This window comes from Mesorhizobium sp. M8A.F.Ca.ET.181.01.1.1, assembly GCF_004792025.1.
GTDB lineage: Bacteria > Pseudomonadota > Alphaproteobacteria > Rhizobiales > Rhizobiaceae > Mesorhizobium.
The window spans coordinates 1-57,671 of record NZ_SRTV01000010.1; the positions used below are offsets into that span (position 1 = coordinate 1).

Genomic DNA, 57,671 nt, shown 5'->3' on the forward strand with positions numbered 1-57,671 from the left:
AGCTAGCCACCGGCAGCGGAGCCGAAACCGCGACTTCATCAGGCAGTCCTTCACATTGCTCGATATTGAAAACGGTGAAGCGCTTGAGGAAAGGGATCGCCTGGGCATCCTCGCCTGTCTCGCGAGCCCGCTTCCTCTCATGATCCGGGACAAAACGATCGGCATAAACGACCGTTGTCCCACGCTCGCCTCTGCGGACGTTCCCGCCGAGCGCGGCAGACTGTCGATAGGTTAGCCAACTCTGCGATGGGAACCCGCGTTCGACGACGGCACCCCAGAGGATAAGCACGTTGATCCCGCTGTAGGTGCGATGCGTGCTGGCATTCTTCGGCAGGGAAAGCGACGCGACGAGTTCGCCCTCCGAAGCCGGGGCCAGGATCTCGTTGCAAGCATCACCCGTCATCCTTCCTTCGGCGAAGCAGATATTGTTCTCCCCTATCATCCCGCCGAGCCAGACTCGGCATTGGCCCTTGCTGGCGCCATCGAGATACAGCTCGGCCCTACAATCCGTAGCCGTGGCATCGGTGAGGTGAAGTCGACGCGGTCATTCTCCTCAGCGGCTTGTTTGAGATTGTCCTCGAAAGTTTTGCGGATGGCGGCGAAGGCGCCTTTGGCAAACCTGCGACGGTCCGCATCGGTCGCCGTTGCGTGCAGCCTGGGCAGCAAGTCCCGGACTGACCTCGCAGGCGCAGACTCCACGCCTGGGAAATCCTTGTGCTCCGGGGCCAATGGAGCACCAGGAAAGCTAGGGCGGTTTGAGGGCTTTGCCCGCTTCATGTCGACGCCATTCAGGATCGCCTGTCTCGCCACTACCTCGTCCATACCGACTATGCGGATCTGGACAATGGCCGTCAGCAATCCTTCTGGTTTGCAGTTGTGGACCATGACAGGCACAACGCGCCGGTTAAGTCCTTGAGGATCCCGCGCGAATGCACTGGCCCATTCGGCCGCCGCCATGCCGGACTTCAGGTAGTCGGGCGAGAGCACCATGATCGTTCGTTCTGCGGCGCTGGAAGCTTCCTGCATCTCGAGGACGAAGTTGCTGCCCGGGCGGAAATCCCAAGCCTGGAGGATAGTAGTGAAACCCGCCTCTTCGAGGATGAAGGCTATCCATTCGGCCCATTCTTTGTCCGAGCCGGTATAGCTGATAAAGAAATCGGTCATTTCCATTTCCTGGCTGGTGCCGGCAAATTCGAGGCGTTGAATGTCTCGGATGGTTAGTCTGCGGACTGGAAAAGTCTATACGAACGGGGTGGATCGAGGTTCTACACCCCGTTATTGACGAACATTGACGGGCGGCGTGCGGCAGTTCACTTTTCGCTCGACTTGCCCATTTTAGTGCCTTCACATCGGAATTCCATCACAGCCCAGATGCAAGACAACACAACCCAGGTGACAAAGCAGGCTCAAAGGAACAGTCAGAGCCATGCCGTCAGCGCGGACCTGATCGCCGTTGTCATCGCGGTGACCGACGGTAAGCCACGCGTCCTCACCATCGAGCAGGCTCAGGCTTTGCCATCCGGGCTTTTTGAGCTCGGCCATCGCTCCTTGCAGTCGGGTCTGCGAGCGTGGGTGGAGCGGCAGACCGGTCATCAACTGGGCTATATTGAACAACTCTACACCTTCGCCGACCGCGACCGGACCGACGACGAGCGCGTGCAGATCTCGATCAGCTATCTTGGCCTGACGCGGGAAGAGCAGGCAGAACATTCGCAAACACATGGCTGGCACGGATGGTACGACTATTTTCCATGGGAAGATCACCGCGCCGGCGTGCCTTCTATCCTGCCTGACATCGTCCTGCCGCGTCTTTCGGCGTGGTCCGACGACGCGGAAGACCCAAGCATACACCGCGACCGCCGGCAGCGCGTGGCATATGCTTTCGGTCTGGATGATCGCGACTGGAATGAGGAACTCGTCCTGCAGAGATACGAGCTGCTCTACGAAGCCGCGCTGGTGGCCGAGGCCACACGCGGACGGGACAACGGCAATCCGCCGTCCATCCCTGGCCTTCCGATGATCGCAGATCACCGGCGTATTCTGGCAACGGGAATGTCCAGACTGCGGACCAAGATCAAGTACCGCCCCGTCGTCTTCGAGTTGATGCCAGCAACGTTCACATTGCTGCAGCTGCAGCGAACCGTGGAGGCTCTGGCTGGCAGGCTCGTTCACAAGCCGAACTTTCGGCGTCTGATCGAAGAGCAGGATCTGGTCGAGGAGACAGGCGAGACGATGTCCGACACCGGGGGGCGCCCAGCGAAGCGCTTCCGCTTTCGCCAAACGGTCTTGGTGGAGCGAACCGTCGCAGGGACGAAATTGCCACTCTCACGCGGTTGACATTTCTTATACTCAAGGTAAGTATATGTCAGTTATACTCATTTGGAGAATAATTGGCTATGCCTGTCACTTCCGCGCGCACGGCCGCGCTGTACGACCGCGTGCGGCAAGTCATTCCGTCAATCGAGTGGCCGGCATTCGCCGATGATATCGAAGCCATCCTCGATCTGAAACGGCGGCGCAATGCCGTTATCCTGGCGCACAACTACCAGACGCCTGAGATCTTCCACTGCGTTGCCGACATCGTCGGCGACAGCCTGGCGCTTGCCCGCAAGGCGATGGCGGTCGAAGCGGATGTCATTGTGCTGGCTGGCGTGCATTTCATGGCCGAAACGGCGAAGCTGCTCAACCCGCAAAAGACGGTGCTCATTCCTGATCTGCGAGCAGGCTGTTCGCTGGCGGATTCGATTACCGCCGAGGACATTCGCCTGCTGAGACAGCGCTATCCGGGCGTCCCGGTCGTCACCTATGTCAACACTTCGGCCGAAGTGAAAGCCGAGTCCGATATCTGCTGTACGTCCGGTAACGCCAAAGCCGTCGTGGAGGCGCTCGGCGTTCCGCAGGTGATCATGCTGCCGGATGAATATCTCGCCCGGAACATCGCCGCCCAGACCGCGGTGAAGATCATCGCCTGGAAAGGGCATTGCGAGGTGCATGAGCGCTTCACGCCGGCCGACATCAGGGAGTTGCGCGAAAGTCATCCGGGCGTGACCGTGCTCGCGCATCCGGAGTGCCCGCCCGAAGTGGTCGCGAAAGCGGACTTCTCCGGCTCGACGGCCGCCATGTCCGACTATGTCGGAAGACAAAAGCCAGCGCGGGTCGTGCTGATGACCGAATGTTCGATGAGCGACAACGTTGCGGTGGAGCATCCCGAAGTCGAGTTCATCCGGCCTTGCAACCTCTGCCCGCACATGAAGCGGATAACGCTCGCCAACATCCGTACTGCGCTCGAACAGAACCGCCATGTCGTAACCATCGAATCGGAGATTGCAGGGCGTGCGCGGCTGGCCGTCGAGCGGATGCTGGCGGTATGAGCATGGACGTTCGCGATCTCGCCCGCCGGCCGGTCATCATCGGCGGCGGCATAGCCGGGCTGATGACCGCGCTGCACATGGCGCCTGAGCCGGTGCTGCTCCTGTCGAGATCGCCGCTTGGCGCGGAGGCGTCGAGTGCGTGGGCGCAGGGCGGGCTGGCCGCCAGCCTGGGCGGCGATGATGAACCGGCGCTCCATCTTGCCGACACGCTCGCCGCAGGGGACGGCCTTTGCGATGCAGATACAGCAAGGCGCATCGTGTACGCCGCGCCCGCGGCGATCGAGGATCTGACGCGCCTTGGGGCTCGCTTCGATCGCACATCTGCAGGAGTTCTGCGTCTCGGGCTGGAAGCCGCGCATAGCAGGCGGCGCATCGTTCATGCCGGAGGTGACGGCAGCGGAAGGGAGGTGATGCGCGCCCTGATCGCGGCCGTGCGCTCCACGCCTTCGGTTCTTGTCGTGGAAGGAGTCGAAGCACGCCGGCTGGCCGTCGAGGACGGCAGAATCGCCGGTGTTGTGGCGAGCGGTCCGACAGGTCCGGTGTTCTTTGCCACGGGACGGGCCGTTCTCGCCACGGGCGGAATCGGCGGCCTGTTCCGCGACTCAACCAACCCACTGGGCAGCTGCGGACAGGGTCTGGCGCTTGCGGCGCGCGCGGGTGCCGTCCTTGCCGATCTGGAGTTCATTCAGTTCCACCCGACCGCGCTTGACGGGCCCGGCCGTCCGATGCCGCTCATCAGCGAGGCGGTTCGCGGAGAAGGTGCAACAATCGTCGACGAAACAGGGCGGCGCTTCCTCGATGGCCTGCTCGGGGCGGAACTCGCACCGCGCGACATCGTCGCGCGCGCCGTCTGGCGACATCTTGCCGACGGCCATCGCGTCTTCCTCGACGTCCGCGAGAAGCCAGGCACGATGTTCGCGCAGCAATTTCTGACAATCGCATCAGCCTGCGGCAAGGCCGGCATCGATCCGGCGCGAGACCTCATTCCCATCCGGCCGGCCCAGCATTACCACATGGGTGGTGTCGCCGTGGATCTGGCCGGGCGAACATCGGTTCCTGGACTTTGGGCATGCGGCGAAGTCGCGTCGACCGGGCTGCACGGCGCCAACCGGCTCGCCAGCAACTCGCTGACCGAGGCCGTCGTTTGCGCGCGCTGGGTTGCCGAAAGCGTCGCTGGTGCACCGGACGGCGGTGGGAAGCCAGCGATGGCAGCTAACCTGCCCGCGCCGGATCCGAGGCCTGTGCGCCCTCTCCTGTCACATGCCCTTGGCGTCACGCGGGATGGCGAAGGTTTGAAAGAGGCTGCGCGCGCCTTGTTGCTGCTGTTGCATCGGCACGACACAGCGTCCGATCCCGCCGCCGTAGGGCTGATGATCGCGGTTGCCGCCTTGCTGCGCCGCGAAAGCCGTGGCGCTCACTACCGGAACGACTTTCCCCATCAAGCGGCCGTCGCCCGCCGCTCCGAAATCAGGCTCGACGCGGCCATGTTTGCGGCGCGGGAACTCGGCAACTCTCCAATGCTCGAAAGCGTCGCTTGATGAACCTATCCCCCCTTCCAACGATCATGCTCGAGCCTCTGGTGCGGGCAGCTCTGCTCGAGGACCTTGGCAAGGCCGGTGATTTGACCACTGATGCCATCGTACCGAAGGACCATCATGCGACAACGGTGCTGACTGCGCGCGAGGCCGGAACTATAGCCGGTCTCGACCTGGCGATGCTCGCTTTCAGGTTGATCGACCAGGATGTCGAGATGACAGTGGAGCGAGCGGACGGCAGCAACATCGCGCAAGGTGAGACCATCGCATCGGTCAGCGGTCCGGCCCGGGCCATACTCACCGCGGAACGGACGGCGCTCAATTTTCTGTGCCATCTGAGCGGTATCGCCACCGCGACGGCATTGATCGTCGCGGCGGTCCGCGGCCACGGCGCAAGAATCGTCTGCACGCGCAAGACGACGCCTGGATTGCGAGCGGTCGAAAAATATGCCGTGCGCGCCGGTGGCGGCTCCAATCATCGTTTCGGTCTCGACGACGCCATCCTGATTAAGGACAACCACATCGCCATCGCTGGCGGAATTCGCATGGCAATCGAGCGCGCGCGATGCAGCGTCGGCCACCTAGTCAAGATCGAAGTCGAGGTCGATACGCTAGCCCAGTTAGAAGAGGCTATGGCCCTCGCCCCAGACGCCGTCCTGCTCGACAACATGTCTGTCGACGAATTGCGCCAAGCAGTGGCGATGGTTGCCGGCCAGGCGATTACCGAGGCGTCGGGCAGGATAACGCCGGCGACGGCTCCAGCCGTCTCCGCGACCGGTGTCGACCTGATCTCCATCGGCTGGTTGACCCACAGCGCGCCAATCCTCGATATCGGGCTCGACTCCGCGAAATTTGTCCGTCGGGCCTGACAATCGGCGGTCGACCGGACGCTTTTTCGACCCAGCCCGCCAAGTTCAAAGGTGCCTAGGTCGCCCAATGCAAGGGGAACAGGATGGAAATGCACGCAGCGATTTCGGAAAAACCATGCGTGAAGCTCAATCCTTCGACGGCCACCGGATGTGGACCGTGGAAGCTGCTCGGGCGCTGCATGACGCGCCTTTCAACGACCTGCTGTTTCAAGCGCAAACCGTTCACCGCCGGAATTTCGATCCCAACAGGCGGCGGCGGGCGCTGGTCTCAGCGGCGGCGCCCTCGTCGTCGGAATCTAGCGGGGTAACCCGGCCACCCAGAGGATGGCGGGACGATTCATCCATGATGATAGGAAACAGGACCATTGCGAAAACTAGTCGCTGGCAAGCTGCACGGCATCTACGTCACCGAAGCGAACCTCAACTACCATGGATCGATAACGCTGGACCCTGACCACTGCGAAGCAGCCGGGATCCTGCCGATGGAATTTGTGGAGATTTGGAACAAGAATTCCGGTGCGCGGATTTCGACCTATGTCATTTTCGGCGAGCGCGGCTCACGATGCTGCATCCTCAATGGTGCGGCTGCCCGCACCTGCCAGCCAGACGACCAGATCATTGTTTGCAACTCCATATACCTGGACGAAGCGAATATCACCTCGTTGAAGCCGCGGATCATCACCTTCGACCAGGACAATCACATACTCGATCGCCTGAGCTACTCCGTCGATCTTGACGCACATGGGCGTTACAGTTTCTCGATCCTTGACGAGGCGAATGAGCCTTTGGCCATTCCTGCGCTGGTCTCCGGCGCGTGACTTCCTCTCGAGATTTGCCCGTGCTTTGCGCGGGGTTTCATTAGTCGCCGATCACCGCCGCAGGTGGAAATGCGCTTGACAAAGCAGTGTCGGCTCGGTCAATTCGAAAACATTCACCAGGGGAGTCCCGGCAAGGGGCTGAGATACTGCTGGCTATCGCGGCGCAGTGACCCGTTGAACCTGATCCAGTTCATACTGGCGTAGGGACGGTGCAAGCGCTTTGCGGGAGTTTACGCCCGAAGACCTGTTTTCAAGCAGGTCGACCAAAGCGTCTTTTCATCCTTCCGGCACAGAACTGGGTCTCCAATGCATGAGCAAAGGAGCCTCAAGATGAATGCCCTAACCCCAGCCGTCTCAACGGGACCGCTGCCTGCCTCACGGAAAATCCACAAGCCCGGCGTCCTCCATCCGCACATCAAAGTGCCGATGCGCGAAATCTCCGTCCATCCGACAGCGGGCGAGCCGCCCATCACCGTCTACGATCCGTCCGGCCCCTATACCGACCAGACTGTCGAAACCAGCATCGAAAAGGGCCTCGCCCGGCCTCGCCACGAATGGATCACGGCGCGGGGCGATGTCGAAGCCTATGACGGCCGCCATGTGCGGCCGGAAGACAATGGCTTCGTCACGGGTGAGCGCCTGACGCCGGAATTTCCCATTCGCAACCGGCCGCTAAGGGCCAGGGCCGGCAAGGCGGTGACACAGCTTGCCTATGCGCGCGCCGGCATCATCACGCCCGAGATGGAGTTCGTCGCCATCCGCGAAAACCTCGGCCGGGAAATCGCCCGCGGCAAGCTGCAACGCGACGGTGAAAGCTTCGGCGCGGCTATTCCCGATTTCGTCACGCCGGAATTCGTACGCGACGAGGTGGCGCACGGGCGGGCGATCATTCCAGCCAACATCAACCACCCAGAGAGCGAACCGATGATCATCGGGCGCAATTTCCTCGTCAAGATCAACGCCAATATCGGCAATTCCGCTGTCACTTCCTCGATGGCCGAAGAGGTCGAAAAAATGGTCTGGGCGATCCGCTGGGGCGCCGATACGGTGATGGACCTGTCGACCGGCCGCAACATCCACAACATTCGCGACTGGATCCTGCGCAATTCACCGGTGCCGATCGGCACGGTGCCGCTTTACCAGGCGCTCGAGAAGGTCGGCGGCATCGCCGAGGACCTGACCTGGGAGGTGTACCGCGACACGCTGATCGAGCAGGCCGAACAAGGCGTCGACTATTTCACCATCCATGCCGGTGTGCGGCTGCATTACATCCCGCTGACCGTCGACCGGGTCACGGGCATCGTCTCGCGCGGTGGCTCGATCATGGCCAAATGGTGCCTGCACCATCACCGGGAAAGCTTCCTCTATGAGCATTTCGAGGAGATCTGCGACATCTGCCGCGCCTATGACGTATCCTTCTCGCTCGGCGACGGCCTTCGTCCGGGCTCGATCGCCGATGCCAATGATGCGGCGCAATTCGCCGAGCTGGAAACGCTCGGCGAATTGACGCAGATCGCCTGGGCCAAGGATTGCCAGGTGATGATCGAAGGTCCCGGCCATGTGCCGATGCACAAGATCAAGGAGAATATGGACAAGCAGCTCGCTGTCTGCGGCGAGGCGCCCTTCTATACGCTTGGACCACTGACGACCGACATTGCGCCGGGCTATGACCATATCACCTCAGGCATTGGTGCTGCCATGATCGGCTGGTTCGGCACCGCCATGCTCTGCTATGTCACGCCCAAGGAGCATCTCGGCCTTCCCGATCGCAACGACGTCAAGATTGGCGTGATCACCTACAAAATCGCCGCCCATGCCGCCGATCTGGCGAAGGGCCATCCGGCAGCGAAAGTCAGGGATGATGCCCTTTCCCGCGCGCGCTTCGAGTTCCGCTGGGAAGACCAGTTCAACCTGTCGCTCGACCCCGAAACCGCGCGGTCCTTCCACGACCAGACCTTGCCCAAGGAGGCGCACAAGCTGGCGCATTTCTGCTCGATGTGCGGGCCGAAATTCTGCTCCATGCGTATCTCCCACGACATCCGCGCCGAAGCCCAGAAGGAAGGCATGGCGGCGATGGCGGCGAAATACCGCGAGGGCGGCGATCTCTACATGCCGGCTGACGAGACCGGCGTAGCGCTCATGCCAGAGGCGCCGGAGCCATCATGAGGGTGTTGGTCAAAGGGGCCGGCGTCGCCGGCCTCACCGCCGCCTTCGAACTCGCCGCCCGCGGCGCGACGGTCACAGTCGCTGAGATCCGGCAGACCCTTGGCGGCAATGCCTCGTGGTTCGCCGGCGGCATGCTGGCGCCATGGTGCGAGCGTGAAAGCGCCGAGCAGCCGGTGCTGGATCTCGGACGCGTCGCCGCCGACTGGTGGGATGCGGCACTGCCGGATCAGGTGACACGGGCCGGAACACTGGTCGTGGCCATGCCGCGAGATGCCGGTGAGCTTGACCGGTTCGCCAGTCGCACGTGGGGGCATCGGCGTGTCGACGGAGATGAAATCGCGTTCCTGGAGCCCGACCTTGCCGGCCGCTTTCGCCGCGGGCTGCTGTTCCCCGACGAAGCCCATCTCGACCCGCGCCGGGCGATGGCGGCACTCCATGACAGGTTGTCGGCCATGGGTGTCGAATTCCAGTTCGATGTCGATATCAGGCGGATTTCCGGTTTCGATCGTTGGATCGACTGCACGGGAATGGCAGCAGCCGATGACAGGCTGCGCGGCGTTCGCGGCGAAATGCTGATCCTGCGCGCGCCTGATATCTCGCTGTCTCGCCCGGTCAGGCTGCTGCATCCGCGCTTTCCACTCTATGCGGTGCCGCGCGCCGACCACCGTTTCATGATCGGCGCGACAATGGTTGAAAGCCAGTCCGCCGGTCCGGTGACGGCACGTTCGATGATGGAGCAGCTGAGTGCCGCCTATGCCCTCCACCCGGCCTTTGGCGAGGCCGAGATCGTCGAAACCGGTGTCGGCGTTCGTCCGGCCTTTGCCGACAATCTGCCGCGGGTCGAAACGAACGGCGGGATCATCGCGATCAACGGGCTTTATCGACACGGTTTTCTCCTCGCCCCCGCCATGGCGCGCCAGGCCGCCGACCTGGTTTTCAGCCAGGACAGAACCAAGGAGCTTGCTCATGAAACTGACCGTCAACGGCGAAGCGCGTGAGGTTGCCACCGCCACCACGCTAGCCGAATTGCTTGCCGCGCTCGACTATGAGGGCGACTGGCTCGCCACCGCCGTCAACAGCGACCTGGTGCACAAAGCCAGCCGGACGGCGTTCTGCTTGAACGAAGGCGACCGGATTGAAATCCTCTCGCCCATGCAGGGAGGCTAGCATGTTCGACCTTCTGGGGACGACGCTTCAATCCCGCCTGCTGCTCGGCACGGCTCAATATCCTTCGCCGGCCGTCCTTGCCGATGCAGTCAGGGCGTCGGGCACGTCGGTGGTGACCGTCTCTTTGCGGCGTGAGATGGCGGGCGGCAGGGCCGGCGAAAAATTCTGGTCGCTGATCCGCTCGCTCGGCACGAGAATCCTGCCCAACACGGCCGGCTGCCACTCCGTCAAGGAAGCGGTCACCACCGCGAGCATGGCGCGCGAGGTCTTCGGCACGACCTGGATCAAACTCGAAGTGATCGGCAACCACGACACGCTGCAGCCGGACGTGTTCGGCCTGGTCGAAGCCGCCCGTATCCTGTGCGAGGACGGCTTTGCGGTATTCCCCTATACCACCGACGATCTCGTCGTCGCCGAGCGGCTGCTGGAAGCGGGCTGCAAGGTCCTGATGCCGTGGTGCGCACCGATCGGTTCCGCCTTGGGACCGGTCAACATGACGGCGCTGCGCTCGATTCGCGGACATTTCCCAGGCGTCCCCCTGATCGTGGATGCGGGGCTGGGACGGCCGTCGCACGCTGCCACCGTCATGGAACTCGGCTTTGACGCCGTGCTGCTGAATACGGCGGTCGCCAGGGCGGCCGATCCCGTCGGCATGGCGCGTGCTTTCGGCAAGGCGGTCGAGGCCGGTCGTGAGGCTTTCAGCTCAGGAATGCTCGAACCGCGCGACGTCGCCGTGCCATCGACGCCGACGATCGGCAGGGCCGTTTTTTCATGAAGCTCGATCCCTTCTACCTGATCGTCGACAGCGCTGCCTGGATCGAGCGGCTGGTGCCGCTCGGCGTCAATCTGGTTCAGCTTCGCATAAAGACCATGGATGAGGCCGGATTACGCGCGGAGATCCGCTCAGCGAAGGCTTTGTGCGCTCGATACCGGTGCCAGCTGATCATCAATGATTACTGGCGGCTGGCGATCGAGGAAGGCTGCGACTTCGTTCATCTCGGTCAAGAGGATTTGCAAGCCGCCGACCTGACGCGGATACGGGCAGCCGGCGTGAGGCTCGGATTGAGCACCCATGATCATATCGAACTGGAAACGGCGATAAAAGCCGAACCCGACTACATCGCGCTTGGCCCCATCTACCCGACCATCCTGAAGAAGATGAAATGGGCGCCGCAAGGGCTCGAACGGGTCAGCGAATGGAAGCGTCGGGTCGCGCCTGTTCCACTGGTGGCCATCGGCGGCCTTAACCCGGACCGGCTCGATGGTGTCTTCGCGGCTGGCGCCGACAGCGCGGCAGTGGTGACTGACATTACATTGAATGCCGATCCCGAAGCACGCACCAGAGAGTGGATGGAAAAGACAGATCGATGGCGCTGAGGCGAGAACCGCATGTGCTTGTCGTTGGCGGATCGGACTCCAGCGGCGGGGCTGGAATTGCACGTGATATCGAGACGATCTCTTCCATTGGCGTGCGCACCTGCCTTGCTGTCACCGCGCTGACAGTGCAGACGCACGAAGCTGTCATGGAAATCCATCATTCGCCATCTCGCCTAGTGGCCGAGCAGATGCGCGCCGCGCTGCAGGCCAACGAGGTGGCCGCCATCAAGATCGGCATGCTCGCGGCGGCTGAGATCGTCGTTGCCGTTGCCGGCGTGCTGCGCGAGAATCCGCAGGTGCCGGCAGTACTTGACCCGGTGCTGGCCTCGACCTCAGGCCGGGCGCTCCTGGAAGCAGGCGCCATCACCGCCATGAAGCGCAATCTGATGCCGCTTTGCCGTCTCGTCACCCCCAATCTCATCGAGTTGGCGCTCCTTGTCAGCTCGGAATTGGCGATGGATGAGGGAAGCGCGCTTCAACAAGGACAAAGACTGCTGGCCGCCGGACCTCAGGCCCTGCTGATCAAGGGCGGCCACGCATCGGGACCTAGATCAACCGATATTTTATTGCGCTCCGATCAAGAACCAATCCACTTCGACTTGCCACGCCTTGCCGTATCGATGCGCGGGACGGGTTGCGTGCTGGCCAGCGCGATCGCGGCGCATCTGGCGAAGGCGAGCCCACTCGAAGACAGCGTGCGCAAAGGCAAGCGGTTTGTTTTCGAGAAGCTCCAGAGGCAAACAGCCGAATGACAGTGGCTTTATGCGAAGTCGATCTGCCCGCATGAGCGGCGCCATCTTTCGACACATCGGCGCTGTGCGTATCAGTAAGGAGGTCGGTTGGGGGCAATCCTTGGTCCCAATGGCATTCACTAGCGTGTCGGCTATGATGATCCGTACACGATTTATCTGACGCGACAGCCATGATCCCAACCGCCCGGCGACCGAGTCGGCCCTGTGCTAGCGGAACGGTCGACCCTGTGCGGGATGACATATTTTACAACAGCGCCTGGCGGACCACTTCCAAAGCCGGCATACTTCCAACCCTCGCCACGCAAAAAACGAGTTGACAAAAGCGAGTATAAAGAATCGCTTAACATGGGAACTATCTTGGTCGGCAATGGGCAGGGTGGCTCGACGGTCTTTGGGAGAAGACGCCATGCAGCAGCTGCAGCACCTAGCGGAATTCGGTGGGATGACCGCCACGCAATGGCCTATACATTCCCTTGAGGAGTGGACTGCGGAACTGAAATCGATCTGCGGAAATTTCAACACGCAACGGGCCGAGCACACCCTCGTAACCGGCAATGCCACCATACTGGATGCAGGCGGGCTCGACCTTGCTCAGGTGGCGAACGATCTCGACGTGATCCGCCGCGACGTCGCCGATATCAGGATCGACTATAGCGAAAATCTCTTCCTGTTGCTGCAACTCGAAGGGAGTTGCGGTATCGAACAGAACGGAAGGCAATCTATCATTACCCCGGGCGACTGCATTCTCGTCGACAGCTCCAGCCCATCGATCTTCCATTTCGGCGGCCGTTTTTCCAACCACCTCTCGGTGCATCTCCCCCGCCAGTTGATCTTCGCCGACAAATCAGCACGGGTCGAAGTTTCACGCAGGGTAGAAGCGGAAGACCCGATGTCGGCGATGCTGCGAGCGGTCGTTGCCAAGCTTCTGAAAACAGACGCAAGCGACAAGCGAGCACCGCATCTGCGCGACCTCCTCTTCAGCACGACACGCCAGGCTTTCGCGACCGATAGTGAGATGGATGAGCCGCTGCTCTCGGACAGTTCCGGCGGCAGGTTGGAAGTCGTGCAGATACTCATCGACAGATATCTCACTGACGAGCATCTGACGCCGCAATGGCTTGCCGACAAGGTTGGTATTTCGCTGCGGACGCTGCAGGAGGACTTCAATGCACTTGGCACGACGGCGACATCGCTGATACGAATGCGCCGCCTGCATCTTGCTCACGAACAACTGGCGCAGATGAAGAACACCACGAAGGCGACCACGATCGCCGAGGTCGCCTATTCCGCTGGTTTCAACGATATCTCATATTTCAACCGCTGCTTCCGAAAGGCCTTCGCCTGTTCGCCAAAGGATATTCTCCAGCAGTGATAGCGCTGCGCTTTTGTCCTATTCGCGCCGCGTTCGAATCCAAGACAGAAACGGCGGCTTCAATATGAATGCTCCTCACAAATTGCTTTGGGAGGAGCTCGGATATGAAGCGCTACACGCTGTTCATCGGCGGCAAGCCGGTGGAAACCGCACGCCACGCCGATATCCCTAATCCTTCGACCGGGGAAGTTGTCGGCGCAATGCCCCTGGCCACGGTGGGGGACCTCGACGCAGCTGTTACTGCGGCAGCGGCTGCGTTCGAAAAGTGGCAGTTGAAATCGAGTCTGGAGCTGGCCGACGCCTGCCGCGCCATTGCCGCCAAGATAGAAGAAAATTCGGAAGATCTTGCGCGCCTGTTGACGCTCGAACAGGGAAAGCCGCTCAATGGTCTCGGCTCTCGCTTCGAGATCGGTGGTGCTGTCGCGTGGACCCGCCACACGGCGGAAATCGAGCTTCCCGTCGAAGTCCTGCAGGATACGCCTGAGGGTCGCGTGGAGCTGCATCGCAAGCCCATCGGCGTTGTCGGCTCGATCACGCCATGGAACTGGCCGGTGATGATTGCCTGCTGGCACATCATTCCCGCAATCCGCGCCGGCAACACCGTTGTCATCAAGCCATCACCCCAGACACCATTGTCGACCATTCGCCTTGTTGAGCTGATGAACGAGGTTCTGCCGGCGGGCGTCGTCAACGTCGTCACTGGCGAGAACGAGATTGGCGCCGCCATGTCCGCCCATCCAGGCATCGCCAAACTGACCTTCACCGGCTCCACCTCCACTGGCAAGAAGGTCATGGCCAATGCCGTCGATACGCTCAAGCGGCTCACATTGGAATTAGGCGGCAACGACGCCGGCATCGTGCTCCCCGACGCCGACCCCAAGGAAATCGCCGAAGGGCTGTTCTGGGGCGCCTTCATCAACAACGGCCAAACCTGCGCCTGCCTGAAGCGCCTGTATGTCCATGACAGCCTTTATGACGCCGTGTGCGAAAGCCTCGTCGCCTATGCAGCCCACATTCCGGTTGGCGACGGCCTGTCGGAACAATCGATCCTTGGTCCCGTGCAGAATCGGATGCAACTCGACATCGTAGCTTCCTATGTCGAGGATGCACGCGCCAAAGGCGGCCGCGTTCTGATCGGCGGCCAGAGCAACGGTGGAACCGGTTACTTCTATCCGATCACAATCGTTGCCGATGTCGATCATGGCTGCGAGCTCGTCGATCGCGAGCAATTTGGCCCCGCCCTGCCAATCATCCGCTACATCGACCTCGCCGACGTGATCGCGAAGGCCAACGACAATCCGGCGGGCCTCGGCGGCTCCGTCTGGGGCCGGGATACGGCAAGGGCGAAACAGGTGGCCGGTCAACTGGAATGCGGCTCCGTGTGGATCAACAAGCATGGAGCAATCCAGCCGAATGCGCCCTTTGGTGGGGTAAAGCAGTCCGGGATCGGCGTTGAATTCGGCGTCGAAGGGCTGAAGGAATTCACCACCATTCAAACGATCTTTTGCTGACACCAACGCTGTCGCGAGCGTCTGCCCTTCCGCATCGGAGCAACCCATGAACGAATTCGACTATATCATCGTCGGTGGCGGCTCGTCCGGCTGCGTCGTTGCAGCCCGGCTGTCGGAGAATCCGCAAAACAAGGTCCTGCTTATTGAAAGCGGCGCGCGCGACACCGACAAATTCATCCATATCCCGGCGACGTTCTTCAAGGTGATCGAGAAGGGCAAGGATGTGCACTTCTACGTGTCCGAGCCGGACAAGGGGTTGAACGGCAAGCCCAACGTCGTGCCACAGGGCAATGTGATCGGCGGCGGCAGTTCCTTGAACGCCATGATCTATATTCGTGGCCAGCAGCAGGATTACGACACCTGGGCGCAAATGGGATGCCGCAACTGGTCCTATGACAAGGTTCTTCCGGTGTTTCGCGACGTTGAGGCCAACCAGCGCCTTTCGGGCGAATTCCATGGAGCAACCGGCGAACTCAAGGTCTCCGATCGCCGCTTTGGTCATCCTCTGTCCTGGGCCTTCATCCGGGCAGCCCAGGAGGCCGGCCTTCCGTACAACGAAGACTTTAACGGCAAGGTGCAGCAAGGCGTCGGCTTCTACCAGACAACAACGCACAACGGTCGGCGCTGGAGCGCTGCGCAAGCCTTCTTGCGCGACGCCGAGAAACGCTCGAACCTGACCATATTGACCGAAACCCGCGTTCATAAAGTCCTGTTTGAAGGCAGGAAAGCGGTCGGTGTTCTGACCGAGACCGGCGTCACCTATAGGGCCCGACGCGAGATTGTTCTAACGGCAGGCGCGCTTGCCACACCCAAGATCCTGCAGCTCTCGGGCATCGGCGAGGCCGAGCATCTGAAGAACCTTGGGATCGACGTGATCATGGATCTGCCGGGCGTCGGAGAAAACTATCAGGATCACCTCGAAGCCACGGTTCAGGCGGAGGTCAAGGATCCGATCTCGCTCTTCGCCCAGGACAAGGGGCTGAAGGCGGCGGGCCACATGCTGCAATATCTTCTCACCAAGACCGGCCTCCTCACATCCAATGTTGTGGAGTCGGGCGGCTTCGTCGACACGGCCGGGACCGGCCAGCCGGATATCCAGTTTCATGTCCTGCCAACCTTCATCGGCTTTGCCGACCGGGCTGCGGAACCAGGTCACGGCATTGCCATCGGTCCTTGTTTCCTGAGGCCGAAATCACGGGGCACGGTCAAGCTGCGTTCGGCCAATCCTAGGGATAGTGCCCTGTTCAACGCGAATTCCTTCTCCAGTCCTGCCGATCTCGACACGCTCGTACGCGGGGTGGAATGGGCGATCCGGATCATTGAAGCCCCATCGCTCGCCCGCATCGTGAAGCGGCGTGTCCTGCCAACGCCCGGACTGGAGCGAGATCCCGAAGCCCTGCGGGACTATATCCGCTCGATTTCGAAGACGGTTTTTCATCCTTCGGGCACGGCCCGGATGGGCAGGCCGGACGACCGCATGGCCGTTGTTGGCGAGGATCTCGCGGTCCGCGGCGTAGAAGGGCTACGCGTGGCGGACGCCTCCATCATGCCAACCCTTGTCTCGGGCAACACCAATGCACCGGTCATCATGATCGGCGAGCGCGCCGCCCGCTTTATGCTGGGTAAGGACCTCGTCGCATGAAGTGACGGGATTTCGGACGACCTACTGATTTCAAGAGTTCTTTGGGAGGAGAAAGCATGAAACGCACAACGATACTTCTGGCGGCATCAACGGCCGCGCTTATCCTGGCGAGTGGCTCAGCCATGGCTGCACCGCAATGTGGATTGAACAACGGTCAGAAGGCGACCGGCGTGCCGATCAGGGTTGGTGCCCTGGTCGGCCAAACTGGCCCTGACGACTTCTCGTCTTCAGCCGACGCCGCGCGCGCCTATTTCAACTGTCTCAATGCCAATGGCGGTATCCACGGCCGCCCGATCGAATATCTGGTTGAAGACGACCAGTGGAACCCGGAAGTCGCGAGCCAGGTCGCGACCAAACTGGTAAAGGACAAGGGCGTCGTCGCGCTGGTTGCCAACGGCTCTTTTGTTGAGATGGGCGTCAACGCCAAGCTCTACGCAGAGGAGGATGTCATGGCGATGGCGGCAGCTTGCGCCGTCGCCGAATGCTTCGAATCGAAGAACATTGTTTCGACCAATGAGGGACCCCTGCCCTCGAGCGTCGGAGCAGCCCAATGGGCCGTTGCCAATCTCGGTTCAAAGAACGTCGTTTGCATCGGGCTCACCATCCCCTCGGTCGGTCCCTATTCCTGTGGCTGGACCGAGAAGTACATGCAGTCCAAAGGACTCTCCGGCTCAAGCCTTCTGCTCGATCCGGGCGCGGCAGATATGAATGCCTCCGTTCTGGAAACCGTAGCGAGCGGCGCCGACACCGTTCTCGTGAACCTGCCGCGAGGAATGGCCGCAGCCTACCTCAAGGCCGTCGAGGAACAGAACCTGCGCGATAACTTCAAGTGGATATCCTCGACACCCCTCTATGATGCCGCGGTTCCCGCCATGCTCGGCGCCTATTGGAATGGTGTCATGAACGTCAATATCGAGCTCACGCCGATCGATGGCACCGGTCCAGACGCCAGCAACTGGCGCGCGATCATGGACAAGTATGCTCGCCCGGAGGATCCGCGCGACACCTTCAGCCAGTCGGGCTATCTCTCCGCCCGCTTCTTCACCGATGCCCTCCTGAAGCTCGATCCGGCGACCATTGATCGCAAATCGGTCTCAGAGGCGATCCGGGGAATCAAGAACGAGACCTCGGACCTGCTCTGCGGCCCCTACTACGTTGGCAAAGCCGACCGGCACATGCCCAACCATGCGAACATGATGGTTCAGATTTCGGGCAACGGCTTCAAGGTCGTCGGCGGCTGCACTGACGTCGACAGCGCGTATCTCGATCCTATCCGCTCCGCGGAAAAAGCCCTCGGCATAGCAAACTGATCGGCGAAGACATGAACGTCCTTGGCCTGTTTCTCGTATCCGGCCTTGCCGTCGGCGCACTCTATGCACTCGGCGGGGTTGGGCTGGTGCTGCTCAACCGCGCCACCGGCGTGCTCAATTTTGCCTACGGCGCCATCGGCGCCGTGGGCGCCGTGGTCGCCTGGCAACTGCTTGAATGGCAATGGCCCGAGCCCGTTGCCTGGGTAGCCTGCATCGGGATCGCCCTCGCCCTGTCCGTCTCCTATGGCCGGCTGATCGCGCCGGGCCTCGCGCATCGCGAACCCATCGTCAAGGCGGTCGCTACGCTCGGGTTTGCCCTCGCTTTGCTCGGCGCCATGAACCTCCTGTGGGTGGTTACACCGCGCAAGCTGACACTCACCCTCGACGGGGCCTCCATGTCGATCCTAGGTCTGAGAATCACCGGAATCCGGATTTTGTCACTGCTTGCAGCTTTCAGCATTACCATCGGAATGGGTGTCTTCCTGATACGCACCCGCATTGGTTTGATGATGCGTGCGCTCGCCGACAACCGTGAGGTCGCATCGATCCTGGGTACGCCGGTAATCAGGGTGGAGACGATCGCCTGGGCCATTTCAGGCGTGCTCGCTGGTTTCACTGGCTTGATGTTTGCATCCCTCGTGCGACTTGACCCCGCAGTGCTGACCTTCCTCGTCATTCCCATCATCGCGACCACCATCCTCGGTCGCCTTACATCCATACCCGCGACTTTTGCCGGCGGCCTTGCCATCGGCGTCCTTGAAAGCGTGGTCACACTCTACAAGCCGTTCGCGCCGTTCCGCGTCGCAACGCCCTTTATCGTGGCTATCCTTGCCATGATGTGGCTCCAGCGCGGCCGTAGGCTGACCTTTGCCGGACAGGACTGAGAGCATGCAAGCAGCGCAAAAGCCTCTTTCCGGACTTCTGGCCCCTTCTGGCATGAGCCCGGCCAGCTTTTCGTCCGGCCGCTATGCACCGCAGCTTTTTTTCGTCGGCGCGGCCATCGTGGTGCCGTTTGTCGCAAGCGCCTTATGGCTCAAAGTCTTGACCGCCGTGGCGATCTACACACTGACCTCCGCCAGCATCGCGGTCCTCTATCGGCGTCTCGGCCTTGTGTCTCTGGCCCAGGTCTCGCTCATGGGATGCGGCGGCTGGGTGGCGCTCCGTTTCGGCCATGGCTTCAAACTGCCATTCGAACTGAACCTTCTTGCTGGCGGCCTCTTTGCCGGATTGATCGGCATGATCCTCGCCTATCCGGCGCTGCGAATGCGCGGCCTTTATCTGGCGCTCATCACGTTGATGGCGGCGGGTGGCTTCGGTATCCTCATCAATGTCATTCAGTTCCCCAATGGGGGTGGCGGCTTTGCCGGTTTCGAAGTCAAGGCGATCGGTTATCTGCCACGGCCGGCGATCGCACAATCGGACGCGGCCTTCTTCAGCTATTGTCTGATCGTGGTGGCCGTCAGCTTCCTGTTGATCGACATCCATGAACGCAGCCGCGCCGGCCGTGGTTGGGCGCTTATTCGCAAAAGCGAGGCCGCCGCCATGGCCGCGGGTGTCAATGTGACGCTCTATAAAGTATGGGGCTTTGCCCTTTCCGGGTTTCTCGCCGGCATTGCGGGTGCCTTGCTCGCGGGCAATCTCCAACTGCTTGATGCACGCTCTTTCCCGCCCGCGGAATCGGTAATGATCTTCGCGCTGACGGTCGTCGGCGGCGCCTGGCACTGGTATGGCGCTGTGATCGCGGCACTGCTCTATCGGCTCCTCCCGGCGTTCCTCAACAACCTCGGCGTGGACGGCAACGCGGCCTACATCATCTTCGGATTTGCCCTTATTCACGCGCTTTCCACGGCTCCCAGGGGGCTGGCCGGACAGCTGTCGGATGGTTTGAAGCGGTTGCGCAAGACGGAGCCCTCCGCATGATCTCGATCGAGAATCTATCCGTTGCCTTCGGGGGAGTTACCGCGCTCAATGCGGTCACCGTCGAACTCACACAGCCGGTCTGCGGTATCATCGGGCCAAACGGGGCCGGCAAAACGACCCTTCTCAACGTATTGTCCGGCTTCGTTCTGCCCCAAAGCGGCTCAATCCACATGATGGACACCAACATACTGCCGATGAAACCACATGGGCGGGCTCGCTGGGGCCTGCGCCGTTCCTTTCAGAAGGAACAGGTGGTGGACGAACTGACGGTGGAGGACAACGTCCTCGTCTTGCTTGACCAACTCGGACTGTCGGCGACCGAGCGGCTGAATGCGACGGCTGCCGCGCTGGAATTCGTCGGGCTCTCGGTGCTACGCCGAGTCTCGGCTGGAGGGTTGAATGCTTTTGAGCGTCGGATGATCGAAATCGCGCGCTGCGTCGTGGGACGCCCACGGGTGATCCTTCTGGATGAACCGGGAGCAGGCTTCTCCCAGGGAGAGGTCGAGAAATTGCGGCAAGTCATCTCCAGCATTCACGACGCAACCAGATCCATCACGCTGCTGATTGATCACGATGTCGACTTGATCCAGGCGGTTTGTCGGGAGACCATGGTGCTCGATTTTGGTTCGTTGATCGCCGTTGGCAACACGGCCAGCGTGCTGACCGATGAGAAAGTCCGCGCCGTCTATCTCGGCATGGAAGACGCCGCATGAGCATCCTGACAGTTCGTGATTTGGCGATTGATCGGGGCGGCAAGCGTGTCGTCAAGGACCTGTCCTTCACGCTGGTAAGCGGCCACATCACTGCCCTTCTCGGCCCGAACGGCGCCGGCAAGAGCTCACTCGTCTTGGCGCTCGCCGGTGCGATCCCGATCGCGGCAGGCACAGTCGAAATCGACGGCAAACCGCTCACCGGCAAATCGCCCGAAGCCATCCGCGCGGCTGGCGTCGCCGCCGTGCCGGAGGGGCACCGGGTGCTCAACGGCCTCAACGTCGACGACAATTTGAAAGCCGCCGGTTTTCAGCTGTCTGCAAGAGGTGCAGCCGAAGCCGTCGAGGAAGTCTACACGATCTTCCCCGAACTGGCCGAGCGAAAGCAACAGCGCGCGGGTACGCTGTCTGGTGGTCAGCAACAGATGCTGTCGCTCGGCCAAGGTCTGGTCGCGCAACCAAAATTCATTCTCGCCGACGAGATGTCGCTCGGCCTTGCACCGCTGATCGTCAAGCGGCTGATGGATGTGCTGAGCAGACTGGCCCAGCACGGTACCGGCATACTCCTGATCGAGCAGTTTACCGCACTCGCGCTGAAAAATGCTCAGGCGGCCCACGTGATGTCGCGTGGCCGTTTCAGTTTCAGCGGCACCCCCGCGAATCTTCAACAGCAACCGGATATCCTGCATCGGGCCTATCTCGGTTGATGAGCACCGTTTTGGTATTGATGCGTTTTGCTCCACGAAGTGCCGCAGGGCTGGCCAACATTCGCTTTCCAGAGCGCAGCTGACCATTCAGACTAAGCCGAGACGACGAAACCCGGCCCGGCGATGACAGGGCCGCTGCATTGCATTCCGCCTCCGCTGGCCGCGATCGTTTTTCAAAGTGGCGTCGCAGCATCGAGGTGCCGACAGTGGTGGCGCCGACGCGCGCTCTGGCGCGTCCCGCAACGGCCTGATTACCACAATGCCATGCGCTGGACGCTCCCCTGACGCGGCCGCCGTCTTCGCCAAATAGCCGCGCCGATCCAGGCGCGAAATGGAGCGTGATCTGTCAGCTTTCCGCCTTCAGACGTAGCGGTTGACGATGTTTTCCAGATATTCCTGGCGGCCGGACTTTGGCTGCGGCTCGATCTTCTTCTTGACGACGCGCTCGGCGATCTCCTCCAGCGTGCGCTTGCCCGACAGCATCGCCTTGGCCTCGGCCGTGTTCCAGCCGGCGTAGCGCTCCGCCAGCGGCGCGGACAACGCCTTGTCCTCTACCATGCGGGCGGCGGCCTTGAGGCCGCGCGCGCAGGAATCCATGCCGCCGATATGGCCGATCAGCAGATCCTGCGGGTCGAGCGACTGGCGGCGCAGCTTGGCGTCGAAATTGGTGCCGCCGGTCTTGAAGCCGCCGGCCTGCAGGACTTGGTAGTAGGCCAGCGCCATCTCCGGAACGTTGTTGGGGAACTGGTCGGTGTCCCAGCCCGACTGGTAGTCGTTGCGGTTCATGTCGATCGAGCCGAACACGCCGAGCGCATTGGCCAGCGCCAGTTCGTGCTCGAAGGAATGGCCGGCGAGGATGGCGTGGCCCTGCTCGATGTTGAGCTTGATCTCCTTCTCCAGTCCGAAGCGCTTCAGGAAGCCATAAAGAGTGGCGACGTCGTAATCATACTGGTGCTTGGTCGGCTCCTGCGGCTTCGGCTCGATCAGGATGGTGCCCTTGAAGCCGATCTTGTGCTTGTAGTCGACGACGAGGTTGAGGAAGCGGCCGGCCTGTTCCTGCTCGCGCCCAAGGTCGGTGTTGAGCAGCGTTTCATAGCCCTCACGGCCGCCCCACAGCACATAGTTCTCGCCCTTGAGCCGCTTGGTGACGTCAAGGCAGCTCTTCACCGTCGCCGCCGCATAGGCGAACACATCGGGATCCGGGTTGGTGGCGGCCCCAGATATGAAGCGGCGGTTGGAGAAAAGGTTCGCCGTGCCCCAAAGCAGCTTGACGCCGGTCCTTTTCATCTTGTCCGCAAAGTAGTCCGCGATCTCGTCGAGGCGGGCAGCGCTTTCGGAGAAGTCCTTGCCTTCCGGCCGCACGTCGGCGTCGTGGAAGCAGAAATAGGGCGCGCCAAGCAGCGAGAACATCTCGAAGGCGACATCGGCCTTGAGTTTCGCCAGTTCCATCGTGTCGACACCGCCGGCCTTGGGGAACCAGGGACGGTCGAAGGTCTGGCCACCGAACGGATCACCGCCCGGCCAGGCGAAGGAATGCCAGTAGGCGACAGCGAAGCGCAGATGGTCTTCCAACCGCTTGCCGGCCACGACCTCATCCGGGTTATAGAAGCGGTAGGCCAGCGGATTGGTCGAATCCGGCCCCTCATAGCGAATGGACTCGATTCCCCCGAAGAAATCGGTGGTCATTGGAAAACTCCTTTAAATGGCGCGAGATATCGCACGGTAGCGCCGGAAGCCTTTGGAAAGAGCGGACCGTCCTCGGGGCCAGCTGCAGTTTCTACATTGCGGGACAAAGTCAGTTTACAGCCGAAATTCGCCGGCCGTTCTCATCGAAGCGATGCAGGTGCAGCCGGTCAGGTGTCATGCGTAGCGTCCCGTCCGTGAGGCCATGATGCCCTGCGAGGCGTATGGTAATTTCGCCCTCATCCGACTCCACATAGGCGATCGTCTCGTTGCCGAGATGCTCGGCGAAACGCAACCTGCCCGTCCAGATGCCATTGGCGTCGTCTATTGCGATATGTTCGGGGCGTACGCCGATCGTGGCGGCGCCTTCGGCTTTTGCACTCTCTCCCGATATCAGGTTCATGCGCGGAGATCCGATGAACGTAGCGACAAACAAGGTGTTTGGCGCGTCGTAGAGTTCCATCGGCGACCCGACCTGCTCGATACGCCCGGCATTCATCACGACGATCTGGTCTGCCAGTGTCATCGCCTCGACCTGGTCGTGGGTGACATAGATCATCGTCGCGTTAAGCCGCTTGTGCAGATCCGCGAGTTCAACACGCATTTGGGTACGCAGTGCCGCGTCGAGATTGGAAAGCGGTTCATCGAACAGGAAAACCTCCGGGTTTCGGACGATCGAGCGCCCGATGGCGACGCGCTGGCGCTGGCCGCCGGAGAGTGCCGCCGGCTTGCGTTGCAGCAGAGGCTTGAGGTGCAGCACCTCGGCAGCGGCTGCGACGCGCGCTTCACGTTCCGCCTGCGGAACCTTGGCGAGCCGCAGACCGAAGTCGATGTTCTGTTCCACGGTCATGTGTGGAAACAACGCATAGGACTGGAAGACCATCGAGATGCCGCGTTTCGACGGTTCCTCGTGGGTGACGTCACGATTGCCGATGGCAATCGATCCCTTCGTCGGTTGTTCCAGGCCGGCGACCATCCGGAGCAGTGTGGACTTGCCACAACCGGACGGACCGACCAGCACGGTGAAAGAGCCATGGGGAATGGAGAGCGTCAGGTTGGGTATGGTCTCGACAGAACCAAAGGTCTTGTTGATGCTCGAAAGTTCGACGGCGGCCATGAATTCCTCCCTAGGTTTCTTTGGTGTCCGACAGAAACGGTCAGCCTTTGACCGCCCCTCCCGTCAGTCCGGCAACGATGTATTTCTGGGCCGCGATGAAGAAGGCGACCGCAGGCAGAATGGTCAGGGATATGAAAGCCAGGGTGCGGTTCCACTCCGAGAGATATTCGCCTCGAAACTGCATCATTCCGAGTGGCCAGGTGAACAGTTCCCGCGAGTTGATGACGACGAGCGGCAGCAGGAAATTGTTCCAGCTCTGAACGAACACGAACACCCCGACGGTCGCCAGAATCGGCGTCGAGAGGGGCAGCGTGAATTGCCAGAAGAACCGGACATAGCCGCAGCCTTCGACATGTGCCGCCTCGAAGAGATCCTTCGGCAACTGTTCGAAGAACGTCTTGAACAGCATGATCGAAAGCGAAAGGCCAAAAGCTGTCTGGGGCAGGATAACGGCCCAGTAGCTGTCGAGCAGCCCGAGGTCACGCACCTTGATGAATAGCGGCAGGATCGCGGTGGCGAACGGAAAGACAAGACCCGCCAGCAGATAGGCTTGCATCATTCTCGACCCAAGAAAGCGGATCTGGGCGAAGACATAAGCCGCCGCCGCTGAGACGATCAGGGTCAAAAACACGGTCAACAGCGAGATGATCAGCGAGTTTCCCATGTAGCGCCAGAACGCCGGATCGCCCAGCATGGCCGCGTAGAACTCGAAGTCCCATTGCTGCGGGATGCCAAAGGGATTGACGCGGAGTTCGCCATTGGTCTTGAAGCCGCCAAAGACGGCGACCGTTAACGGCCCCAGCACGAAACCGGTGAAGACCAGCAGGACGGCGGCCTTTCCAAGCGCTGGAAGAAATCTGAACGCATTCATGACCGGCTCCCCTTGCTAATCTGGCGTTGGTAGAGAACGGCGAAAGCGACAGCGGTGACGAACAGCATGACGCCGACTGCACTTCCGAAGCCGATACGCGTTCGGGTGAGGCCGAAAGTGTAGAGATAGGTGACAATCGTATGCGTGGAGTTGGACGGGCCACCATTGGTGAGCGGGATCACAACGTCGAAGAGTTGCAAGGAGCCGACGATGGAGAAAAACACCGACACGGCGATGGCCGAGGCGATCATCGGCACCTGGACATGGCGCACGATCGCCCAGCGCCCGGCACCTTCCAGCCGTGCCGCCTCGAGCATTTCCTTGGGCACGCCCTGCAGGGCGGCGATATAGATCATCATGTGAAACCCGAAATATTTCCAGACGACGACCAGCGTAATGGCCGCGAATGCCCAGTGGCGATCCGCGAGAATGAAAACGGGCTCCATTCCCAGCGCATGGAAGAGAGCGGCAGCCACGCCCGTGTTGCCGTCGAATACGAAACTCCAAATCAGGCCCGAAGCTACCTCGGCCAGGATGAAAGGCAGAAAGAAGATGAGGCGAAACAGCGTATTGGCAGGGGTCTTCTCGTAGATCAGCAAGGCGAGGCCCAACGCGATGGGTAGCTGAACGAAAACGGAAACCGCAAGCACGATCAGCGTATTGCGTACTGCTTGCCAGAAGACGGCATGGCCCAGGGCCTGCTTGAAATTGTCCAGACCGATGAAATCTGTCGGTGTGCCGTAGCCGTCCCACTTGAACAGGCTGTAGTACGCGGCGTCGAACAGAGGTAACGCCACAAACAATGTGAAAAGCACCAGCGCGGGCGGCAACATCAGAAGGAGGGCGCTGGTTTGGCTGGTGAAGCGCCTTCCACTACGCATGCTCGGAGCTAGTCCGGGCGCAGCAAGCTCGGTCATTTTCATCCTCCCTGGATGGATTGAAAGACCGGGCGCGTGGTTCGCGCCCGGTCAAAGCCATCAGCGCATGGACCAGGCGTCCTGCACGGTCTTTGCCGCCGCCTCTGGCGTGACGACGCCTTGGGCCAGATCCGCGGCCACGTCCGTGACCGTGGCCCCGACATCGGATCCGAGCGCCTGATCGAGAAAGATCTGATGGAACTTCGAGACAGCGAGCGCCTCGGACATCTTGCGGAAGAAGGGATTCGCAATGCTCTCTTCCACGCCCTTGGCGATCGGTATGAAGAGACCCTGGGCGCCCGCCAGCTTCTGATTTTCGGTGTCGGTCATGTATTTCAGGAATTCGACCGCTTCCGGTGGTGCTCCGGCAATGACCGCGTAACCGTTGATGCCCCCGAACGTGTCGGTCGCCTCGCCGGCCCCACCTGCGACCGCAGGGAAGCGTATGGTTCCGAGCTTGTCGTCCGGAATGCCCTTGCCGCTGACCGAATTCTGCTTCTCGGTCCCGTACTCCCAATCACCCATGAGATGAAACAAGGCCTTGCCGTCCCCGAACTGGCCCGTCGCCTGCTCGAACGTGGTATCCATGAAACCAGCCTCGAAGGGCTGCAGATCGACGAGTTTCTTGAAGTCCTCGCCAGCCTTCACGAAGGGCGCGGCAGAGAAACCGTCGCCTTCGCCGCCCATGGCCGCGGCCATTCCGTCCTTGCCCGCCTCACGCACCCACAGATAGCCGTAGTAGAAGTGCAGTGGCCATTTGTCCTTGCCGCCAACCATGATCGGCGTGACACCAGCCTCCTTTGCCTTCTTGACCGCTGCCAGAAAATCATCCCAGGTCTTGATGCTTTCAGGGTCGACACCAGCCTTCTTTGCGAGATCGAGATTGGTCCAAAACACCACATCGCTCGCGTTGACCGGCATGCCATAGACTTTTGCGTTGACGGTGAACGCCGACAATCCGGCGCTAGCGATCGACGCCGACCACTGGCTGGTGACGGATGCGGAGATGTCCTGGAGAACGCCGGCTTTGGCCTGTTGCGTGAGCACGCCCCCCGCCCAACTGAAAATGAGGTCCGGTTTCTGATCCGACTGCAGCAGCGTCGTAAGCTTCTGCTTGTAGGCCTCGTTGGCGATGTATTCGAAAGCGATATCGACACCTGGATGCGACTTCTCGAAGTCCGTGGCCATTTTTTGGTGATAGGCCTTTTCGGTATTCGGTACCTCTGGCCGAAGAACGTGGACCGTCACATCCGCGAACGCCGCAGATGCAAAGAATGTGGCCAGAAGCGATGCTGCCCCCAGCATGGGCAAGCATGACAATTTTTTCATTTCGGTTTCCTCCCTAGAGAACGGGCTTGGCGCCCGCCGCTTGGTTTCAAAGAGTGAGCGTACTTATGGAAAAGGGGGCGAGGTTCAAAGTTGCCGATTCACGGCTGCCCCGGACCGTGATCGTCCTCTCGATATCCTGCGCGTTCTGCACGACGAAGACTTCGCCGCCATCGAGGTTGCGGAAAGCCAGGGTGTTTGCGGCCATCGGGCCACCGGTCTTCAATACGGCCGCGCCCGGTCGCACGAAGCCGGCGAAGTGCTTCATGACGTAGAACTCGGGATTGAAAATGGCGCTGCGCGTGGTGGGATCGACGGTCACCATGGCGTTCTGGCGCCAGCCCCAGGTGCTGACGCCTCCGGGCTCCAGCACCATGTTCCAGTAAAGGTAAGCCTCGGCTCCATTGCTCAGGTAATGCTGGATCAAGTCGAAGACGTAGTGGGCTTGATCCCAACTGTTGGCGCCGTCACCGCATTCGTTTTCGGTCTGAATAATCGGCAGATCTGGAAAGGCCTGGCGCGTTCGCTGCACGCCGTGCTTGCCGGCCCATTGGAATCCCATCCCCTTCACGAAAGAGGCCGCAGCCGGATCCGACAGAATGGTGCCCGCCCAGTCATTGAAGTCGCCGCGCTCGATCGTGCCCGCCCATATCTCGGCATCAAGGCCGGCAGACCTGAAGGCAGCTCCCAGATCGTCGCGGATGAAGTCGCGCATTTTCGCGCCTGTCCAAATGCAGGAAGGAAATTTCTGATCCGAGTTCGGCTCGTTCTGGACGTGCACCGCATTGATCGCGATCCCCTCGTCCTCGTATGCCTTGACGAAACGGACGAAGTAATTCGCATAGGCGTGGCGATAGCGCGGCTCCCAGATCAACGTTCCGTGGTTATGCGCCCGCGGGAACTTCATCCAGGTCGGCGGGCTCCACGGCGAGGCGAAGAGATGGAAATCGTCGCCACGCACCGCGCGCGCGGCCCTGATGTAAGGGATCAGATATTGCCGGTCGCGGGCTATCGAGAAGGTCTCCATGGCGAAGTCCCCCTCGGTCTCGTTGTGGCTGTACCAACTCTCCGCGTAATCGTTGGCCCCGATCGGGAGCCGGCAATAGTTGAAGGCGCAGCCATCGTCCGAGAACAGGGCACCGAGCACCTCGCCGCGCTCGTTTTCGTCAAGATGCGAAAGGGCCTTCCACCCAAGCTCGTTGAAGCAGCCGCCAAAACCCTTGAAGTCGGGCGTAACCACGCCATCCGCCCAGACGGATGGACTGTCCGACGCCTGATGCGCGTCGACGCGGATCGTAGCCCATTGGGCGCTTGGCGAAGACGATCTGAGTTGTGGTGCCATAGCCGCCTGTTCTCCGCGCACAGCTCCGCCGTCGAGGGCAAACTGGAGACGATGCTCCATGCCCTCGCGGGAAAGAGGCGTGCATTGCAAAAATCACCTGCTGTTGCTGCCCATGGGCGGCAACAGTCGTGTTAGCTCGGTCCGGAACCCCTCCCCGGGAGCGATCTGCCGCATCGTTACGCGGCTTGATCTCTTCAGCCTTCATAGGGCATCATGCGCGCTAATGCAATACTTAATTCACAGAATGAAGTAAGTCATGAAACTCAAGGCGGACCAAAATACGACGCGGGCGATGAACCGGCGCCTGATACTCAACTGCCTGCGTCGGGAAGGTGATCTAAGCCGGGTCGAGATAGCTGCGATGACAGGTCTGAGCCCAGCCGCGGTTACCGGTGTTACGGCCGCACTGATTGACGAAGGCATCGTCTTGGAAGGCAAGAGCACCCAAAGCAGCGGCGGCCGCCGGCCGATACCACTCAGCATCGACTATGCCAGACATTGGTCCATCGGGTTCAAGCTGACGGAGGGCCGGCTGGAGGGCACACTCACGGACCTTTCCACCCGCACGATTGGCGCCTGCGAACTGCCGCTCCCCGACCACGGCCCCGTGGCCGTCGCCCATGCCGTCAAGGAGGGCGTGGCCACGCTTATGGGTGATCGGCGCGAAGGCCGGCAGAAACTTGTCGGCATCGGCATGGCGATGCCAGGATTGGTCGACGTCAACCGTGGCGTCTGTCTGGTCTCGCAGCGCCTGGGATGGTGGGACGTGCCGATCGCGGAAATGATCGCGTCGCAGATCAGCGTACCCGTCTGGGTCGACAACGACGTCAATGCGTTCGCCATAGCCCAGCAACTCTTCGGACACGGACGGCGACGCAGTTCGGTGCTGGTGTTGATCATAGGCACGGGCGTCGGGGCGGCGCTGATTTTCAATGGCCAGATCCATCGTGGGGCGCGATCCGCGGCTGGCGAGATCGGGTTCCCCGTCAAGGACGGCGATGACTCGATTGCGACGCAGGACCGCTTGAATTGGGATCGGCGTCTCTCCGAGCCAGCCATGGACAGCGCCTGGATTGAAATCAGCAAGCGCTCCCGCAAGCTCCCTGCCGACCTACAGCAGGCCATCGAAGCAGGCGAACGGCTCGCTCTGGACTATCTCAGCGAAGTCGGCCGCGAGATCGGTCACCGGCTCAGCGGCCTGATCGATCTCATCGACCCGGAAGTCGTCATCGTCGGCGGAGAAGCGGTTCGTTTTGGCCCGGCGCTTATCGAGCCCCTCATTGCCGCTGTCCGCGAATCCTCGTTCGCGACCCCGCCGCCGATCGAAATTGACTGGGACAACAACGTCTGGTCCCGAGGCGCTTCGGCACTCGCGATTCAGAAGTTCTTCGACTTCGAAGGCACTGCGGGGTTTGAGCGCGAGAGTGGTGCGCGCCCAACCGGAAACGAACCCTTCACCGAAAGACGCGGCTAGCAATATCTGTGAGGCTGCCGTCGCGGGTGATCGCACCCGCCCGTAGCGACCTGCCCGGTCGTCTTCCGGCCTTTGTCGAAATCCATTGTCGGCCATTGAAGAGGATGCAGCGAGTCCTTGGTGCAGAACGTCTGATTTTAAGTTGGCAGCGAGAGTCACCGGATTGCCGGGCCATTACTGAGTTCCGAAGTGAACTCTGGAGACCAGACCAAGTTCAGGCCAGCATGTTATGCAAGTTTGACCCCCTCAGGGGCAGTTCGATGTGGCCGCAATGAACTCAGAGCAGTCCGCCGATCTGCACGCCATTCCATGCCGCCGCCGTCCCGTGCTGCGAAGATTTGCTCTGCAACATTCCGGCCGCTCAGGGGCGTCCGCTCTGCTGCCGGACGCTTTCTCCTCAGACTCATCCGACTAGGATGAGCCCACACGCCGAAGTATATGAGATCGCCGGGCAGTGGGCCCCGACCTTTGTTCCTCATCCAAGGCCTGTGTGGCGTTCTAAATTCCGATTGCGCAGCCATCCTTGCGTGGTTTCTGCATCTGGAGTTGATCAGCAAACCGATCGATCTCAACCACACACAGTCACGCACCTGCTCGGAGTCGGGCAGGTGCAGGATGGCTGTTGTCGGCAAGGCCGTGTGCTTAGAAACGAGCATCCTGAAACCCGCCCAAGGAGCACCCAATTCGCCGACGACCAGTTGAGAACACTCCCCAGAGGCACCATCCAAATGTTGCGACCTCGAACCGAGAAACACGCGGAGCAATCGACTTGACCTCTCGTTTGACACGGAGGCGGGACACAAACCGCCACGCGCATGTTTTGGTGTCAGGCCTCGATTACATGCCAACCGAAACCTTCTTGACAGGCCGGAAAGACCAAGTATTCTCCTCACAGTGAAATTTTTTTCTTACCAGCAATCATCTGGTGAGGGGGATCTGGGGACTTTGCTGCGCCGCGACCGGCGGATCCTGCCTGAATTAACAGCGATCAGAACGAACAATCCCTAGAGGAGGCATGCTCTGATCCACATGATGTGTGCTTTGCGGTCATTCCAGCAACTCTGGGTTGATTAAGTGAACCGACACGCAACGCGGTAGGGCCTGTGCCAGGATGAGATCTACAACAATGGGAGCTAGCAAATGAGTTCACTCGTCGACACAAGCCCTGCAGAGCCGGCGGGGCAACTGCACAGAACCATCGACTGGCGTGGTGCATTCTGGGTGGCCAGCGGCGTGCCACCATTGGTCCTGTTTTCGATCGGCGGCATTGCGGGGACGGCCGGCAACGTCGCCTTCGCGATCTGGATCGCATCCATGACGATGGGCTTTATTCAGTCTTTTACCTATGCCGAAATCGCGGGCCTTTTTCCCAATAAGTCAGGCGGCGCCTCGGTCTACGGGGCAACGGCCTGGCTTCGCTATTCCAAATTCGTGGCACCGTTGTCCGTATGGTGTAACTGGTTCGCTTGGTCACCGGTGCTGTCGCTTGGTTGCTCAATTGCTGCGGCTTACATTCTCAATGCCCTGACGCCCGTGCCCATTTTCACAGCTGCCTCGCCAGAAGTCGCCCAATATCTTGCCGCGAACGTTGGCGCGAGTGCTACAGATGCCCTCGCAGCAGTGACCGCTGCCGCAACGCCCGCCATTCGTACATGGACGCTCTACAGTCATAATCTGGGACCGGTCGGTTTCTCTCTCAACGCCACGTTCTTCATCGGCGCAGTGCTGATGCTCATCACCTTCGCCATCCAACACCGAGGCATTCTTGGAACAGCGGCGGTTCAAAAAGTCGTAGGACTGCTGGTCATCGTTCCACTGCTGATCGTTGGCGTCGTGCCTATCATCACAGGTCAGATCAATTGGGCCAACTATGCTCCCTTCGTTCCGCTCGCCGCCCCCTATGCACCCGCCCCCGGCGCATGGAACATTGGCGGTTGGACGCTTGTTCTTGGAGGTATGTTCATCGCGGCATGGTCCACTTATGCATTCGAAACTGCCGTCTGCTACACGTCTGAGTTCAAGAACCCGGCTACTGATACATTCAAGGCCATTTTCTATTCCGGGCTGTTGTGCATGCTGCTCTTCGTGCTGGTCCCGTTCACCTTTCAAGGCGTGCTCGGATTGAATGGCATGCTGGCTACGCCGATCGTGGACGGCTCAGGCGTCGCCGATGCTCTCGCGGGCATGGTCGGCGGTGGCGGCTTGGTAAAGACCTTGCTCGTCATGCTGATGATCTTGGCGTTGCTGCTCGCCATCATGACGGCAATGGCTGGGTCCTCACGCACGCTTTATCAAGGTTCCGTCGATGGGTGGCTGCCGCGCTATCTTAGCCATGTCAACGAGCATGGTGCCCCCACGCGCGCCATGTGGACCGACCTGATATTCAATCTGATCGTACTGGCCATCGCCTCCGCTGACGCGACAAGCTTCTTCTTTATCCTGGCTGTGTCGAACTGCGGCTACATCATCTTCAACTTCCTCAACCTGAACTCCGGCTGGATACATCGCATAGACAATGGCGCCATCAAGCGGCCGTGGCGGGCACCGACTTGGCTGATTACGCTCGGTGCGCTTTTTGCCTATTGCAATGCGGCCTTTATGGGTGCCGGCGCAAAGGTCTGGAATCCAATGGCTCTATGGGCCGGTTTGATCACCGCAGCTTTGATCCTCCCGGTCTTCTGCTTCCGTCACTATGTCCAGGACGGCGGGAAATTCCCCGAGCACATGCTTGACGACCTTGGCATGACGCCGAGCGACCTGAGCGTCAGGAAAGCTGGCATCCTGCCATACCTGACCCTTCTAGCCGGCATAATGGTGGTGCTGCTTGCCAACTGGTTCTTCGTTCTCTGAGCCAGCCAACCGACGAGGAGGGACCGGCGCGAGCTGGCCCCTCCTAAAAGTTTCGGCAGTCCGAAACCCGCAAGCCGGCGCCAGTCAAATATTCTTGTTATGAATATTTATTGCATCTTAGTTGACATTTGCGTTGCTCCGCTGATACGACTCCGCCCCGAGAAATCAGCGACCTTTGGGCCAAAGCTCGGATTTCGAGTCACCTCCGCAATGCGGACTCTGGCGCCCTGGATGCAAAGGGATTCCAGCCTTGCACGAACGATGAGGAGTCATCCGACCGATGGCGAAAGTGATGGACGGTAAGCTCGCTGCGGCCGACGTGGTCAATCAAGTTAAGGCCGCGACCGCTGACTTGATAGCCTCCAGCGGCGTCACGCCAGGTATTGCTGTCGTTATCGTGGGCGAGGACCCGGCGAGCCAGGTCTACGTCTCCTCAAAGGGCAAGAAGGCCAAGGAGTGCGGCTTCCACTCGGTGCAACACACATTGCCAGCCGATATCAACGAGGCAGAGCTTGTCGAGCTCATCGAAAAGCTCAATGCGACCGCTTCGGTCCACGGCATTCTGGTGCAACTGCCTCTGCCGGCTCACATAGACACAGGGCGGATCATTCAAACGATCGCACCAGACAAGGATGTCGACGGCTTCCATTTCATCAATGTCGGCAAACTCGGCACCGGTGAGCTCGACACAGCTTTCGTGCCGTGCACGCCAGCTGGATCCATGCTGCTGATAGAACGTGCACGCGGCCGTGACCTTTCTGGTCTCAATGCTGTGGTGGTGGGTCGTTCCAACATCGTCGGCAAGCCAATGGCGAGCCTGTTGCTCAACGCGAATGCCACCGTAACTGTTGCCCACAGCCGAACCAAGGATTTGCCCGCGCTTTGCCGGACCGCTGACATATTGATCGCTGCAGTTGGCCGAGCGGAAATGATCAGAGGTGACTGGATCATGCCGGGGGCAACCGTCGTCGACGTCGGGATCAACCGTGTCTTTAATGGCGAGGGAAAGCCCCGGCTGGTTGGCGATGTGGCCTACGCAGAAGCCGAACTTGTGGCGGGCAACATTACCCCGGTTCCAGGCGGTGTCGGGCCGATGACGATCGCCATGCTCATGGCCAATACGTTGACCGCTGCCCGCCGCGCAGCCGGGCAGGCGCCGCTATCACTTTCCGCTGCATCGCGCGCTCAATAGGCGCATCGTCCGCTCAATCCGAACTCTCATTGAGGCAGAACCCATGGCCGAAGTATCATCCGACATCGAGATCGCGCGCGCCGCCAAGAAAAAGCAGATCCAGGAGATCGGCGCCAAGATCGGCATCCCGACCGAGCACCTTTTGCCCTACGGCCACGACAAGGCGAAGGTTTCCGCCGAGTTCATCAAGTCGGTGAAGGGCAACAAGGACGGCAAGCTGATCCTGGTCACCGCCATCAACCCGACGCCGGCCGGCGAAGGCAAGACCACGACCACGGTCGGTCTGGGCGACGGCCTCAACCGCATCGGCAAGAAGGCGATCGTCTGCATTCGCGAAGCCTCGCTCGGCCCGAATTTCGGCGTCAAGGGCGGTGCCGCCGGCGGCGGCTACGCACAGGTCGTGCCGATGGAGGACATGAACCTCCATTTCACCGGCGACTTCCACGCCATCACCACCGCGCACAATCTTCTGTCGGCGCTGATCGACAACCACATCTACTGGGGCAATGAGCTCGGCATCGACACCCGCCGCGTCGCCTGGCGCCGCGTCATGGACATGAACGACCGGGCGCTGCGCGAGATCATCTGCTCGCTCGGTGGCGTCGCCAACGGCTATCCGCGCGAGGCCGGCTTCGACATCACCGTCGCTTCCGAAGTCATGGCCATCCTGTGCCTGTCGACAGACCTCAAGGATCTCGAAAAGCGTCTCGGCGACATCATCGTCGCCTATCGCCGCGACAAGTCGCCGGTCTATGCCCGCGACCTCAAGGCCGACGGCGCCATGGCCGTGCTTCTGAAGGACGCCATGCAGCCGAACCTGGTGCAGACGCTCGAGAACAACCCGGCCTTCGTCCATGGCGGTCCGTTCGCCAACATCGCGCATGGTTGCAACTCGGTCGTCGCCACCACGACGGCGCTGAAGCTCGCCGACTACGTCGTCACCGAAGCCGGTTTCGGCGCCGACCTTGGCGCTGAAAAGTTCTTCGACATCAAGTGCCGCAAGGCGGGCCTGAAGCCGGCAGCGGCCGTCATCGTCGCCACCGTGCGCGCCATGAAGATGAATGGCGGCGTCAAGAAGGAAGACCTCGGCAAGGAAAACATCGAGGCGGTCAAGAAGGGCTGCGCCAATCTCGGCCGCCACATCGAGAACATCCGCCAGTTCGGCGTGCCGGCGGTGGTTGCCATCAACCACTTCTATTCCGACACCGACGCCGAGATCCAGGCGATGAAGGACTATGTCGCCTCGATGGGCGAAGAGGCGATCCTGTGCAAGCACTGGGCCAAGGGCTCCGCCGGCATCGAGGACCTCGCCAACAAGGTGGTGGCGCTGGCCGAATCCGGCGCCTCGCAGTTCGCGCCGCTCTATCCCGATGACATGCCGCTGTTCGAGAAGATCAACACCATCGTCCAGCGCATCTATCGCGGCTCGGAAGCGATCGCCGACAAGTCGGTGCGCGACCAGCTCAAGGCCTGGGAAGACGCCGGCTACGGCAATCTGCCGGTCTGCATGGCCAAGACCCAGTACTCGTTCTCGACCGACCCGAACCTGCGCGGCGCACCGACCGGCCACACCGTGCCGGTGCGCGAGGTCAGGCTGTCGGCGGGCGCCGGCTTCGTCGTCATCATCTGCGGCGAGGTCATGACCATGCCCGGCCTGCCCAAGGCGCCGTCCTCGGAGAAGATCTTCCTCAACGAGGCCGGCCAGATCGAAGGCCTGTTCTGAGATGCACGGGTTAGCGGCGACGATTGCTGTGCAAACCGTCATGTGTTCGCCGGACTCCACCGGACTTGCTGCCAGCCAAGGCCCGCTGGCAGCAATGCCGTTTTATCCGCACAACGAGGATGTCGCAGGCATGCCGCCGACGGGAGTTGGAAAAGTTTCCGACGAAAATTTCGAGGCCTCAGGCAGCTTCGCGGAATCGCGGGAACTGGAACGGGCCGTCAATTGAACGTCCCGTTCGCATCTCCCACAACCCGTCACTCAGCCGGTCTGCTTGAGGATTCGCCGAGGCCCAGCATCGCGGCGGTGACCGACCGGGTTTTTGTGTCCAACCTCTGCGTACACGGGTATCATGGAGTGCTGAGCGAAGAGACGCGTCTGGGGCAGAAATTTTTCATCGATATCGATTGCGTCTCGGATCTTGAACAATGCGTGCGTGACGACGACTATTCGAAGGCCGTCTGCTACGCCACGCTATGCAACCTCGCGGTCGAGGTGTCGGCTTCCGGCCCCTTTAGGTTGATCGAAACGCTCGGTGACCGTATCGCCGAGAGAGTTCTTGTCGGATTTCCATCCGTGTCTGAGGTGCTGGTCCGGATCCGCAAGCCTTCTGCCCCGATTGCCCACGCCTTGGATCATGTCGGAATCGAAGTACGCCGCGCGCGCAAGTCGCGGGTAGCCTTTGCCCTTGGCAGCAACATAGGCAACAAACAGGCGAACCTTCGCGCCGCATTGTCATTGCTCAGCCTCGAAGAAGGCGTGGAAATCGATGCCGTCTCACATTTCTACAAGACGGCTGCCTGGGGCGCGACGGACCAGGATTGGTTTGTCAACGGCTGTGCAATCGGCTTGACCAGTCTGCCTCCACGCCATCTGCTGCAACGTTGCAAAGCGATCGAAAGCCAGATTGGGCGTACACCAGAGAGACCGTGGGGGCCTCGTCTCATTGATATCGACGTTCTGTTCGTTGGTGACGCGGAAATTCGCCTCCCAGGCTGTGCCCTGCCTCATCCGGAAATGTTCAATCGTGCATTTGTGCTGGTACCCTTGGCCGAGATCGCATCGGAGCAAAAAGTAATGGGACGACTTGTCGGGAACGCTGTGGCGCAGCTCCAGCGCATTGCCGGCGACGTCGTTAGACTGGATGACCCCTCTTGATCGATTTCAGCCGGATGTTTGATCCCGAGCTTTGATGGTTCATGATTGTGGTCCGAGTGCATGGGAGCGCCACAACTATAGAGGCGATCCGTTGAGCGATACAGCCTTTCAAGCGAGCTTCGCTCGGGGGAGACAGGTTATCGATGCGCCGTCCTACAAAGGCTCTGCCCCTCGTGCCGACCGAGATTCACGTCAGTACGGTCGAGGATGACACTTAAAGCGGCAGTGCTGCATTGATGTCTCCACCAGGCGACGCGCTTGATTTGGGTTGACTGCAGGCAGTCGACCGCCAAAAATGAAGCTTCCGTTAGAGCCCATCAGAACCGACGATCTCAGTGCCATATTCGGCGGATGCGTCTAAGATACTATGCCAGATGCTATCGGCAAAGCTGGTGAAAGCCAGGACGTTGAAGACTGGTGATCCATCGTCAGCGTTGGCGCCGCGCCACAAATTGACGCCGGTGTGGTCGATCGAGGTCGCGGCGGCCGCACCGACGGGGAAGACCGTATCGTCCAGATCAAGCGATGACAGCTTGGCCAGCATCTTGCGCGCGCTTGGGCCGGATATCCGGATCAGCGCCCGGCCGTCCGACTGATCGGAAAGCGACGCCTTGCCTGCAAAACTTTCGCGTAGCGCGTCGACCGGCGATTGCTCCTTCGCGTTGGCAAACAGGGCATAGAACTGGTCGGCGCCTGACCAGATCAGCGTGGCGGACTCGCCCGCGACGGCCTGGGGCGTTGACGGCGCTTCTACATCAAACCGTGCCTTGGCGGCCTTGGCGGTGGCCGGCCCCTGCCCGCGCCGGGCGAAGACCAGGACCAGGCTGAAGTCGCGCACCTCCGACAAGACGATGCCAGGTTGAAGCACGGCCGCGCCTCGGCGACCAGGAGCGGCTGCATGCTGCAGCGGCGAACTGGCGGTCCAGGTAAAATCAGCCACGCTGGCGTCCTCCCTCGGGATCGTAGAAGACCGGATTGCAGATCTCGACGTCGTAGTCCTCGCCGCGCAATGGGTCATGCACACGGACGATTTCGCCAAAGCGCTCGCGGCCGCGCTCGACCAGGCCAAGGCCGATCCACTGGCCAAGCATCGGCGAGTGGCAGACCGAGGTTGCGTAGCCCTGGTCGGTGTCGGGTCCCGGTATCGCGCCCTTGGGGATGATGTGCGCGCCCGAACGCAGCCGTCGTGCCTTGTCGACCGGCTTTAGGCCGACCACAACCTGGCGGTTCGGATCGACGAGGCCTTCGCGAGCGGCGAGAACGCGGCCGACGAAATCCTTCTTCTTCGACGCCATCTTGCCGAGGCCGAGATCACCCGCCGTCGTCGTGCCGTTGAGTTCGGGACCTGCGACGTGGCCCTTCTCGATGCGCATGACGCCGAGCGCCTCGGTGCCATACGAGATGACGCCGAACGGCTTGCCGGCAATCATCAGGTTGCGCACCAGGGCGTCGCCATAGCGCGCCGGCACGGAAATCTCGAAGGCCATTTCACCCGAGAAAGAAATGCGGAACAGCCGGGCCGTGACGCCGCCGCGCAGCTTCACCTCGCGCACGCCCATGAAGGGGAAGCCTTCATTGGACAGGTCTTCGGCCGGGTCGACGATCTCGCGCAGCAGATCGCGAGTTTTCGGCCCGGCGATCGAGAATTGCGCCCACTGGTCGGTGCACGATGTCAGTTGCACGTCGAGTTCGGGCCACAGCACCTGCCGGCAATATTCGAGATGTTGCATCACCGGGCCGGCCTTGGCCGTGGTGGTGGTCAGGAAATAATGGTCCTCGGCAAGCCGCGACGTGGTGCCGTCGTCCATGACGATGCCGTCGTCGCGCAGCATCAGGCCATAGCGCGCCTTGCCGACGCCGAGCGAGGAGAAGATGTTGATGTAGACGCGGTCGAGGAAGGCGCCGGCGTCGGGACCCATTACGTCAATCTTGCCGAGCGTGGAGACATCGCAGAAACCAACGCCGTTGCGCACCGTCAGCACTTCGCGGTCAACCGACGTCAGCCAGTCCTTTTCGCCGGGCAGCGGATACCATTGCGCGCGCTTCCACAGGCCGGTGTCGACGAATACGGCGCCGCGCTCGGCGGCCCAGCGGTGCGAGGGCGTCAACCGAGTCGAATGGAATTTTTCGTCGCGATGGTGGCCGGCAAGGGCACCGATGGCAACCGGAACCTGCGGCGGCCGGTAGATGGTGGTGCCGGTCTGCGGGATCGTGCGCCCGCTGACTTCGGCCATGATGGCAAGACCGGTGACGTTGGAATTGCGGCCCTGATCCGTCGCCATGCCAAGCGTCGTGTACCGCTTCAGATGCTCGACCGATTCAAAGCCTTCGCGCTGGGCGAGCGCAATGTCCGACGCCGTGACGTCATGCTGGAAGTCGACGAATGCCTTGTGCTTGCCCTCGACATGCCACAGCGGCGCGATCGAGAATACCTCCGCGACGGCCGCGGACGCGGCGCCGGCCTTTTGCTTGTGGCCGCATTCGGCGGCGGCCTCGATGCCCGAGGCATGACCGCCACGCAAGCAGGCGCTAAGCGAAAAGTCACCGTTGGCCGCACCAGAAACAGTCATTCCAGGCGGACAATCGCCCGGCACGAAGGCGGCAATGTCGTCGCGCCAGGTGGGTCGGCCGCGCTGATGCGAGGACAGGCCGACCGACGGGTTCCAGCCACCGGACATGGCCAGCGTGTCGGCGGCGATCTCCGCTGTCCCGCCACTGGCTTGGGCGATGCTGATCCTGCTTATTCCCGACACGCCGCCGCTGGCGTCACTGACGACGCCGTTGAAGACGCGGAAGCCGGAAGCCTCGGCAACCGCCCGGAACTGGTCGGGAATGTGCGGGCGTGAATCGATGACGCCGGATATCTCGATGCCGGCACGCAGCGCTGCTTCGACGGTTTGCCAGCCGTCATTGTTGTTGGTGAACAGCGCGATGCGCTTGCCCGGCGTCGCGGCGAAACGGTCGATATAGGTGCGGACCGCCGAAGCCATCATCACCCCTGGGCGATCATTACCCGAAAACACGATCGGGCGCTCGATGGCGCCGGCCGCCACCACGCAACGCTTGGCGACGATGCGCCAGAGCCGCTGGCGGACCCGATGCTTGGCGGGCGTCGCCACATGGTCGTTGACGCGTTCGAGGGCGCCATAGGTTCCACCGTCGTAGACGCCGAACACCGCCGTGCGGGTCATGATGCGAACGTTGGGCAAGGACGAGAGCTCGGCAAGCGCATTGGTCAGCCATTCGCGCGAAAACAGCCCGTCGATCTCAGCGTGATCGGACAAGAGCCTGCCGCCGACGCGGCTGTCTTCCTCGGCGAGAATGACGCGGGCGCCGGCGCGGCCGGCGGCGAGTGCGGCGGAGATGCCGGCCGGGCCACTGCCCGCCACCAGCACGTCACAATGCGCCCAGGCCTTGTCGTAGTGATCCGGATCAGCCAGGCCGCTCGACCGGCCAAGGCCGGCGGCGCGACGGATGGCGGGTTCATAGATCATCTCCCAGAACTTCGCCGGCCACATGAAGGTCTTGTAGTAGAACCCGGCGACGAAGATCGGCGACAGGAGCTGGTTGACCGCCATCACGTCGTGGCGCAGCGATGGCCAGCGGTTCTGGCTCAGCGCATCGAGGCCGTCATAAAGCTCGGTGGTGGTCGCCTTGGTGTTGGCCTCGCGGCGGGCGCCGCTGCGCAATTCGACCAGCGCGTTCGGCTCTTCCGAGCCGGCCGTCAGGATGCCGCGCGGGCGATGGTATTTGAACGAGCGGCCAACCAGCCTGACGCCGTTGGCGACAAGCGCGGAGGCAAGCGTGTCACCAGCAAAGCCAGTCATCGTCTTGCCGTCGAAGGCGAAGTTCAGCGGTGCGGCACGGTCGATCAGGCCGCCGGTGACGAGGCGGTTGGATTGGGCGCTGCCGGAAGCCGCCGTGGGAACCTTGGCACCTGCCGCGGGCCTGCCTTGCGCGGAGGTGAGCGTCAGCGAGCCGGTCATGATCTAACACCTGCGGTTGGAGCCGGCGAAGAGCTGGCGCCTACGCCGGGCGCAGCCACAACCGATGTGATTTCATGCGTGGCGGTGTTGCGGGAGACGCGCAACCAGGAGCGGCAGCCACCGCCGTGGTACCAGTATTCGTTCATCTCTCCGGCGACGTTGTCGCGCAGATAGACATAATCGTAGAACGCCTCCGCCTCGCCGACGGCACCGCCGGCGACATCGAGGGCCACCATGGCCGGGCGCTTCGGTTTGGCGTCACCGAGATAGGTGAACTCGCCAACTTCGCGCGTTCCACAAAATGGACATGCTATGCGCATTTCCCGATAGTCCTGTTCTGGTCTTCAGTGAAGGTTAGGCTGGGGCCCCTGCCCCTTTTCGTCGATCATAAAGCCGCGCTGGAAGCGGTCGAGGCGGAAGCGTTTGGCTTCCTCATGCGGTTCGTCGCGGGCGAGCAGATGCGCGAAGGTCAGGCCTGAGGCAGGTGTCGCCTTGAAACCGCCGTAGCACCAGCCGGCATTGATGTAGAGGCCGTCGACCGGCGAGCGATCGATGATCGGCGTGCCGTCCATGGACATGTCCATGATGCCGCCCCACTGGCGCAGCATGCGCACCCGGCCGATCATCGGCATCAGCGCCATGCCGCCTTCGCAGACATCCTCCATGACCGGCATGTTGCCGCGCTGGGCATAGGAATTGTAGCCGTCGAGATCACCGCCGAAGACCAGGCCGCCCTTGTCGGACTGGCTGACATAGAAATGGCCGGCGCCAAAGGTGATGACGCCGGGAATGAGTGGCTTGATCGCTTCCGACACGAAGGCCTGCAGCACGTGGCTTTCGATCGGCAGGCGCAGGCCGGCCATCGCCGCCACCTTCGAGGAGCTGCCGGCGACCGCCATGCCGACCTTGCCGGCGCCGATCCTGCCACGCGACGTCTCGACACCGGTGATCGCGCCGTTCTGGTCGCGGATGAAGCCGGTCACTTCGCAGTTCTGGATGACATCGACGCCGAGCTTGTCGGCCGCGTGGGCATAGCCCCACACGACGGCGTCGTGGCGCGCCGTGCCCGCGCGGCGTTGCAGCAGTCCGCCCTGGATCGGGAAGCGTGCATTGTCGTAGTTGAGGAACGGCAGCATCTTGCGGATCTGCGTGGCGTCGAGCAGATCGGCGTCGATGCCGTTGATGCGCATGACGTTGCCGCGCCGCGCGAAGGCGTCGCGCTGGGCGTCGGAATGGTAGAGGTTGATGATGCCGCGCTGGCTGACCATCGTGTTATAGTTGAGGTCCTGTTCCATCCGCTCCCACAGCTTCATCGACAGCTCGTAGAAGCCGGTATTGCCGGGCAGCATGTAGTTGGAGCGGATGATGGTGGTGTTGCGGCCGGCATTGCCGGAGCCGATCCAGCCCTTTTCCAGTACGGCGACATTCCTGATGCCGTATTTGTGGGCCAGGAAATAGGCAGTGGCCAGCCCGTGGCCGCCGCCGCCGATGATCACGACGTCATAACGACTTTTAGGCGCCGGGTCACGCCAGGTACGGGACCAGTTTTTGTGCCCGGACAATGCCGCACGCGCCAGGGAGAAGATGGAGTATTTCATCGGGTCAATTCTGCGAAAGTTGCACTTCCAAAATGTTCGAAAACGGCTCCGCCGGGCCCTGGGAGGAAGCGGAGGCGGCGACGGAGCCGTTTTCCACGCGGACTCTTTGGATTTAGACGTCCAGTGTGTGATCGCGTTCCCATTGCGTGAAATGGGAGGCATAGGAGTTCCATTCCTGATGCTTCAGCTTGAGAAACGCCGTCGAAAACTCCTCGCCCATCGCGGCCTTGAGTTCGATGTCCTTGTCGTATTGGCGCAGCGCGTCGAGCAGGTTTAGCGGTAGCTTCGGACCGTTGGTTACGCTGTGGCCGTCCTTGTACATGTCGATGTCGGAGCGTTCGCCCGGATCGGCTTTCGTGCGAATTCCGGAAAGACCAGCAGCGAGAATGACTGCCTGCATGAGATAAGGGTTGGCGGCGCCATCGGGCAGGCGGAGTTCGAAGCGGCCAGGGCCAGGCACGCGCACCATGTGGGTTCGGTTGTTGCCGGTCCAGGTCACCGTGTTGGGAGCCCATGTCGCGCCGGAGATCGTGCGTGGGGCATTGATGCGCTTGTAGGAATTGACCGTGGGATTGGTGATCGCGGCAAGTGCCGAGGCATGCTTCATGATGCCGCCGAGGAAATGCCGGCCCTGTTGGGAAAGGCCCAGCTCCATGCTCTTGTCTGCGAACGCATTGGTTTTGCCGGCAAGGTCCCATACCGAGATGTGGGCGTGGCAGCCATTTCCGGTCAGACCCTGGAATGGCTTCGGCATGAAGGTGGCGCGCAAGCCGTGCTTTTCTGCGATCGACTTGACCATGAACTTGAAGAACGAGTGCTTGTCCGCGGTCGGCAGCACGTCGTCATACTGCCAGTTCATCTCGAACTGGCCGTTCGCGTCCTCATGGTCATTCTGATAGGGGTTCCAGCCAAGCTCCAGCATGGCGTCACAGATCTCGGCGATGACATCGTAGCGACGCATGACGGCCTGCTGGTCGTAGCAGGACTTCGCCGCGGTATCGTACTCGTCGGAGATTTTCTCTCCCCCCGGCGTCGTCAGGAAGAACTCCGGCTCGACACCGGTCTTGACGCGCATGCCCAATTCGGCCGCGTCCGCCACCAGACGCTTGAGTGTGTTGCGTGGCGCCTGTTCGACGCCTTTGCCTTCCATCACGCAGTCTGAGGCGACCCAGGCTACATCCCTCTTCCACGGCAGTTGGATGACGGAGGAGGCATCCGGAACCGCCAGCATGTCGGGATGTGCCGGCGTCAGGTCGAGCCAGGTGGCGAAGCCGGCAAAACCGGCACCATCCTTCTGCATGTCGGCGATTGCTTGAGCGGGAACCAGCTTGGCGCGCTGCCCACCAAAAAGGTCGGTATAGGAGATCATGAAATACTTGATGCTCCGCGCCTTGGCGAATTCACCCAGATCGGTTGCCGCCTTAGGCTCCAGTTTGCTCTCGAAAGCCGTTCCCATAGCTTGTCTCTCCCAGCTTTGCTGAATCAGAAGGTGTTTTTGCCCGGTACCCAGTTCGTGCCAGCCAAAGGCACGCCGGCCATGGCTGCTGACTCAAGCGTCAGGGCACAAAGGTCCTCCGGCTCCAGATTGTGCAGATGATTCTTCCCGCACGCACGCGCGATCGTCTGCGCTTCCAGCGTCATCACCTTCAGGTAGTTGGCCAACCGTCGCCCCGCCGCGATCGGATCGACCCGCTTCATCAGCTCGGGGTCCTGCGTGGTGATACCGGCCGGATCCTTGCCTTCGTGCCAGTCGTCATATGCGCCAGCAGTGGTTCCAAGTTTCTGGTACTCGGACTCCCAACGCGGATCGTTGTCGCCTAGAGCAATAAGCGCCGCCGTTCCGATCGACACGGCATCGGCCCCCAGCGCCAACGCCTTGGCGACATCGGCGCCGTTGCGGATGCCTCCAGAGACGATGAGTTGCACCTTTCGGTGCATGCCGAGATCTTGCAACGCCTGGACGGCGGGCCGAATGCAGGCAAGTATAGGCTGGCCCACGTTTTCAATAAACACTTCCTGGGTTGCGGCGGTGCCGCCCTGCATTCCATCAAGCACGACCACGTCGGCACCCGCCTTCACCGCAAGCGCGGTGTCATAATAAGGACGTGCGCCACCGACCTTGACGTAGATAGGCTTTTCCCAATCGGTGATCTCACGGATCTCGAGAATCTTGATCTCAAGATCGTCAGGTCCTGTCCAGTCAGGATGCCGGCAAGCCGAACGCTGGTCGATCCCCTTGGGCAACGTGCGCATTTCGGCAACGCGGTCAGAGATCTTCTGGCCAAGCAGCATGCCGCCGCCGCCGGGCTTAGCACCCTGGCCTACAACGATCTCGATTGCGTCGGCGCGGCGAAGATCGCGCGGGTTCATTCCATAACGCGAGGGCAGATACTGATAGACCAGCGTTTGCGAGTGGCCTCGTTCTTCCTCGGTCATCCCGCCATCGCCGGTAGTCGTTGATGTTCCCGACAGCGTGGCACCGCGTCCCAGCGCCTCTTTGGCTGGGCCAGACAGCGAGCCAAAACTCATGCCGGCAACAGTGATCGGGATCTTCAATGTAATCGGCTTCTTGGCGTTGCGTGCGCCGAGTATGACGGTCGTGTCACACTTTTCACGGTAACCTTCGAGCGGATAGCGGGAGATTGACGCGCCGAGGAACAAAAGGTCATCGAAGTGCGGGAGCTTGCGCTTGGCGCCGCTACCGCGAATATCGTAGATGCCCGTGGCCGCGGCGCGGCGGATTTCCGACATCGTATAGTCGTCGAACGTCGCGGATTTGCGCGGGATGGTTGGCGGATTCTGATAGGTCATGATGCTGGCCTCAATACGCGGCGGCGTTGTCGATGTTGAAATTGTACAAGGTGCGCGCGGAGCCGTAGCGCGTGAACTCCTCCGGCTTCACGCCCTTGACACCGGCGCGGTCGAGCAGTTCCTGCAGCTTGGCGATGTGCTCGGGACGCATTTCCTTGGCGATGCAGTCGGCTCCAAGACTCTGGACCTTGCCCCTGACGAACAACTTCGCTTCGTAGATGGAGTCTCCGAGCGCGTCTCCCGCATCGCCGAGTACCACCAGATGCCCTGATTGCGCCATGAAAGCCGACATGTGTCCGATATCGCCATGAACGACGATATCGATGCCCTTCATGGAGATCCCGCAGCGCGAAGACGCATTGCCTTCAATAACCAGCAAGCCACCCCTGCCGGTAGCGCCAGCGTACTGGCTGGCGTCACCCTTCACGATGATTTCACCCGACATCATGTTTTCGCCAACACCAGGTCCGGCCGACCCATGTACCGTAATGGTGCCCTGGCTATTCATGCCGCCGCAGTAATAGCCAACGCTGCCCCTGATATCGACAGTGATTGGCTGGTCCACTCCAGCAGCGACAGCATGCCCGCCGCCGGGGTTTAGAATTTCCCAAGCCGTCTCGTTGGACCCCGGCTTGATGTTGTGAAGCGCCTGGTTGAGTTCCCGTAGCGGCGTCTTGGCAAGATCGAACTTAACCGCTGAATGGTCCGAACTGCGCGGCGCTGCGGCCGTGGCAAGATTGGTCGTATGCATACCTCAATGCTCCCAGAAATAGACAGTTGCTGGCTCAGGTTCCCAAACCTTGGCGTTTTCTATGCCAGGCAGCATCGCGAGAGCGCGGTATTCCGACCCGAAGGCCACATACTGGTCGGTTTCGGCGAGAACTGCCGGCTTGCAGGCGATGGGGTCACGGACCACGCCGAAGCCTGATTTGGTGCCAACGACAAAAGTGAAGAAGCCATCCAGATCGCCGAGTGTGTGCTCCAGCGCTTCGCCAAGCTTCATACCGTGAGCCATCTTCGATGAAAGATAAGCAGCCGCCACCTCGGTATCATTCTCGGTTTCGAACTTCATGCCTTCGCGCTTGAGTTCACGACGAACGTTGTTGTGGTTTGACAGCGAGCCGTTATGAACCAGACACTGGTCCGGCCCCGTGGAAAACGGATGGGCGCCCATGGTCGTCACCGCCGATTCGGTGGCCATACGGGTATGACCGATGCCGTGCGTTCCAATCATCTTGGACAGGCCGAAACGATCGACCACGTCCCCAGGCAAGCCCACTTCCTTGTAAATTTCGACGTTATCGCCCGAACCCATGACGCGGATCGATGGCCTGATCTCGCCAAGCGCCGCACGGGTCGCATCGATCCGGTCTGAGGGGACGTCGATGACGGCATGCGTCGAATTGACAGCGACCTTGACCTCGACGCCAATCTTCTTGCGCAGCTCCGCTGCCAATCCGGCAAAATCGGACTGCGGCGACTGCGACTGAATGGTGACCTTGGCGCGGCCAGGCGTGGCAGGTCCGTAGATAGCAATGCCCGCACTATCAGGTCCGCGATCCGTCATAGAGATCAACATCTCGGACAACATCGCACCCAATTGGGGTTGAAGCGATTTGTCCTTCAAAAAAAGCCCCACGATTCCGCACATGACGGCCACTCCATAGTGATTGCAGCTGACAATTTTGGTAGCAGGTCCAAATTGGCAAATCAACTGTCATGAATTTTTTTTTCCTGAGGGAGAAATAAGCGGACACCATTTTTTTCTCGCATACAGGCCAGAACCATACCCAACTGATGATAGCAGCGAGAGCCAACTATCTGCTTTTTATAGAAATTCTCGAAGGCTGCCTGACAAGGCTGGCGAAGGCGTTGACGAGAATAGGCAACGCCGCTGGGTTAAGGGCCTCAGTCGGCCACAAAATAAACCCGTGTTCCCGTGGTCCTCTGCCCAGCTAATCCTGTCCGCCGCTCTGCGGATACGAGATGATGGAAAGGTAGCGCATTGGAAGTTTGATCAGTTCTTCCGGTCCGTGCGGGGCATCAGCATCGAAGAACAAGCTATCGCCAGGCAACATGCGGTAGAGCTTGCCGCCGTGGCGATACACAACCTCGCCCTCGAGCATGTAGAGAAATTCCATGCCATCATGCTGGAACATTGGAAAGACGTCGGAGTCTTCCGTCAAGGTAATGAGGTAGGGCTCGACCTCGACTCCGCTGGTGTTCGAACCGATATGGCCAAGCAAGGTGTACTGATGACCTGCCCGGGTGCCACGCCGTTCAACGTCCATGCCCTCGCCTGCCTTGACGAAAACAGCGTTTCGATCCTCCTCGAAGCGTCGAAAAAAGGCCGTGATCGGCACGCCCAGGGCATTGGAAAGCGTCTGTAGCGTCGTCAAGGACGGTGATGTTATCCCGTTCTCGATCTTCGACAGCATGCCGAGCGAGATATTCGTGGTGCTCGCAAGGTCCGCGACAGTAATGCCCAGTTTCTTGCGAAAGGCTCGGACCTCGCGACCGATCGCAAGCTCAAGGACTTTCTCCCTGGCATCGCGAACGGCATGGGGATCCTGGGACAAGACAGCAGAACGTGGGACGGCTGGCGCCGCGGGCGGTTTGCCCTCTGGCTCGTTGACAGACACCTTGGCGGCCGTCACAAGCTTTTTGACTTTTGCCATTTCGAACCGCCCAAATCCCAGACCCTACGATTTCACTTTAGGTAAACATATTTGCCACACCTTACAATACGCCGACTCCTGGCACTGGGCACGGCTGGCTGTCATCGAAGCGTTGTTAAAGGGTGCCGGCACTATCCGGGCGCCCGAGGACACTGAAGGTCAGCGCATCAGGACAATCTGAATATCGGCAACATTGGTGCCGGTCGCGCCGGTAATCAACAAGTCCCCTGAGCCAGCAAGCGCCCGGTAGGAATCGTTGTTCTCCAGGCTGCCGAGGGGATCGAGGCCCGTCTTCCGCATCCGGTCAAGCGAGCCAACATCAACTATGCCGCCCGCTGAATCCGTCGGTCCGTCAAGACCGTCGGTTCCACCACTGAGAAAAACCCATGGTCTGCGTATAGGCAAATGTTCGTTCAGCAGAGCAAAGCATAAGGCGAGTTCCTGATTACGCCCGCCGGTCCCACTACCCCTCACCTTTACGGTGGTTTCCCCGCCAAAGACCAGTGCCACAGGCGCATTGTGTTCGGCGGCCGTGCGTGCGCGTTTGTGGAGCGTGGCTGCAGCAGCAAGGACATCTCCGCAAAGCCAGTCATTTGGGTGAACCACGGAATGAAACCGGATGCGGGCCTTGTCAGCTACCCTTCGCTGACTGATCAGATTGCTCCCGACAATGACATTCTCGACATTGTCGAAATCATACGCGGCCTCGTGAGGTACCGCTTGGAACTCATCAAGCCGGCAATTCAAAGCGGTGGTTAACTTCGGCCGCAGTCCATATTTATCAAGCACCTCAACTGCTCGTCGGGCCGAGACATCGGGCATCGCGGTCGGTCCGCTGGCGATTGCCGAGACTTTGTCGCCACGAACGTCCGAGAGAATTAATGATAATACGCGGGCTTTTCCCGCCAAACGGGCAAGCTGGCCGCCCTTAAGTCGCGAGAACAATGGCCGGACGGAATTGATCTCGCCAATGTCCGCCCCGGAGTGAACCAATACTTTGTTGAGGGCTATCTTGTCGGCGAGTTCGATGCCCAACGGCGGCGCACACAGCAAGGCCGAGCCGCCACCGCTGACCAGAACAAGAACCAGGTCGCCGTCCCGCGCGCCCGCAACGGCATTCTCGATCGCCGCTGCGCCCGCAATGCTGCCCTGATCCGGGATCGGGTGGCCGCCGGTGATCACCTGGACCCCATCAATGGGGTCGATGTTCTCGTGATTGGTGAGGGCGATGGCCCTCTCCAACTTGTCGCGGACAAAAGGCAGGGCAGCCCGCGTCATGGAGCAGGCTGCCTTGCCGAAGGCGACCAGAATGATCCGCGACGCCCGCTCGAGCAGCTCACTGCGCTCAAGCAACGCCGCGGACACTGCGTGTTCAGGATTTGCTGCCGCCACGCCGTCGCGAAACAGGGCTACAGCCTCTTGGCGAAGGGCCTTGAGCACGCCAGCCGATTGGATGACCACCTAGGTCACCCTGTCGGGCGGTTGACGCCCCTCGGAGAAGGCGATCAGGTTGTCCACCGCCTTCATCCCCATCGCCACGCGTGTCTCTTCGGTGGCAGAGCCCAGGTGCGGAAGCAGAACAACATTGTTCAATCGCAAGAGCCGTTCGGGGACGAGAGGCTCTTCGGCAAATACATCCAGGCCGGCGCCAGCGATGGTGCGGTTCTCGAGCGCCTGAATAAGCGCATCCTGATCGACAACGTCACCTCTGGCCGTATTGATCAGAAATCCCCCGGGCTTCATTGCGCCGATGCGCTTGACGTCGATCAAGTGTCGATTTTCGGCCCCTCCGGGGCAATGCAGCGACACGAAATCCGATCGATTGAGGACTTCTTCGATGCTTGATACCTGCGTGGCAGCCATCGCCCGGAGCTCATCATCATCCACGCGCGAGCGATTGAAGAATATGATGTCCATGCCAAAGCCGAAACGGGCACGCTTCGCAACTGCCTTGCCTATGCGCCCCATCCCGATGATGCCTAGCGTCTTGCCCGAAACTTTGGCGCCAATCATATGGGTCGGACACCATCCCGACCATTTTCCCGCCCGCAATTGGCGTTCGCCCTCGCCGGTGCGCCTCGCAACCGCGAGCAGCAAGCTCAGGGCAATATCGGCGGTGCAATCCGTCAGTACGCCTGGCGTGTTTGTCACTAGGATGCCGCGCTGCCTGGCGGCATCGAGATCGATGTGACTGAACCCAACTCCGAAATTTGCGATCAACTTGGTGCGCCCGTCCTCATCGGGAAAAACAGACGCGGGCAGCTTGTCGCTGACCGTCGGCAGAATCGCATCAAAGCCCGCCATCGCGGCCTTGAGCTGCGTCGATGTGAAAGGAATATCTCCCTGGTTCAGCGTGACGTCGAAGCGTTCCGCAAGGACGCGCTCGACAGCGTCGGGCCAACGCCTCGTCACAATTATGCGCGGCTTCATGCGAGTTCCTCGCCGGTTGGATAAGGATCGCCCGTCAAAACCAATCCCGATTGCACGAACTCGGATCAGGCGGCTTTCATTTGCTCGGCGAGCACGCCGGCCACTGTAGCGCCGAACGCGGCGGGTGTCGGCACAATGGTCACGCCGGCGTCACGCAGGATCTCCACCTTCTCCTGTGCAGACTCGCCGAAGGCGGAAATGATTGCTCCGGCATGGCCCATACGTCTTCCCTTCGGCGCAGAGAGCCCGGCGATGTAGGCGATCAACGGTTTCTTCATATTCGATCTGGCCCACTCGGCGGCCTCGGCTTCTTGCGATCCGCCGATTTCACCAATCATGACCACCGCGTCGGTGTCATCATCCTTCTCGAACAGTTCAAGAATGTCGCGGAAGGACGACCCATTGATCGGGTCGCCGCCGATGCCGACGCTGGTCGATACACCGATGCCGAGCGCCTTCATCTGCGAGGCCGCCTCATAGCCGAGCGTGCCGGAGCGGCCGACGATGCCGACGCGGCCGGGCAGGTAGATGTTGCCCGGCATGATGCCCATCAGCGCCTGTCCCGGCGTGATCATGCCGGCGCAGTTCGGGCCGATCAGCCGCATTCGGTCCTCGAAGCGGTAGCGGCGCATGTAGCGCTTTACCTGCATCATGTCCTGCGAGGGGATGCCGTCGGTGATGCAGACGCAGAGTTTGATGCCGGCGTCGGCGGCTTCCATGATCGAATCTGCGGCGAAGGGCGGTGGCACGAAGACGATGCTCGCTTCCGCGCGGGTCTCACGCACGGCGCCCTTGACCGTGTTGAAGACGGGCAGGCCGAGATGCGTCTGGCCGCCCTTGCCGGGCGTGACGCCACCAACCACCTTGGTCCCGTATCGCTGCATATCCTCGGCATGAAAACTGCCGATCTTCCCGGTAAACCCCTGGACGATGACGCGGGTGCTGCGGTTGAGCAGGATTGCCATTTTCTCGACCTCCCTCAGGCTGCTTTTTTCTTGGTGGCCGCGCGCCAGGCGGCGACGGCCTTTTCGGCGGCTTCCGCCAGCGTGTCGGCGACAATCACCGCCTCGCCTGAATCGGCCAGGATGCGGCGCCCTTCCTCGACCTTGGTGCCGGCAAGCCGCACCACCAGCGGCACGTTGACGCCGACTTCCCGTATTGCCTTGATGACGCCCTCCGCAACCCAGTCGCAGCGGTTGATGCCGGCGAAGATGTTGACCAGGATGGTCTCGACATTCTTGTCGCCAAGCACGGCGCGGAAGGATTTCGCCACCCGCTCGGGCGAGGCGCCGCCACCAATGTCGAGGAAGTTGGCCGGCTCGCCGCCGGCGATCTTGATCATGTCCATCGTCGCCATGGCGAGGCCGGCGCCGTTGATGATGCAGCCAATATTGCCGTCGAGGCCGACATAGGAGAGGCCGCGGTCGCTGGCGAAGGTTTCGCGTGGGTCTTCCTGGCTCTTGTCGCGCAGTTCGGAGATTTCCGGCCGCCGGAACAAGGCGTTCTCGTCGAACGACATCTTGGCGTCCAGGGCCATCAGATTGCCGTCTCCGGTGATGACCAATGGGTTGATTTCCAGCATCGCGGCGTCATAGTCGCGAAACACCCGATAGCAACCCAGAAGCGTCTCGGTCGCCTTTCCGATCAATTTGGTTTCCAGGCCCAGACCAAAGGCGATTTCGCGCGCCTGGTATTGCTGCATACCCGTACCGGGATCGACTGTTGCCCGAATGATCGAGTCAGGCTTTTTCTCCGCGATTTCTTCGATCTCCATGCCGCCAGAAGCGGAAGCTATGATCATGACCCTCTCGGCCTTACGATCCAGCACAAAGGCGAGATAGATTTCCTGTTGGATCTCGACCGTCTCCTCGATATAGAGCCGCGATACCAGCTTGCCGCGTGGGCCGGTCTGGTGGGTCACCAGCTTCCTGCCCAGCATGGACTCGGCGGCATCGCACACCTCCTGATCGGAAGCACAGACTTTGATGCCGCCGGCCTTGCCGCGAGCGCCGGAATGAACCTGCGCCTTGACGACCCATTTGCTGCCGCCGATTTCGCTGGCACGATACGTTGCCTGCTCGGGGCTATAGGCCAGCCCGCCGCGCGGCACATGGATCCCATGACGGGAGAGCAATTCTTTCGCCTGATACTCGTGGATGTCCATGTCGAACTCCTCCTCAGTTCTGTGCGGCTTCGCGTAAATGCATCGGACGCTCGATGGCTTCGTGCGTGACCAGGACGTTGCGCGCCATGCGTTCCGATGCAGCGTCGATCATCTTGCCATCCAGAGACGCAGCACCCTTGCCCTGCTCCTCCGCTTCCTTGAGCACTTCAATGATCCGCCTGGCCCGCGTCACCTCCTTTTCCGGCGGTGAGAAGACGTCGTTGGCGAGCGCGATCTGCGACGGGTGGATCGCCCATTTGCCTTCGATGCCAAGGGCAGCGGCGCGCCTGGCGCCGGCGATGTAGCCCTCCGGATCGGAGAAATCGCCGAACGGCCCGTCAATGGCGCGCAGGCCATAGGCGCGGCAGGCGACGGTCATCCGCGATAGCGCGAAATGCCACTGGTCGCCGGGATAGTCGGGATTGAGGCCGCCAATGTTGACGGTGCGCGCCTTGCAGCTTGCCGCATAGTCGGCGACGCCGAAATGCATGGCCTCCAGCCGGCCGGGCGTGGCGGCAATCGCCTCGACATTGGCCATGCCGAGCGCGGTCTCGATCAGCGCCTCGAGGCCGACGCGGGTCTTGAAACCCTTGGCCATCTCGATCTGGTTGACCATGGCCTCGACCATGTAGAGATCGGCCGGGACGCCGACCTTGGGCACCAGGATGGTGTCCAGCCGGTCGCCGGCTTGCTCCATCACATCGACCACGTCGCGGTACATGTAATGGGTGTCCAGCCCGTTGATGCGCACCGAGACGGTCTTGCCCTTGGCGCGCCAGTCGATGTCGTTGAGCGCCTGGATGATGTTCTTGCGGGCGCGTTCCTTGTCGGGCGGCGCGACCGCGTCCTCGATGTCGAGGAAGACGAAGTCGGCGGCGCTGCTGGCCGCCTTGTCGATCATTTCCGGGCTGGAACCGGGAACCGCCAGCTCGCTGCGCTGCAGCCGCAATTTTTTCAAATGGTTGATGGTGTGGCTCATCGTCGGTTCCCCTCAGGCGGCTTCGGCGACCGGCATCGCGGCCGAGGCGCGGAAATGCTGGATGGCGGCGCCGACGCCGGAGCCCGGCGCCAGCTTGACGCCGCAGTCGAGCAGCGCCAGTTCGGCGGCGGACAGTGACGCCAGAACCATCACCTCGTTCAGCCAACCGAGATGACCGATGCGGAAGACCTTGCCCATCACCTTGTTGAGGCCGCCGCCGAGCGAGGTCTGATAGGTCTGGTAGGCGCGCTTGACGACGTCACCGCTGTCGATGCCTTCCGGCACCAGGATGGCGCTGACGGTGTCGGAGTGCCATTTCGGCGCCTTTGCGCACAGCTTCAGGCCCCAGGCGTCGACCGCCTTGCGCACGCCTTCGGCGAGGCGATGGTGACGGGCGAAGATGTTGTCGAGCCCTTCCTCAGCGATCAGATCGAGCGAGGCGCGCAGGCCGCGCAGCAGCTGTGTCGCCGGCGTGTAGGGGAAATAGCCGGCATCGTTGGCGCGGATCATGTCCTCGAACGAGAAATAGCAGCGCCGATGGGTCGCCTCTCTAGAGGCGGCGATGGCTTTTTTGCTGACCGATAAGAATCCGAGACCCGCAGGCATCATGAAGCCCTTTTGGGAACCGCTGACGGCGCAGTCGACACCCCATTCTTCCTGTCGGAAATCGATTGAGCCGATCGATGACACACCGTCGACGAAGAGCAGCGCAGGATGACCAATCGCGTCGAGTGTGGCACGGCAACCAGCGACATCACTGGTCACGCCGGTGGCGGTTTCGTTTTGCGTACAGAACACCGCTTTGATCTGGTGCCCCTTATCGGCCTTCAGCCGCTCGGCGTAGAGCTCGAGCGGAACACCGGTCCCCCACTCGCAATCGATTGCATCCACAACGAAGCCGAGACGGTCGGCCATGTCGATCCAAAGGTGCGAGAACTGGCCGAACCGTGACATCAGCACCCCGTCGCCGGGGCTCAGCACGTTGGTCATCGCCGCTTCCCAGGCGCCAGTGCCTGACGAGGGGTATATGAAGACGCGGCCGGTCTCGTTCTTGAACACCTTCTTGATGTCTTCAAACAACGGCAGCGTGAATTCCGGAAATGATCCGGCGCGCATGTCCTCCATCGGAACATTCATCGCCTGCCGGACCCGTTCAGGAACGTTGGTCGGTCCTGGGATGAAAAGATGGTTGTATCCGGCCATGACAGATTCTCCTCATATCGGCTTGGCGAATCCCGGCTCTGAAGGCATCGCCTGGTTCCGATTGGAGCATAGATATCTCGGCCCATTCGAAACAACACCCATCCGGGGAGAAAATACAAAGATCCCGCCTCGAAATAGGCCCATATGAGCACTCCATCATGACCCAAAAGGGTAGGACAAACCTACCCTTTTCAATTATACCGCACGCAAGACCACTGACAGTTATCAGTATGACTGTCTGTACTAGCCAGAGAAATTTGTGAATGACTTCGATGTTTTTTTTACAACTAGAATTTTAAATAATATTGACCTGAGGTGCCGATATCTCTTTGGAACAATAAATCCGAGATAATATTTTTTGAATTATATTTTCCATCCGGAGCGAATCGACGTGATTGAGCGCCAGCTCGTCACTATGCATCTGTCGACGACAGGTGCGGCGTTGATGGCACATGGCCAACAACAGTCGGCTCCCGTTTGCAAACGTGGTCCGACCCGCTTCAAGCGATCTCTGAGCCTCTGGCGGAACCAGAACGACCAGTGCATCGAGCATGCGCCGGGGAAGCAGGTCCTTGCAATCACTCATTCGGCAGAAAACGGAGCTGATCGTCACATGCTGACCGTCAACCGCAACCGACGGTTCGTCGGCCTCAGCCGCCCATTCTTCGTAAGAATCCAATGCATCCTGGAAAGACAAATGAAGCCCGAATGGGGCATGCCCGTCGTGAAGCGGCGGCAGAAAGCGCGACGCCTCGCATGAGCCACGTTGATGAAATCCGCCTGGGCAAACGTTGGCAATTTCCATGGAAATGACGAACTCCGCGCTCGGCGTTTCGCAAAGACATGCCTGCATATAGCACCTGTCTCGCAGGAGACGTTCTGCCTTTATCGGCCCAACCATAGCTTAACCAAACGAATACTACAAATAATATTTCTTTCTTAAAAGGAATATTTCTAAATCACCGGCGGGTGCGTGTTCGACCCAAAAGCGTGCTGCATCGCGGGCGTCTGGCGCGCGAAATCGGACAGGCGCATGCTGGAGCCTGATGGCAAGAACAAACCCTGCGTGAAGCGGCCTTCTTCAATGACCGACCGCCTGCGCCAGAACGTGGAGTGAATGACACCAGGTCGTCTGCCGGACTTAGCGGATAGTTTGCGGCACGCCCCGCTTCTTCTCTGCAGCATACAGCGCCACGGCCATAGCACGATTGCGTGCATCGAGCTTGTCGTAGAGATTTTTCAGATGGTATTTGACCGTGTTTTCGGAAAGACCGGTGCGCGTCGCGATCTGTAGATTGGTCCAACCGTCCGCCAGAACGGCCAGCAACTCTCGCTCCCGCGGTGTAAGTTTTGACAACGGTGTATCGTTAATTTTGGCGACATCGATGAAAGGTATGCAGATCCTGCCTCTCGCGACGACGAGTAACGTTTCGAAGAGAATACATGGATCGTCGAACTGATAGCAAAAGCCTTGTGCTCCCATGCGAACGCACTGTTTCAAAATGGCGGTGTCGTGCTCATTGGAGAAGACCACGACACGCACGTGAAGCTCGAGCCTTCGCAACGCGGCCAGGACCTCGCCACCATCCATATCTGACAGCTTCCAACCGACGACCGCGACATCAAAGGCGCAGACCGGCTCGGAAGCCGCCTTGATGAAGGCTTCCCCGCTCTGAACGCATTGTGCGAGTTCAAAACGCTGATCCTTGTTTATCATGTCGCAAAGGGCACTTAAGACCAGCGGGTTGCGGTCCGCGATCATAACCTTGAATCTGTTCACTTCGGCCATGGGTATTGTCGATCCTGAACCCGGTTTAATCGTAGATGGGGAACCTGCGCACCAGCGTGCCCACTTCTTCGCGAACTTCGTTCTCGACGGCCTTGTTGCCTTGTTCCCCGTTTGCCAGAAGCCCGTCGACAACCTTCATCGTCAATTTCCCTACCTGACGAAATTCTTCGGCCATGAAGCCGCGCGTCGTACAAGCGGGGGTCCCGAGCCTGATCCCAGAAGTGACTGCAGGGGTCTGCGGATCGAAGGGGATACCGTTCTTATTGCAGGTGATGTGAGCGCGACCGAGAGCGGCTTCCACAGTCTTTCCGGTCAATTGCTTGCGGCGCAGATCGACGAGCATCAGATGGGTGTCCGTGCCGCCGGACACGATGTCCACCCCACCAGCCGCGATGGTTTCGGCCAGAGCCTTGGCATTTGCGACAACATTGGCGGCATAGGTTTTGAACGCGGGCTTCAACGCCTCACCGAATGCAACCGCCTTGCCTGCGATAACATGCATCAAGGGTCCCCCTTGGATGCCTGGAAACACCGACGAGTTGATCTTCTTCCCAATCTCCTCGTCATTGGACAGCACCATGCCACCGCGCGGACCTCTCAGCGTCTTGTGCGTGGTGGTGCTCACGACATGCGCGTGCTGCAACGGATTGGGATGTACCCCGCCTGCAACCAGACCGGCAAAATGGGCCATGTCGACAAAGAGTTTGGCGCCAACTTCGTCACAGATGTTGCGGAAGATTTCGAAATCGATGATGCGAGGATAGGCCGAGCCGCCAGCCAGAATGAGTTTCGGCCGATGCTTGATTGCGAGATGACGCACCTCATCATAGTCAATCCGCTGATCCTGCGGCCTCACGCCATAGGAGACAACGTTGAACCACTTACCCGATTGGCTGACTGGAGATCCGTGAGTGAGGTGGCCGCCGGCGGCAAGGTTGAGCCCCATGAACGTGTCACCCGGCTGCATCAGCGCCATGAAGACCGACTGGTTCGCCTGGCTGCCAGAATTGGGCTGCACGTTGGCATAAGTGCAGTCGAACAGCTCCATGGCACGATTGCGGGCCAGTTCTTCTATCTCGTCGACATACTGGCAACCGCCGTAGTAACGCCGGCCAGGATATCCCTCGGCGTATTTGTTGGTCAGGACAGACCCTTG

General features: G+C 60.8%; 51 protein-coding genes, 1 pseudogene and 1 riboswitch (1 of these 53 running past the window's edge). Of the genes and pseudogenes, 27 read left to right on the forward strand and 25 right to left on the reverse strand.

Annotated features, from left to right (window positions below):
* Positions 1-442: ArdC-like ssDNA-binding domain-containing protein (locus tag EN824_RS27950; RefSeq protein WP_135917497.1), on the reverse strand; the 442-nt coding region annotated here is incomplete at its 3' end.
* Positions 439-1,164, reverse strand: coding sequence for a toll/interleukin-1 receptor domain-containing protein (locus EN824_RS27955; RefSeq protein ID WP_189522232.1), 726 nt, complete (start codon positions 1,162-1,164; stop codon positions 439-441). The genes EN824_RS27950 and EN824_RS27955, both read right to left, overlap by 4 nt.
* A gap of 207 nt (positions 1,165-1,371) precedes the next feature.
* On the opposite strand from EN824_RS27955, the gene EN824_RS27960 reads away from it, so the two are divergent.
* From EN824_RS27960 to EN824_RS28055, 20 genes and pseudogenes are all read left to right on the forward strand, one after another.
* Positions 1,372-2,337, forward strand: coding sequence for a hypothetical protein (locus EN824_RS27960; protein ID WP_135906952.1), 966 nt, complete (start codon positions 1,372-1,374; stop codon positions 2,335-2,337).
* 59 nt (positions 2,338-2,396) lie between these two features.
* Positions 2,397-3,371, forward strand: a complete 975-nt coding sequence (nadA, locus tag EN824_RS27965) for a quinolinate synthase NadA (RefSeq protein ID WP_135917493.1) — start codon at positions 2,397-2,399, stop codon at positions 3,369-3,371.
* Positions 3,368-4,909, forward strand: coding sequence for an L-aspartate oxidase (locus EN824_RS27970; protein ID WP_135906948.1), 1,542 nt, complete (start codon positions 3,368-3,370; stop codon positions 4,907-4,909). The genes nadA and EN824_RS27970 overlap by 4 nt, the downstream gene beginning before the upstream one ends.
* Positions 4,909-5,775, forward strand: coding sequence for a carboxylating nicotinate-nucleotide diphosphorylase (gene nadC, locus EN824_RS27975; protein WP_135906946.1), 867 nt, complete (start codon positions 4,909-4,911; stop codon positions 5,773-5,775). Before EN824_RS27970 ends, nadC begins: the two co-directional genes overlap by 1 nt.
* Before the next feature lie 148 nt (positions 5,776-5,923).
* Positions 5,924-6,025 (forward strand): annotated as a pseudogene (locus tag EN824_RS36200) (biotin synthase); the annotation flags it as partial.
* Positions 6,026-6,140: 115 nt separating this feature from the next.
* Positions 6,141-6,593 carry an aspartate 1-decarboxylase gene (gene panD / locus EN824_RS27985; RefSeq protein ID WP_135880787.1) on the forward strand — a complete coding sequence of 151 codons (453 nt, stop codon included), beginning with the start codon at positions 6,141-6,143 and terminating at the stop codon, positions 6,591-6,593.
* 108 nt (positions 6,594-6,701) lie between these two features.
* Positions 6,702-6,818: riboswitch (TPP riboswitch) on the forward strand.
* Between the two features lie 105 nt (positions 6,819-6,923).
* Positions 6,924-8,759, forward strand: coding sequence for a phosphomethylpyrimidine synthase ThiC (thiC, locus tag EN824_RS27990; RefSeq protein WP_135906944.1), 1,836 nt, complete (start codon positions 6,924-6,926; stop codon positions 8,757-8,759).
* Positions 8,756-9,757 (forward strand): glycine oxidase ThiO, encoded by a 1,002-nt coding sequence (gene thiO / locus EN824_RS27995; RefSeq protein ID WP_135916642.1) that lies wholly within the window; start codon positions 8,756-8,758, stop codon positions 9,755-9,757. Before thiC ends, thiO begins: the two co-directional genes overlap by 4 nt.
* Positions 9,726-9,926, forward strand: a complete 201-nt coding sequence (gene thiS / locus EN824_RS28000) for a sulfur carrier protein ThiS (RefSeq protein WP_135880790.1) — start codon at positions 9,726-9,728, stop codon at positions 9,924-9,926. Before thiO ends, thiS begins: the two co-directional genes overlap by 32 nt.
* A gap of 1 nt (position 9,927) precedes the next feature.
* Positions 9,928-10,701, forward strand: coding sequence for a thiazole synthase (locus EN824_RS28005; RefSeq protein ID WP_135916641.1), 774 nt, complete (start codon positions 9,928-9,930; stop codon positions 10,699-10,701).
* Positions 10,698-11,303 (forward strand): thiamine phosphate synthase, encoded by a 606-nt coding sequence (locus tag EN824_RS28010; protein ID WP_135906938.1) that lies wholly within the window; start codon positions 10,698-10,700, stop codon positions 11,301-11,303. The genes EN824_RS28005 and EN824_RS28010 overlap by 4 nt, the downstream gene beginning before the upstream one ends.
* The gene (locus EN824_RS28015; protein WP_135880793.1) at positions 11,294-12,055 is read left to right on the forward strand and encodes a hydroxymethylpyrimidine/phosphomethylpyrimidine kinase; all 762 of its coding nucleotides are present in this window, start codon (positions 11,294-11,296) and stop codon (positions 12,053-12,055) included. The genes EN824_RS28010 and EN824_RS28015 overlap by 10 nt, the downstream gene beginning before the upstream one ends.
* 442 nt (positions 12,056-12,497) lie before the next feature.
* Positions 12,498-13,427, forward strand: coding sequence for a helix-turn-helix domain-containing protein (locus EN824_RS28020; protein WP_135881135.1), 930 nt, complete (start codon positions 12,498-12,500; stop codon positions 13,425-13,427).
* A 104-nt stretch (positions 13,428-13,531) separates the two neighbouring features.
* Entirely contained in the window at positions 13,532-14,938 is a 1,407-nt protein-coding gene (locus EN824_RS28025; protein ID WP_135917487.1) for an aldehyde dehydrogenase family protein, read from the forward strand.
* Between the two features lie 46 nt (positions 14,939-14,984).
* On the forward strand, positions 14,985-16,580 hold the full coding sequence (locus tag EN824_RS28030; RefSeq protein ID WP_135917485.1) for a GMC family oxidoreductase N-terminal domain-containing protein: 1,596 nt from the start codon (positions 14,985-14,987) through the stop codon (positions 16,578-16,580).
* A 122-nt stretch (positions 16,581-16,702) separates the two neighbouring features.
* Complete coding sequence (locus tag EN824_RS28035; RefSeq protein WP_189522233.1) at positions 16,703-17,890, forward strand: ABC transporter substrate-binding protein; 1,188 nt, start codon at positions 16,703-16,705, stop codon at positions 17,888-17,890.
* An 11-nt stretch (positions 17,891-17,901) separates the two neighbouring features.
* Positions 17,902-18,774, forward strand: a complete 873-nt coding sequence (locus EN824_RS28040) for a branched-chain amino acid ABC transporter permease (RefSeq protein WP_135917481.1) — start codon at positions 17,902-17,904, stop codon at positions 18,772-18,774.
* A 52-nt stretch (positions 18,775-18,826) separates the two neighbouring features.
* Complete coding sequence (locus tag EN824_RS28045) at positions 18,827-19,810, forward strand: branched-chain amino acid ABC transporter permease (RefSeq protein WP_135917513.1); 984 nt, start codon at positions 18,827-18,829, stop codon at positions 19,808-19,810.
* Positions 19,807-20,523, forward strand: a complete 717-nt coding sequence (locus tag EN824_RS28050; protein ID WP_135917479.1) for an ATP-binding cassette domain-containing protein — start codon at positions 19,807-19,809, stop codon at positions 20,521-20,523. Before EN824_RS28045 ends, EN824_RS28050 begins: the two co-directional genes overlap by 4 nt.
* Positions 20,520-21,227 (forward strand): ABC transporter ATP-binding protein, encoded by a 708-nt coding sequence (locus EN824_RS28055; protein ID WP_135880799.1) that lies wholly within the window; start codon positions 20,520-20,522, stop codon positions 21,225-21,227. The genes EN824_RS28050 and EN824_RS28055 overlap by 4 nt, the downstream gene beginning before the upstream one ends.
* Before the next feature lie 360 nt (positions 21,228-21,587).
* Here the strand turns inward: EN824_RS28055 and xylA are convergent, their stop codons facing one another.
* The 6 genes from xylA to EN824_RS28085 form a co-directional block, all read right to left on the reverse strand.
* Positions 21,588-22,913 (reverse strand): xylose isomerase, encoded by a 1,326-nt coding sequence (xylA, locus tag EN824_RS28060; protein ID WP_135917477.1) that lies wholly within the window; start codon positions 22,911-22,913, stop codon positions 21,588-21,590.
* A gap of 109 nt (positions 22,914-23,022) precedes the next feature.
* On the reverse strand, positions 23,023-24,027 hold the full coding sequence (locus EN824_RS28065) for an ATP-binding cassette domain-containing protein (protein ID WP_135917475.1): 1,005 nt from the start codon (positions 24,025-24,027) through the stop codon (positions 23,023-23,025).
* 40 nt (positions 24,028-24,067) lie between these two features.
* Positions 24,068-24,898: a carbohydrate ABC transporter permease gene (locus tag EN824_RS28070; RefSeq protein ID WP_027030997.1), complete on the reverse strand. Its 831-nt coding sequence runs from the start codon at positions 24,896-24,898 to the stop codon at positions 24,068-24,070.
* Entirely contained in the window at positions 24,895-25,815 is a 921-nt protein-coding gene (locus tag EN824_RS28075) for a sugar ABC transporter permease (protein WP_135917472.1), read from the reverse strand. The genes EN824_RS28070 and EN824_RS28075 overlap by 4 nt, the downstream gene beginning before the upstream one ends.
* A gap of 60 nt (positions 25,816-25,875) precedes the next feature.
* On the reverse strand, positions 25,876-27,144 hold the full coding sequence (locus tag EN824_RS28080) for an ABC transporter substrate-binding protein (RefSeq protein WP_335930845.1): 1,269 nt from the start codon (positions 27,142-27,144) through the stop codon (positions 25,876-25,878).
* Between the two features lie 46 nt (positions 27,145-27,190).
* Positions 27,191-28,543 carry a glycoside hydrolase family 30 beta sandwich domain-containing protein gene (locus EN824_RS28085; protein ID WP_245521029.1) on the reverse strand — a complete coding sequence of 451 codons (1,353 nt, stop codon included), beginning with the start codon at positions 28,541-28,543 and terminating at the stop codon, positions 27,191-27,193.
* A gap of 196 nt (positions 28,544-28,739) precedes the next feature.
* Here EN824_RS28085 and EN824_RS28090 point away from each other — a divergent pair, with 196 nt between their 5' ends.
* From EN824_RS28090 to folK, 6 genes are all read left to right on the forward strand, one after another.
* Positions 28,740-29,957: an ROK family transcriptional regulator gene (locus EN824_RS28090; RefSeq protein ID WP_135880803.1), complete on the forward strand. Its 1,218-nt coding sequence runs from the start codon at positions 28,740-28,742 to the stop codon at positions 29,955-29,957.
* 1,140 nt (positions 29,958-31,097) lie between these two features.
* A complete protein-coding gene (locus tag EN824_RS28095; protein WP_135880804.1) occupies positions 31,098-32,807 on the forward strand; it encodes an APC family permease in 1,710 nt (569 codons plus the stop codon).
* A gap of 280 nt (positions 32,808-33,087) precedes the next feature.
* The gene (folD, locus tag EN824_RS28100; RefSeq protein ID WP_135880805.1) at positions 33,088-33,999 is read left to right on the forward strand and encodes a bifunctional methylenetetrahydrofolate dehydrogenase/methenyltetrahydrofolate cyclohydrolase FolD; all 912 of its coding nucleotides are present in this window, start codon (positions 33,088-33,090) and stop codon (positions 33,997-33,999) included.
* A 43-nt stretch (positions 34,000-34,042) separates the two neighbouring features.
* Positions 34,043-35,722 carry a formate--tetrahydrofolate ligase gene (locus tag EN824_RS28105; RefSeq protein WP_135917470.1) on the forward strand — a complete coding sequence of 560 codons (1,680 nt, stop codon included), beginning with the start codon at positions 34,043-34,045 and terminating at the stop codon, positions 35,720-35,722.
* Between the two features lie 28 nt (positions 35,723-35,750).
* Positions 35,751-35,948: a hypothetical protein gene (locus EN824_RS35380; protein ID WP_135896981.1), complete on the forward strand. Its 198-nt coding sequence runs from the start codon at positions 35,751-35,753 to the stop codon at positions 35,946-35,948.
* 77 nt (positions 35,949-36,025) lie between these two features.
* Complete coding sequence (gene folK, locus EN824_RS28110) at positions 36,026-36,877, forward strand: 2-amino-4-hydroxy-6-hydroxymethyldihydropteridine diphosphokinase (protein WP_189522234.1); 852 nt, start codon at positions 36,026-36,028, stop codon at positions 36,875-36,877.
* Positions 36,878-37,184: 307 nt separating this feature from the next.
* Here the strand turns inward: folK and EN824_RS28115 are convergent, their stop codons facing one another.
* The 15 genes from EN824_RS28115 to EN824_RS28185 form a co-directional block, all read right to left on the reverse strand.
* Positions 37,185-37,817, reverse strand: a complete 633-nt coding sequence (locus EN824_RS28115) for a sarcosine oxidase subunit gamma family protein (protein ID WP_245521030.1) — start codon at positions 37,815-37,817, stop codon at positions 37,185-37,187.
* A complete protein-coding gene (locus tag EN824_RS28120) occupies positions 37,810-40,863 on the reverse strand; it encodes a sarcosine oxidase subunit alpha family protein (protein WP_135917465.1) in 3,054 nt (1,017 codons plus the stop codon). Before EN824_RS28120 ends, EN824_RS28115 begins: the two co-directional genes overlap by 8 nt.
* A complete protein-coding gene (locus tag EN824_RS28125; RefSeq protein WP_135917463.1) occupies positions 40,860-41,183 on the reverse strand; it encodes a sarcosine oxidase subunit delta in 324 nt (107 codons plus the stop codon). Before EN824_RS28125 ends, EN824_RS28120 begins: the two co-directional genes overlap by 4 nt.
* A 24-nt stretch (positions 41,184-41,207) precedes the next feature.
* On the reverse strand, positions 41,208-42,461 hold the full coding sequence (locus EN824_RS28130) for a sarcosine oxidase subunit beta family protein (protein WP_135880810.1): 1,254 nt from the start codon (positions 42,459-42,461) through the stop codon (positions 41,208-41,210).
* A gap of 112 nt (positions 42,462-42,573) precedes the next feature.
* A complete protein-coding gene (glnT, locus tag EN824_RS28135; RefSeq protein WP_135932933.1) occupies positions 42,574-43,917 on the reverse strand; it encodes a type III glutamate--ammonia ligase in 1,344 nt (447 codons plus the stop codon).
* 26 nt (positions 43,918-43,943) lie between these two features.
* Positions 43,944-45,272 (reverse strand): FMN-binding glutamate synthase family protein, encoded by a 1,329-nt coding sequence (locus EN824_RS28140; RefSeq protein WP_135880812.1) that lies wholly within the window; start codon positions 45,270-45,272, stop codon positions 43,944-43,946.
* Positions 45,273-45,282: 10 nt separating this feature from the next.
* Positions 45,283-46,023 (reverse strand): GXGXG domain-containing protein, encoded by a 741-nt coding sequence (locus EN824_RS28145; protein WP_135880813.1) that lies wholly within the window; start codon positions 46,021-46,023, stop codon positions 45,283-45,285.
* 3 nt (positions 46,024-46,026) lie between these two features.
* Entirely contained in the window at positions 46,027-46,923 is an 897-nt protein-coding gene (locus EN824_RS28150) for a glutamine amidotransferase family protein (RefSeq protein ID WP_135917458.1), read from the reverse strand.
* Between the two features lie 304 nt (positions 46,924-47,227).
* Positions 47,228-47,950: an XRE family transcriptional regulator gene (locus EN824_RS28155; RefSeq protein ID WP_135917456.1), complete on the reverse strand. Its 723-nt coding sequence runs from the start codon at positions 47,948-47,950 to the stop codon at positions 47,228-47,230.
* Between the two features lie 159 nt (positions 47,951-48,109).
* Positions 48,110-49,411: a DUF4147 domain-containing protein gene (locus tag EN824_RS28160; protein ID WP_135917454.1), complete on the reverse strand. Its 1,302-nt coding sequence runs from the start codon at positions 49,409-49,411 to the stop codon at positions 48,110-48,112.
* Positions 49,412-50,380: a D-glycerate dehydrogenase gene (locus EN824_RS28165; protein ID WP_135917452.1), complete on the reverse strand. Its 969-nt coding sequence runs from the start codon at positions 50,378-50,380 to the stop codon at positions 49,412-49,414.
* A gap of 65 nt (positions 50,381-50,445) precedes the next feature.
* Positions 50,446-51,345, reverse strand: coding sequence for a succinate--CoA ligase subunit alpha (sucD, locus tag EN824_RS28170; protein WP_135880818.1), 900 nt, complete (start codon positions 51,343-51,345; stop codon positions 50,446-50,448).
* A gap of 14 nt (positions 51,346-51,359) precedes the next feature.
* On the reverse strand, positions 51,360-52,544 hold the full coding sequence (locus EN824_RS28175) for a malate--CoA ligase subunit beta (RefSeq protein ID WP_135880819.1): 1,185 nt from the start codon (positions 52,542-52,544) through the stop codon (positions 51,360-51,362).
* 13 nt (positions 52,545-52,557) lie between these two features.
* A complete protein-coding gene (locus EN824_RS28180) occupies positions 52,558-53,523 on the reverse strand; it encodes a CoA ester lyase (RefSeq protein ID WP_135917450.1) in 966 nt (321 codons plus the stop codon).
* 12 nt (positions 53,524-53,535) lie between these two features.
* The gene (locus EN824_RS28185; protein ID WP_135917448.1) at positions 53,536-54,726 is read right to left on the reverse strand and encodes an aminotransferase class V-fold PLP-dependent enzyme; all 1,191 of its coding nucleotides are present in this window, start codon (positions 54,724-54,726) and stop codon (positions 53,536-53,538) included.
* A 358-nt stretch (positions 54,727-55,084) separates the two neighbouring features.
* Here EN824_RS28185 and EN824_RS35385 point away from each other — a divergent pair, with 358 nt between their 5' ends.
* Entirely contained in the window at positions 55,085-55,486 is a 402-nt protein-coding gene (locus tag EN824_RS35385) for a hypothetical protein (RefSeq protein WP_189522235.1), read from the forward strand.
* Between the two features lie 381 nt (positions 55,487-55,867).
* On the opposite strand, the gene EN824_RS28195 is transcribed toward EN824_RS35385, so the two are convergent.
* Complete coding sequence (locus tag EN824_RS28195) at positions 55,868-56,515, reverse strand: response regulator transcription factor (protein ID WP_135906892.1); 648 nt, start codon at positions 56,513-56,515, stop codon at positions 55,868-55,870.
* Between the two features lie 25 nt (positions 56,516-56,540).
* On the reverse strand, positions 56,541-57,671 hold the 3' portion of the coding sequence (glyA, locus tag EN824_RS28200) for a serine hydroxymethyltransferase (RefSeq protein ID WP_135906890.1). The gene runs 174 nt beyond the window's last position; only the last 1,131 of its 1,305 coding nucleotides appear in the window; the start codon falls outside the window, past its right edge; its stop codon occupies positions 56,541-56,543.

What these genes read in the sequence shown, in the direction of transcription:
- EN824_RS27955 (WP_189522232.1), bottom strand. Translation starts at nt 1,164, where the DNA reads ATGACCGATTTCTTTATCAGCTATACCGGCTCGGACAAAGAATGGGCC.
- EN824_RS27960 (WP_135906952.1), top strand. Translation starts at nt 1,372, where the DNA reads ATGCAAGACAACACAACCCAGGTGACAAAGCAGGCTCAAAGGAACAGT.
- nadA (WP_135917493.1), top strand. Translation starts at nt 2,397, where the DNA reads ATGCCTGTCACTTCCGCGCGCACGGCCGCGCTGTACGACCGCGTGCGG.
- EN824_RS27970 (WP_135906948.1), top strand. Translation starts at nt 3,368, where the DNA reads ATGAGCATGGACGTTCGCGATCTCGCCCGCCGGCCGGTCATCATCGGC.
- nadC (WP_135906946.1), top strand. Translation starts at nt 4,909, where the DNA reads ATGAACCTATCCCCCCTTCCAACGATCATGCTCGAGCCTCTGGTGCGG.
- thiC (WP_135906944.1), top strand. Translation starts at nt 6,924, where the DNA reads ATGAATGCCCTAACCCCAGCCGTCTCAACGGGACCGCTGCCTGCCTCA.
- thiO (WP_135916642.1), top strand. Translation starts at nt 8,756, where the DNA reads ATGAGGGTGTTGGTCAAAGGGGCCGGCGTCGCCGGCCTCACCGCCGCC.
- thiS (WP_135880790.1), top strand. Translation starts at nt 9,726, where the DNA reads ATGAAACTGACCGTCAACGGCGAAGCGCGTGAGGTTGCCACCGCCACC.
- EN824_RS28005 (WP_135916641.1), top strand. Translation starts at nt 9,928, where the DNA reads ATGTTCGACCTTCTGGGGACGACGCTTCAATCCCGCCTGCTGCTCGGC.
- EN824_RS28010 (WP_135906938.1), top strand. Translation starts at nt 10,698, where the DNA reads ATGAAGCTCGATCCCTTCTACCTGATCGTCGACAGCGCTGCCTGGATC.
- EN824_RS28015 (WP_135880793.1), top strand. Translation starts at nt 11,294, where the DNA reads ATGGCGCTGAGGCGAGAACCGCATGTGCTTGTCGTTGGCGGATCGGAC.
- EN824_RS28020 (WP_135881135.1), top strand. Translation starts at nt 12,498, where the DNA reads ATGACCGCCACGCAATGGCCTATACATTCCCTTGAGGAGTGGACTGCG.
- EN824_RS28025 (WP_135917487.1), top strand. Translation starts at nt 13,532, where the DNA reads ATGAAGCGCTACACGCTGTTCATCGGCGGCAAGCCGGTGGAAACCGCA.
- EN824_RS28030 (WP_135917485.1), top strand. Translation starts at nt 14,985, where the DNA reads ATGAACGAATTCGACTATATCATCGTCGGTGGCGGCTCGTCCGGCTGC.
- EN824_RS28035 (WP_189522233.1), top strand. Translation starts at nt 16,703, where the DNA reads ATGGCTGCACCGCAATGTGGATTGAACAACGGTCAGAAGGCGACCGGC.
- EN824_RS28040 (WP_135917481.1), top strand. Translation starts at nt 17,902, where the DNA reads ATGAACGTCCTTGGCCTGTTTCTCGTATCCGGCCTTGCCGTCGGCGCA.
- EN824_RS28045 (WP_135917513.1), top strand. Translation starts at nt 18,827, where the DNA reads ATGAGCCCGGCCAGCTTTTCGTCCGGCCGCTATGCACCGCAGCTTTTT.
- EN824_RS28050 (WP_135917479.1), top strand. Translation starts at nt 19,807, where the DNA reads ATGATCTCGATCGAGAATCTATCCGTTGCCTTCGGGGGAGTTACCGCG.
- EN824_RS28055 (WP_135880799.1), top strand. Translation starts at nt 20,520, where the DNA reads ATGAGCATCCTGACAGTTCGTGATTTGGCGATTGATCGGGGCGGCAAG.
- xylA (WP_135917477.1), bottom strand. Translation starts at nt 22,913, where the DNA reads ATGACCACCGATTTCTTCGGGGGAATCGAGTCCATTCGCTATGAGGGG.
- EN824_RS28065 (WP_135917475.1), bottom strand. Translation starts at nt 24,027, where the DNA reads ATGGCCGCCGTCGAACTTTCGAGCATCAACAAGACCTTTGGTTCTGTC.
- EN824_RS28070 (WP_027030997.1), bottom strand. Translation starts at nt 24,898, where the DNA reads ATGAATGCGTTCAGATTTCTTCCAGCGCTTGGAAAGGCCGCCGTCCTG.
- EN824_RS28075 (WP_135917472.1), bottom strand. Translation starts at nt 25,815, where the DNA reads ATGACCGAGCTTGCTGCGCCCGGACTAGCTCCGAGCATGCGTAGTGGA.
- EN824_RS28080 (WP_335930845.1), bottom strand. Translation starts at nt 27,144, where the DNA reads ATGAAAAAATTGTCATGCTTGCCCATGCTGGGGGCAGCATCGCTTCTG.
- EN824_RS28085 (WP_245521029.1), bottom strand. Translation starts at nt 28,543, where the DNA reads ATGGAGCATCGTCTCCAGTTTGCCCTCGACGGCGGAGCTGTGCGCGGA.
- EN824_RS28090 (WP_135880803.1), top strand. Translation starts at nt 28,740, where the DNA reads ATGAAACTCAAGGCGGACCAAAATACGACGCGGGCGATGAACCGGCGC.
- EN824_RS28095 (WP_135880804.1), top strand. Translation starts at nt 31,098, where the DNA reads ATGAGTTCACTCGTCGACACAAGCCCTGCAGAGCCGGCGGGGCAACTG.
- folD (WP_135880805.1), top strand. Translation starts at nt 33,088, where the DNA reads ATGGCGAAAGTGATGGACGGTAAGCTCGCTGCGGCCGACGTGGTCAAT.
- EN824_RS28105 (WP_135917470.1), top strand. Translation starts at nt 34,043, where the DNA reads ATGGCCGAAGTATCATCCGACATCGAGATCGCGCGCGCCGCCAAGAAA.
- EN824_RS28120 (WP_135917465.1), bottom strand. Translation starts at nt 40,863, where the DNA reads ATGACCGGCTCGCTGACGCTCACCTCCGCGCAAGGCAGGCCCGCGGCA.
- EN824_RS28125 (WP_135917463.1), bottom strand. Translation starts at nt 41,183, where the DNA reads ATGCGCATAGCATGTCCATTTTGTGGAACGCGCGAAGTTGGCGAGTTC.
- EN824_RS28130 (WP_135880810.1), bottom strand. Translation starts at nt 42,461, where the DNA reads ATGAAATACTCCATCTTCTCCCTGGCGCGTGCGGCATTGTCCGGGCAC.
- glnT (WP_135932933.1), bottom strand. Translation starts at nt 43,917, where the DNA reads ATGGGAACGGCTTTCGAGAGCAAACTGGAGCCTAAGGCGGCAACCGAT.
- EN824_RS28140 (WP_135880812.1), bottom strand. Translation starts at nt 45,272, where the DNA reads ATGACCTATCAGAATCCGCCAACCATCCCGCGCAAATCCGCGACGTTC.
- EN824_RS28145 (WP_135880813.1), bottom strand. Translation starts at nt 46,023, where the DNA reads ATGCATACGACCAATCTTGCCACGGCCGCAGCGCCGCGCAGTTCGGAC.
- EN824_RS28150 (WP_135917458.1), bottom strand. Translation starts at nt 46,923, where the DNA reads ATGTGCGGAATCGTGGGGCTTTTTTTGAAGGACAAATCGCTTCAACCC.
- EN824_RS28155 (WP_135917456.1), bottom strand. Translation starts at nt 47,950, where the DNA reads ATGGCAAAAGTCAAAAAGCTTGTGACGGCCGCCAAGGTGTCTGTCAAC.
- EN824_RS28165 (WP_135917452.1), bottom strand. Translation starts at nt 50,380, where the DNA reads ATGAAGCCGCGCATAATTGTGACGAGGCGTTGGCCCGACGCTGTCGAG.
- sucD (WP_135880818.1), bottom strand. Translation starts at nt 51,345, where the DNA reads ATGGCAATCCTGCTCAACCGCAGCACCCGCGTCATCGTCCAGGGGTTT.
- EN824_RS28175 (WP_135880819.1), bottom strand. Translation starts at nt 52,544, where the DNA reads ATGGACATCCACGAGTATCAGGCGAAAGAATTGCTCTCCCGTCATGGG.
- EN824_RS28180 (WP_135917450.1), bottom strand. Translation starts at nt 53,523, where the DNA reads ATGAGCCACACCATCAACCATTTGAAAAAATTGCGGCTGCAGCGCAGC.
- EN824_RS28185 (WP_135917448.1), bottom strand. Translation starts at nt 54,726, where the DNA reads ATGGCCGGATACAACCATCTTTTCATCCCAGGACCGACCAACGTTCCT.
- EN824_RS28195 (WP_135906892.1), bottom strand. Translation starts at nt 56,515, where the DNA reads ATGGCCGAAGTGAACAGATTCAAGGTTATGATCGCGGACCGCAACCCG.